This window comes from Microvirga pakistanensis, assembly GCF_004458765.1.
GTDB lineage: Bacteria > Pseudomonadota > Alphaproteobacteria > Rhizobiales > Beijerinckiaceae > Microvirga > Microvirga pakistanensis.
In genome coordinates this window covers 115,343-170,947 of sequence record NZ_SPJX01000029.1, presented here as the reverse complement: position 1 = coordinate 170,947, position 55,605 = coordinate 115,343, and the positions used below count along the sequence as shown (strand labels likewise).

The following is a 55,605-nucleotide window of genomic DNA, read 5'->3' as shown; positions in this document are numbered from 1 at the left end:
CCGGCATGTCCGAGTTGCTGCGCCGGACCTTGGGCGAGATGGTCGTGCTGGAGACGGTTCTGGCCGGTGGTCTCTGGCGGACCCAGGCCGACCCAAACCAGTTGGAGAACGCCATCGTCAACCTGGCGGTGAACGCCCGCGACGCCATGCCGGGCGGCGGGAAACTCACGATTGAGACGGCCAATGCCCGTTTGGATGAGGCCTATGTGGAAGTCATAGCCGAACCGGTGCCGCCCGGACAGTATGTGCTCGTGGCGGTTTCCGACACCGGAACGGGCATGGACAAGGCGACCATGGAGAAGGTGTTCGAGCCGTTCTTCACTACCAAGGAAGCTGGCAAGGGAACCGGGCTGGGCCTGAGCATGGTGTACGGCTTCGTTCGTCAGTCCAATGGCCACATCCGGATCTACAGTGAGCTCGGCGAAGGCACGACGATCAAGATCTACCTGCCGCGCCTGATCGGATCGGACGAGGAGACTGCCGAACTACCTGCCAACAAACCGGCGATGGTGAGGGGTTCAGGCGAGACCATTCTGGTGGTCGAAGACGAGCCGGCATTACGAGCCTACGCCGTCGAGGCGCTCCGTGACCTTGGATACCGGGTTCTTCAGGCCGCCGATGGACGAGAGGCCCTGTCGGTCGCGGAGCGGCATCCAGAGATCGAGCTGCTGTTCACTGATGTTGTTCTGACCGGAGGAATGAACGGGCGCGCACTCGCCGACCAGATTACCAGGCACAGGCCCGGCCTTCCGGTGCTGTACACGACCGGCTACACGGCCAATGCCATCGTCCACAATGGCCGCTTGGATCCTGGGATGCACCTGATCAGCAAGCCCTTCACCTATGCCGAACTCGCCTCCAAGATCAGGCGCATGCTCGACGGAAACTAATCCGGAGCGCCAGCGGAAGAGGGCACAGCGGCCCAAGGTACCCGTTCGGCTGCCCTGCACCGGCAGCTCGACGAACCTTATCGCCAATGGGCTTCGGAATAGACTGACCCTTAACGTTCGATCATCTCGCGAATACGGATTGCGAGCGCTTCCACGGCAAAAGGTTTGGTGATCATCTCCATCCCCCGTTCAAGGAAGCCGCTCGCCACGGCCGCGTTCTCCGCATAACCTGTGATGAACAGCACCCTTAGGTCGGGGCGATGCTCGCGGGCCTGATCCGCAAGCTGACGTCCATTCATCCCCGGCAGACCGACGTCCGTGACAAGAAGATCAATCCGTCGCGAGGATTGCAGCAGCTTGAGGCCAGAAGGACCATCAACCGCCTCCAAGGCCCGGTATCCAAGATCCCTGAGAACATCGACGATGAGGTCGCGCACCACCGGCTCGTCCTCGACCACGAGCACCGTCTCACCCGCCTCCGACCGCGGCGCATCCGCCAGCCCTACCATCTCCGCTTCCTCCTCCACCACCCCGTTGAAGCGCGGCAGGTAGATCTTGACCGTCGTGCCTTGTCCCACCTCGGAATAGATCCGGGCATGCCCCTCCGACTGCTGCGCGAAGCCATAGATCATCGACAGGCCAAGGCCGGTTCCCTGGCCAAGCGGCTTGGTAGTGAAGAACGGATCGAAGGCACGCTCGATTACATCGGGCGGCATGCCGGTGCCCGTGTCGGTGACTGCGACGCAAACATACTGGCCCGGGCGCACACCCGGGTGAAGCGCCGCGTAGGCGCGGTCGAGATGGGTGTTGCAGGTCTCGATGGTGAGCTTGCCGCCACCGGGCATGGCGTCGCGGGCGTTAATGGCCAAATTGAGGATGGCGCTCTCAAGCTGGTGCGGATCGCAGCGCGTCAGCCAGAGCCCGCCGGCCGTGACGAACTCCATCCGGATGGCCTCGCCGAGTGTGCGCCGGAGCAGGTCCTCCATTGAGACCACAAGCTTGTTCGTGTCCACCGTCTTGGGCGCCAGCGGCTGCCGGCGCGCGAAGGCAAGCAGGCGGTGTGTGAGGGCAGCGGCGCGCTGGGCCGAGCTCATGGCCGCCTTGGCATAGCGCTCCACCGCCTCGGTACGGCCCTGGGCAATGCGGGTCTGCATCAGGTCGAGCGAGCCGACAATGCCGGTGAGCAGGTTGTTGAAGTCGTGCGCGATGCCGCCCGTGAGCTGTCCGACAGCCTCCATCTTCTGCGCCTGCCGCAGCGCCTCCTCGGTCTGGCGCAGGGTCTCCGATTGCTGCTTCTCGGCCGTGACGTCGCGGCCATAGGCGTAGACGAGATCTCCCTCGGCCGAGGTGCGCCAGGAGATCCAACGCGGCGTGCCGTCTTTGTGCGTGTAGCGGTCCTCGAAGTTCGTCAGATCCCGGCCGGCAGCCGCGTCATTGAGCGCACCCTGACTGCGGGCGACATCCTCGGGCCAGATAAAGTCGAGGAACGAGCGCCCGACTACTTCTTCCGGCACGTGGCCTAGGATCTCGGTCCAGGCGGGGTTCACGGCCCGGAAGATCCCATCCGGGCCGACGACCACGAGCAGGTCGCGCGAGTTCCTCCAGACCCGATCGCGCTCAGCGGTGCGCTCGGCCACGCGTGCTTCCAGCGTGTGGGTGAGATCCCGCAGCGCCTCTTCGGCGCGTGTGCGCTCGGCGATCTCGTGCTGCGAGGCCCGGAACAGACGGGCATTGTCGATGGCAATCGCCGCCTGGCCCGCAATGCCGGTCAGCAGGGTCTCGTGCTCGTCCGTGAAGACGCCCGGCCTCTCGTGACCGAAGAAGAGGCCGCCCAGAACTTCTCCGGAGCGGGAGATGACCGGGACGGCGAGATAGCTGCGAACGGGGAGGTGACCCTTGGGCATGCCGTAATGAGGATCATTCTGGCCGTAGCGCGGATCCTTCAGAATGTCGTCCGACCGAATCACGCCGTCACCGGCGAAGGTCGGGTGGAACACGGCGGTGTTGCGGGGCATCGGAAACCGGGAGAAGGCCTCCCGCGCCACCCCTGAGAGGGAGTAGAGCATATAGCTCTCGCCCTGCTGGTTGACGACATTGTAGAAGAACGCGCCGAACTGTGCCCCTGTCAGGGCCACACCTGCGTCAGTGGCGGCTTGGACCAAGGTGTCGAGGTCGAGTTCCGAGGCAAGCTGCGAGCCGATGCGGTTCAGGATCTCCAGACGCTCCTTCTCCCGGGCGAGGGCCTGCTGGGCAATGTGTGTTTCCGTAACGTCATGGCCTTCACAGAAGATGCCGATGATGCCGGTCTCATCAATCACCGGCTCATAGATGAAGTCGAGAAAGAGCTCTTTCGCAGGTGCGCCGGGCGAGGCATGCAGGCGGGCAGGGATATGGCTGGCCACAAACCGCTGCCCGGTCTCGTAGACCTGGTCGAGCCACTCGAAGAAGCCTTGGTCCTCCAGCTCCGGGAACACGTCGCGGACGGTCCTGCCGACATAGCCACGGTCCCCGAACAGCCTGATGTACGCTTGGTTGACGAATTCAAACACGTGGTCGGGTCCGGTGAGGACGGTGATAAAGCCGGGCGCCTGCTCGAACAGGCGCTGCTGGCGCTCCTTCTCGGCCACCTGGCGACGCTCGGCCATGACTTGGGCCGTAGTCTCGATACAGGGACAGAGGATGCCGGCCACTGCACCGGTTTCGTCGCGAATGGGGGTATAGGAGAAAGCGAAGTGGGTTTCCTCGCGAAAACCATTCCGCATCATGAACAGGGTGATATCGTCCATGTGGACCGGCTCGCCGGCATAGGCCTGCTCGACGATGGGGATGAGGTCGTCGCGGATCTCGTCCCAGACCTCCAGGAAGGGCTGGCCCAGCGCGGCTGGGTGTTTCTGAGCCAGGATCTCGGAATAGGCGTCATTGTAGAGCAGGATGCGCTCGGGCCCCCAGGCGATGAACATCGGCTGGGAGGAGCCGAGCATGACGCTGACCAGCGTCTTGAGCACCTGTGACCAGGCATGCGGCGGGCCAAGCGGGGTTGCCGACCAGTCGTGGGCGCGGATCAATGCTCCCAAGCGCCCGCCGCCGGAGAGAAAGTCCAAAGGTGCGGCGGTCTGGTCAGGCCTGCCGTGCATTACGCGATGTTCCTTCTGACAGGGTCCTCACCCCGAGAGGCGCTGATGCTCAGAGTCTCCACGTGTTATGTCCCGCAGTTATCAAGCAAGTGGACGCCCCTTGGTGTTGGTGGCAGAGCGACCGGGTACCTAGAACAGGGCTGGGCTGGAGCAACCCCACTCCCTTTGGCGCACGCTCTGCACAGCCCTCTCAGGTATACTCGCGTGATGCAAAGGGCCGGATGGTGCCTACAGAAGCCGTTCGGAGCCCATCACCAACGCTCAACCGCCTTCATTAGAACCTTTTGGAGCTGCGACTGCGGAAACGGCTTGGGGATCACCGGATAGGCGCGAAAGTCCTCCCGCACCCCTTCAGCTCCGTACCCCGTTGCAAATATAAATGGGATCTTCCGATCCCGGAGCCTCTCGGCCACAGGGAAGACCTTCTCGCCGGCGACGTTCACATCGAGCACAGCGGCGTCGATATCCGTCGCCTCGATCAACTTCAGGGCTTCCGAGACCCTGGCCGCACTGGCCACCACGTCGCAGCCCATGTCGGCGAGCATGTCCTCCACCAGCATGGCCACATGGCTTTCATCTTCCACCACGAGGAGGCGCAATCCATTCAGCTCGGACATCAAGGGCCTCAGAGCTGATGGAGTGGCAGCTCGAGGGTGCAACGCAGGCCCGCCGGATCGAAGTCGAGCTTGGCCATTCCTTGGAGGTCCTTGGTCATGCTGCGCTCGATCAGGCGGGTGCCAAAGCTGCGCTTGGCCAGCGGCCTGACAGCCGGGCCGCCGCTTTCGATCCAGTCGATCCGAAGGACTTCAGAAGCTCCAGATCCTGAAGCGCTCCACCGCACGGTGACGAGACCCTGCTGGGTCGAGAGGGCGCCGTACTTGGCGGCGTTGGTGGTGAGCTCGTGCAGGACGAGGCTGAGGGCGAGGCCGACCCGCGGCTCCAGCGTAAGATCCGTGCCCTCCAGCCGAACACGCGTGGCGGAGCCATTGTCGTAGGGCTCCAGCTCCTGACAAACGATGTCGCGTAGATCAACCCCCGTCCATGCCCGACGTGTCAGCAGCTCGTGCGCCTTGCTCAGGGACAGGAGGCGCGCCTCGAAGTTCTCGGAGAAGGTCTCGATGGCGGGTGAGGTTCGGATGGTCTGGGTCGCAATCGACTGCACAATGGCCAGCGTGTTCTTCACCCGGTGGTTCAGCTCGTCGATCAGAACCCTCTGATGTTCCTCCGCCTGCTTACGCTCCGTGATGTCCACCAGCATGTTGATCGCGCCGATGATCTTGCCTGAGGCATCCCGCAGCGGTGTCGGGAAGGGAATGAATGGAACGCGGGTGCCGTCCGGGCGCTCCGCAATTGCTTCCTCACCGCGAATAGCCCGACCCTCCTTCAAGGCGACAGCCATAGGGCATTCAGCATGCGGCAGGGGGGTTCCGTCCGGCGTGAAGAGGCGCCAGGTCACGCACCACTCATCACTGCCGAGGATGGGCCTCCTCCCGGAGAACTCGACGGCGGCCTGGTTGTAGTAGGTGATGCGGCCCACGGCATCGGTGGTGTAGATCGCGGCCGGCAGCGCCTCCAGGAGTTCACGAACGTGACGCTCGCTCTCGCGCAGCCGCTCCTCGGCCTGGAGCCGCTCCGTGACGTCCTGAACGACCCGCACGCCGTAGCGGAACTGCCCCAGTTGGTCGAGCACGGACGAGCTGAGAACATTCACGAAGACGGTGCCGCCGTCCTTGCGCAGGAAGCGCTTCTGCACCGAGTAATGGGTGATCTCGCCCCGTACCTGGCGCGCGTACTGCTCGCCATCGTCGTCCCTATCCTCAGGGTGGGTCAGCTCGAGGAAGGATCGCCCGAGAAGCTCCTCGGGAGTGTAGCCGATGATGGCCGAGAGAGCCGCGTTGACACGAACGAAGCGTCCGGCTGCGTCCATCTCTGCGATGCCGATGGGCGCTTTCTCATAGGTTACGGCCAGCCGCTGCTGGCTCTCCCGCAGGGCTTCGTCGGCGCGACATTGGTCGGAGACATCGACCGTGAAGCAACGGGTGTTGTAGAATTCACCATTGCGGAAGTGCGCATTGGACGTAATCAGAACATGCCGGATCGAGCCATCCTTGGCCTTCAGGCGCGCCGGATAGCGGTCCAGCGTCTCGCCCCGGGAGAGGCGCTGGAGGATGTCCCGGATCACGTGGGCATCGGCGTGGAAGGCGGCGATGGGCTGGCCGATGTACTCGTCCGCCGTATAGCCGAGGAGGGCAAGTTCAGCCCGGTTGGCCCGCAGGATGGTGCCATCCGCAGCCACCAGATGGAGGCCCACAGCGCCGTTCTCGAAGAAATCCTCAAGATCCTGGCGGCTTTGGCGCAGTTCGAGTTCCAGAGCTTTGCGGCCGGAGATGTCCTGGAAGCAGTTGATCGCACCAAGAACACGGCCTTGTTCGTCCAATAGCGGCTCGATCTGCACCAGCACGGTACGGTGGCTTCCATCCGGCCGTTCGATCAGAACCTCGAGCCCATGGGCAGGCTCTCCGGTGCGCAGGACCTGCGCCATCGGGGTATCGGCGTGCGCAAGCGGGCGTCCGTCGAGGTGGTAGAGCCGAAACGAGCCGCAGTACCGTTCATCTCTCTCGCCCAAGCGGGGCGTGCGCCCCCACAGCTCGGCGGCCCTGTTATTGTAGCGCAGGACGGCCCCGTCCGCGGCACACACATACAGGGCCGTAGGCATGGCATCCAGGATGGCCTGGCTGACGGTGGCGAGCTCGTGAAAGCTGGACCGGAGCAAGGGACTGCTGGAGGGAAGAGCGGCAACCGTCATCGGAATTCATCTTCCTCTGCGCCAAGCACCTCTCGCGCTGGCAAACCGGGTGATTACTCCGGCACACCGGCAGAAATACCGGCTTGCCCACGATAATAGGCCGTTGAAACGATCGTTCTTAGGCCAGTGGCGAACGCCTGTAGATAGAGAGGTCTCTGCCGATTTGGAGGCCCCGTCAAGATTATTGTCCGTGGGAGAAATGCCTGGAGTCGGCACTTCTCGGACAAAATGGCGAAGTCTGCTTCAAGCGCTCAAGAGCCGGAGCTCGCAAAATCGGCGGAATGTGCAAGGTTGACCCCGCCTAGACCCCAAGCGCGGAGGCATGAATGAGCAAAGTTCAGTCGCGGACCTGTTCAGGCTTCCTCATTGAGACTCGCACAGCTCCCTAGTGAGGAGTGGATTAAAGGCAGAGCCTTTTTGGACGGTTATACAAAATCCATATGCAAGATCTCTTTCTGCTGCCACGAGCAGCGATGTTAAAAAACACTGATTTAGCTTTAATAATTTCTAAGTATTCATACGAATTGAGCTGCATAGAATAAAATAAGATGCTGGCGCGCTCGGTCACCAAACCATCTTGGGGTGTGTTTCTCTTAATTGCCAAGAAGGCGGCGGACGAGGCAGCAGCGGCCGGTGGAGCGGACGCCAAGATGCGCCGCGCTCAAGTCGTGGACGAGATGACCAAGAACTTTGAACGCAACGTGTCGTCGCTGACACAGGGTCTGTCGTCGGCGGCGATTGAGATGGATGCCGCTGCCCAATCGATGGCCCAGGTTGCCGACCGGACCAACAACCAGACTTCCGAGGTGAAGGAGCTGGCCACCAAGACTGCCAAAGCAACCGAGGAGATCTCGGCCCAGATCGGCTCGGTGCAGCAGGAGACCCAGCAGACGGCGTCGGCCATTCAGGAGATTGCGCGTACGATCACTGAGATGTCGCAGATCTCGACCTCAATCGCAGCCGCCATGGAAGAGCAGGGTGCGGCTACGGCGGAAATTGCCCGCAACGTCCAGGAAGCGGCCCGCAGCACCGAGCACGTCACGGGCAATATCGCTGATGTGCGTCAGGGAGCAGGCAAGACGGGAGCTGCGGCGCCTCAGGTGCTGGGCGCTGCACAGGAGCTGGCGCGCCATTCCAATGATCTCGGCCACGAAATCCAAACCTTCCTCCAGGACGTCAAAGGGGTATCTTCAGAAGCTGACCCATTTTGGAGCTTGGGCGCGGACGTCACGTCGGCCGGAACGGCCCTCTCATGGCAGCGTTGCCCCTGAAAGGAGCGCGCCATGCCGACAAGATTGCCTAACGAGACACCGGCTCGGAAGCCTGGATCCATGGAAATCGACCCGTCAGGCGAGGGTGTCGCTATCGAGGAGACGCGGCGCCTGATCGCCTCCAGCAAAGTCGAGGGCACGCCCGTGTTCAACCGGGCAGGCGAGCAGCTCGGGGCCGTTTACAATTTCATGGTCGACAAGATCTCAGGCCAGGTCGCCTATGTGGTCATGAGCTTTGGGGGCTTTCTGGGCATCGGCGAGAGCTATCATCCGCTTCCGTGGCGGGCACTGACCTACGACACTGGGCTCGGCGGCTATGTTGTGGACATCGATAAGGATCGGCTCGCGGATGCTCCCCGCTATGGTGCCGACGAAGATCCGTTCAGGGATGATGAGTATGGCGCCCGGGTGGATGCCTACTACAGGATCGCGCCCACATCCTGAGGGCCCTGGCGCTCGCGGTCGTGGCATCCTGGGGTCGATCCGGGGCCCTTCCATTTGTGCCATCGACGGAAGCCGGCAGGCTTACGGCGGGAAGCTTCGGCTTCCTGGTGCGCTGAGCCCGCATGAGTATTCTGCAACTGAACATCGCTAAGGATGACCGCGCCGCTTGGCCGACAAGTCGACCGCGTCGATCGGCAACCTGAACCCGAAGGCGGTCTCGGGGTTGGTCGCACGCGCGAGCCAGAAAGCACTGATGGCAGCCCTGCGACTGGCGATGAGATCTTGGCCATAAACCTCTTTGGCGCAGCGAATTCCTGCACAAGGCGGCGGCTGCCGGATTGTTCGCTGTGGGTGGTCCATTCGGTCTGGCCACGCTTTCGGTCGAACTGCCGCTCTCGAACGTGTTAGCTTAAGACTGGTCGCACGAAATGTTTGGGTAACGCGCTTCATCATATGCAGGAGGCCGCCGTGTCCGAGGATCATCTCTTTGCCGCCGGACGTGACCGGCTCCGACAATGGCAATGAGCTCGCAGGTGTTGGTGCCGATCTCCGGGAGCATGCTTTCCGAAGTCCTGGCCTGGATCGAGCCCGCTGTTGCCGCCTACGGTGCTCCTGCGCTTTTCCTGATAATCTATTTCGAGTCCTTTGGCCTGCCGCTCCCTGGTGAAAGCGCCCTCCTGGCGGGGGCATTTCTGGCAGCCCGCGGGGACCTCGCTGTGGTCGATGTCTTCCTAGCAGCTTGGCTCGGCGGTGTCCTTGGCGACAGTACCGGATACCTGATCGGCCGCTTCGGTGGACGCCCGCTTCTGCAACGGTTCGGAGCTTTTGTAAGGTTGACACCGGAGCGTCTCTCTCATTTGGAAACGATTGCCCGCAAAAGGGGCTTCATCATGGTCTTGACCGCACGGTTCGTCGTGGTGCTGCGACAGCTCAATGGCCTCACGGCCGGATCGGTTGGGATGCCATGGCCGCAGTTTGTCGTCGCCAACACGTTAGGCGCGGCCCTGTGGGCCGGGTTCTGGACCTTGGGACCCTACTTCTTCACCGATCTGTTCGGCCATTCTCCCCTAATGCCTCGGCCTTGAATGTTGAGCCATCTTTCCGCACCATGCTCTAGGCCGAGGGCCTCACGCATGCATAGGGGCAAGGCAATGGCAGGAGACGCGGAAATCGGCGGACGGCATGGGCGCTTCTGGAGGGTGGCTCCTTGGGCGATCGCAAGCCTTATCTTGCTTCTGCCCCTGGTTGCGATGCAGGTCACCGACGAAGTGGACTGGGATAGGGCCGACTTCGCCGTCCTCGCCGTCATGCTGCTTGGCGCTTGCGGCGCCTACGAGCTGGCAGCAAGGATGACAGGGAATGTCGCCTACCGGGCCGCCGTCGGCGTTGCGGTCGTGACGGCCCTCATCCTTGTCTGGGTAACCCTTGCCGTCGGCATCATCGGGTCCGAGGATGATTCAGCCAACCTGATGTACGGCGGAGTGCTCGCCATCGGGATTCTGGGCGCCGTTATCGCGCGCTTCCAACCCGAGGGTATGGCGTGCGCGTTGGCCGCGACAGCGCTCGCTCAGGCCTTGGTCGGTGTGGTTGCCCTGAGTACTGGATTGGGCTCAACCGCGGCAAACGGGCCAGGGGCTTTCCTGGTTCTGACCGGATTCTTCGCCGTGCTGTGGCTCCTATCAGCCTGGCTGTTTCGCAAGGCGGCGCGGGAGCAAACTTTGGCTTGTGCGGCGCCATAGGTTCCACCCGCAACATCCTCTTGGGTATCTCGGCTATCATCATGGGAGCAGGGGAGGGCAGGCCCCGGGTGACGAGCAGAGCGTATCACGGCCACGCTTAAACGACTCCTAGGTGAGCTTCTGCCGCGAAGCTCATAGGTTGTTTTCAGGAGGGGCAGTCATCGATAGGGATAGCACCGGCTTCGGTCGAGGGAGAGCCCAAAGTGCTCTCCGAGCTTGCGAATGGCTTCCCCGTGGTCCGGGTAGGGATCCCTGTTCTCAGGTCCGACAACGATGATCTTGAAGGATGGGTCGTTGCGTCCGCGCGGCGGAAGCATGGCTGTTGCAAGCCCATTGCCCTCCGCATCGCGCAAGGTCAGAAACACCGGCATGGATCGCTGCACGTGAGCCGCAAGACCAATGTTCTGCTCAATGAAGCGGCTGGCGGTCGAGCGGTACGTCGCGGCTGCCGCCTCCCAGGCTTAGCGAAAATGCTTCTCGACGGCGTGGCCCATGATCTGCGATTCGCGGGTGGCTTCCCCCTCGGTCTCGATCCGGAACCAGCTTGTTTGCCCAGGGGCGTCGCAGACGAATTGCATGCCGTATCAACGCGGAAGTCTACCAACTGGTTGAGGTCCCGACCCGTGCCTGGCAGCGGGAACTCGCCTCGGGGCACCATCCCCACTTTCTATCAGCTGGCCTTGCCTCGATGGTCGTATCTCAGAAGCCGTCCTGTCAGCTTCCTGCCTTCGCCGATCAAGCGCTTGGCCTTCTCGCGCAGCTTGTTCTTCCTGGCGCTGCTGCGGTGCTTCTCGCTTCCTTTGCCCATCATTTGTCTCCCGGGATCTCCCCAGCATTAAAACGACCCCTGTCAGGAGCGGTTCCGATTTCGATACCCGAGCAAACGTCGCCCTCTTGTACTGAGCTGAACGGGATAGAATGTCTGCAGCCCATGGAAAAGCACTGCCAGATTAACTGGATGGTGATCGGATTGGATACCCAACTAGCACAGCAACTTGGCCGGCTGCTGGAGGAAGTGCAGCGCCGGCTCAAGAAGGGCAGGAACAAACGGCCGGAGCTGGAGGCGGCAGCCTGACAGGCCAGCCTGTCACTCAGACGTCTCGCTCCGGCCCCAGCAAGGCAGGGAAGATCCGCACCTCTGCTGCAGGAGGGACAGCGCAAGGCCATCCAGGCTGCTGTTCGGGCCGGTGTGGCACCCGCCCAAGGTGGCGAGGCATCTCGGTCAATCGCCGGCTGCCGTGCGCAAGATTTGTGAAGAGCCTGTGTAGTCCCACTCACCGGCCATCGTCGGTCAAAGATTGCGGACAGGTTCCAGGCAGGCCCGAGTAACCCGAATGAACATGGCGGGGCCGGAGCTTCTCGCCGTCCCGGACTTGCGCAAGGCCGCGGTTCGGTCGACCATCAATCCATGAAGCTGCCCTCGATCTTGCTGGCCGCGGGCCTGTCCCTGACGGCCTCTCCCGCCGATGCCTCTCCCATACTGCTTGTGGATGCATCCTCGGGCGACATTCTCGCTGCCCAGGAGGCCGTCCGCTCCTGGCATCCCGCTTCGCTCACCAAGCTGATGACGGCACATCTCGCCCTCATGGCGGTTCGATCAGGCAAGCTGACCCTGAACAGCTCCATCGTCCTGAGTGCGCGGGCCTCGGCCCAGGCGCCCTCAAAGCTAGGAGTTCCACCGGGCACGTCTCTCCGCCTTGAGGATGCTCTCCGCATTATGATGGTCAAGAGCGCCAACGACGTGGCGGTGGCGATTGCGGAAGCGCTCGGCGGCAGCGAGGCGGTCTTCGTCGCAGCGATGAATTCGGAGGCCAACCGCCTGGGCATGAGCGGCACGCGCTTCGTCAACGCCAGCGGCCTGCATGATGACCGCCAAGTGACCAATGCGCGGGACATGGCCGTGCTCATGCTCGCGGTCCTGAGCTATCATGCGGGCGACACCGACCTCTTCAGGACGCCGGCTGTCTCGGTCAACGGCCGGACGCTCAAGAATACCAACACGCTGGTGGAGGACTATGCCGGCGTCGAAGCGACGAAGACCGGCTATGTCTGCGCCTCCGGATTCAACGTGGTCGTCTCGGCGGTCCGCGGGGGCAGGCGCATTGTCGGGGTCGTGCTCGGTGCTCCCAGCGCAGCAACACGGGCCCGGATTACGAAGGAACTCCTCGATGTCGGCCTTGCCGGAGCAGCAAGCTCCGTCGGCCGTCTCGGCATGATGAAAGCGAACGCCCCTGCACCGGGCACCGATCTGCGTCGCCTCAAATGCGGCCGACAGGGGCCTGCAGTCGCTGGAGCCGTCCCCGCCGGTGGTGACGGAAAGGCGACAGCGATCACGCAGCCTCAACGGCAATCTCGGAGGGAAAGGAGGATCGATTGACTCAACATCTCAGCTGTTGGGCCGACCCGACCTCCGGGCGCCACTGGCGGTTAAGTAGCCGGCAGTGATGACGGCAACCAGCAAGCCGAGACTGTCGAGCGGAAGCGCGAACTCGCCCCGGATGGACGGCCACGACACGCCGAGCAATCCATCCGGCAGGCCGAGGCTGATGAAGGCGGCGAAAGCAAGTGCGGCCACGAAGGTGCGTTGCGACATGGTTGACGTCCTCAGAGATTCCGTGTGGCGCGGGAGTAGCTCAGTATGTGCGGATCATGCGTGCGGGGTGGCCCGCGGCGAGCACGTCCGGTGATGGATCCTTCGCGACCACGCTGCTGGCGCCAACCACGGTGTTCTCGCCAATGATCACGCCCGGGCAGATGATCGATCCGCCCCCGATCCAAGCGCCGTTCGCAATGCGAACCGGAAGAGCGTACTCAGCCCCTGATTGATGTGTTGCCGCGTCGAGGGGATGGGTTGCCGTGTAGATATGGGCCCCGGGCGCGGTCTGGTCCTCCTGGCCAATGGTATTGCAATCGAGAAGCACGCAGTCGTAGTTCACGAAGGTGTGCGCTCCGATAGAGATGTTGTAGCCATAGTCGCAGCGAAGCGTGGGCCTCAGAACCGCACCTTCTCCGAAGGAGCCAAGCAGTTGCTTGAGCAACTCACGGCGCTCAGCTTCCTTAGTTGCCTGTGTGGCGTTGAACCGGGCCAGGAGATCGTGCGCTCTCAGGTGGTCCGACGCCAGTTCGGAGTTGTTCGCCATATGCAACTCCCCTGCAAGCACTCTTTCCTTTTGGCTGCGTTCCATTCGCCTGTCCTGGGAGTTGTTGTGTGGCCCTCAGTGTTGCTGGCGCCGCTCAATTTCCGACAAACTTTGACAGCATGGACGCAACATGTACAGATGTACACATCCTCAGGTTGGTCCAGGTCCTTGAGTTTTGGGCAGCCGTCGCGGAGCGCGTCGACGTCGATCCGAACCCTGGACCTCTCCTAGGTTGTCCTGGCGCTCCTTGCCGTTCACTCTCATCAACGGCGTTCCAGCAAAGGCACCCCAGAGAATTCCAGGGAGAACCGACCGCGTCCGATTCTCCTGAGCTGAAGGGGCGATGCCTTGTCTTCTAACCGGCGCCGCAGAAGCAAAAGACGCGTCTCAAGGTTGTCCTTGATGTCGGGAAGCCGTAGGTCCTTTGAGAGCCGGATCTCGCGATTGGTGAAGGACGTGCGCCCTTCCCGACGATACAGTTCAAGCATATGGAGCAGGAGGCGGCCCGCGACCCCTTTGATCATGTACTCGCCGTCAATAAAGACACTGTCATCGAACGTATGGTGCACGACCTTGAACATCTTGTCGGACGACGTCCGAAGCAGGGGAGGCTTGTCAATGTCTTGCGGCTCCCGCGAGAGCATCTCCGAAAGGGCAAGTGCGGTTGCGATGTGGCGCGCAATGATCGTGAGGGCGGCCTCGTCGCGGGAACTGAACGCCAGGCGCGCACGGCTCTCTACAGCAAGTATCCCCTGGAGGCCGCCGGCTGCGACCATCGGCACCGCAATCTGACTGAGCGTGTCCAAGCGCCCTGGCAGGGCCACAGCCTTGGTGCGGTTCTCATCCTGAGAGGAGGCTTCGACGGCTGCACTGTAGCGGCGAACTCGGCTCATGTCGCTCACCTTCACGATGCGTCGGTCGAGTGCTGCCGCCCCGATGATGCCCTCGCCAAAGGGTACCTCCGACCCGATGCCGGAGCGGGCATAGCCGCGACTTCCCACTGTGGTGAGCACGCGGCTCGTGTGGTCGCCCAGCAGGATGAAGGCGCTCTCGTATCCGAGCCTATCGCACAGACCATCGAGGGCGGCATCGACGATTGCTTCCATCTCCCTCAAGTCCGCGATCGCCGTGGCAAGGGCGGCACACAGTGAGAGCCATGTTTCGTCTGGCACTGGCTCGATAGGAGCCTGCACGGGGGACGGACAGAGTTCAATCCGGCTGACCCGAAAGATATCGACCCCGCGAAGCCGCATAATGCCAGCCATTCCAACCTGCGCGCTAGACGCGTTAAGTTGGGTGGCAACAGTATCGAAGAGGGGGCCATGGTCCACCGTCTCAACGAAACTGGCCTCAAGGCGGACCTGCGCCCCACGAAGTCCATCGACAATGAGGATTGTCGCCTGCGGATTGTCACAAAGATTGCGGGAGGTCTGCGTGAAGAACTGGTTCGACAATCCGACATGGTCGTCGTCGATCATCACGACATGCGAGAGATAGGAGATGTTTGGAGTCCCATCCGCTGCCGCCGTTGCGATGATCGATGGGACCACGCCCTCGAAACAGGTGGCGAGATCACGGAGCCGCAAAGCCATGATCTACTCCCAAAACGGTTCCAGCCCTTTGACCAGGCGTCTTGATCGAGACAGTCTCTACTGACAGTTGAGCCACGACAGCCTCTCGGTTCGTCAGCCACACGGCGGACATTGCAGGCAGCACGCCCTGTTCGTGCAGTGCCGCGGTTACGGCAGCAATGTACGCCTGCGACAGGTCCATGTCGGATGCTGTTGCCATTCTGATACGGGCCCGTCCCTTGACTTGGTAGCAGGCGTAGTCGGAAGGACGGACAAACGTGATAGCGGCCTGACCGTTGACAAGAAGGTTGTCGACCGTTCGACGCCATTGCCAGGCGGAGATGATCACCTCCACGCTCGCCGTATCGGGCACCACGCGCGAGCCCACGCAGCGACCGATCTCTGGCTTGTTCCGATCGTCTCGGGTGCCGATGATGATCATAACCGGGCTTGTGATGAACCCGGCGAGTTCCGGATTGAGCAGCACGACGGCTCCTCATAGTGGAGCAGCATTCACGCTTTCCGATTAGCAAAGTTTTAGGAGGACGAAAAGCGCACTTAGGAACAATTTAGGAAGCCGTTCCGACTGTGCCGATCTACAAGGCCGGCCATACGTGTAGCCCGCGTGGGCTGCATCCTTCCTGCTTCGCATCGGAGATCGACAATGGCTTTCGACCTGAGAGTTTACTTTGAGCGTATCAGCCTTGGTGGCTGTGACCTTGACCTCAAAGACCTTGAAAACTTGCAGCGTGCGCAGATGTCCTCGATCCCCTTTGAGGATGTCGAGCCCTTCCTCGGTCGGGTACCAGACCTGTCTGATGAGGTCGTCTGGACCAAGCTCGTGCTCCAGAGAAGGGGCGGCTACTGCTTCGAGCTCAACCATCTGCTGGGCCAGGCCCTCACCCGAATCGGGTTCAAGGCGCGTCCCATCCTCGCCCGCGTGCGTATGGGAGCCGCCGAGGGTGGGATCAGGGCGCACCTGGCCTGGGTCGTGTCGTTGGATGGCCATGATTGGCTTGTGGATGCCGGGTTCGGAGGACCGGGCCCGTTCGGGCTGTTGGCATTGTCTGATGCGAACCCGCAGATCCTGCCGAACGGGACCTTCCGGTTTCGGCAGGACGAGGCAACTCGCGAGACCGTGCTCGAACGCCAGGAACCTTCCGGGTGGTTCCCGCTCTTCGGCTTTGACGAAACCCCCTTCACGCCGGCTGATATTGAGGGCGCGAACTTCCTTTGTGCTCGGTCTCCGGTACAGCCTTTCAGTGCGAACCTCATGATGAGCATGCATCATCCAAACGGGTACATCTCGGTCATGAACCGGAACGTCAAGATGGCGAGCCGTGCTGAGACTCGGACGTGGGTCATCGACGCACTGTCGGATCTGCAAAATGTCGTCTGTGAGCTGCTTCGGCTGGAGTATGATCACGTAATCCTTGAGAAGGTTTGGGCGCGACTTGCATCTGACAACGTTAAAGCAGCCGCCTGAGTGTCTACTAATCGAGACCGCTTCGGACCTGGGTTAGTGCGGTAAGGGTTTCTCTGACAGAGGGACCCTTACTTCGCTCGCACGTTCGGACGGCTATCTCCTCAATCGCAATCCGACTGGGCTCGCGTAGGCATTCGACGAGATGATCGGCAAATGCCCTGACCCGGGGCGTGATGTCCTTGCGCGTCGGAAACGAAACCGACATCTGAACCGGCGCCCGAATGCTCTCTGTCAGCACCTGAGCCAGCCTCCCGTTCCGCAAGTCGGCCTCGCACACGACGCGTGGCAGAAGGCCAATGCCTGCCCCCCTTAGGACTAGATCACGGATCATCTGGTAATCGTTGGTTCCGACCGAGGGCAGGGGCAGTCGCTCTCCGCCAAAGACGATGCGGGCCAGGAACTCGCAAACCGCAGGCGGCGGCCCGACGAACGGGTGAAGCTCGCCCAGGCTGGTCGGCACTTCGTTTGCCTCAAGCCATGCGACACTGACAAACAGCCCGTACTCGAATGCTGCAACCCGTCGGCTGATCATGTCCTGCGGGTTGTCGAGACCCACGCGGATCGCCACGTCGACGTCGTTCGCCACAAGGTCAAGGACTGCATTGGTCATGACGATGTCCACGAACACTCTTGGATGATCCCGCCGAAATGCGGTGACTGCCTGCGCCAGGGGAGCTGTCGGGAAGTCGGCCGGCGCGGTGAGCCGGACGGTGCCGGTCAGTTCCTGACGCGAGACCTCAAACTCCTGAGCGACGGACCGTAACGTGCTCAGCGCGCCCTGCGCCTTCTCGAACAAGCGGCGCCCGTCGTCTGTCAGGACGACAGTCCGGGTCGAACGCTTGAACAATCTCACCCCGAGAGTGTCCTCGAGGGAGCGGACGCGCAGGCTCACGGTCGAGCGCGGCATCCCGAGCCGACGGGCGGCGGCGGAGAAGCCGTTCGCGGTGACCACCTCCACGAAGGTTGTAAGAGCGTTCAGGTCCATCATTGTCCATCCTGATGGACACAGTGGCTAGCATCTGCCAGCTATTCTGTCGACCGGAGTTGCCCCTATCCTCCAGCATTAGTGAGCGACAGGAGCAGCAAGCCATGAGCGCCTTCTACATCTTCGACAATCGGGAGATCCGGGATCCCGCAGCCCTGGAGGCCTACAAGGCGGCCGTGGCGCCGATCACAGGAGCGTATGGCGGGCGCTATCGTGCCCTCGGCGGGGACATCGACCGCACGGAAGGCGAGTGGTCGCCGAACTACCTCGTAATCATCGAATTCCCGACGCTTGAGAAGGCCAAGGCCTGGTATGCGTCACCCGAGTACGCGCCCCTGAAGGCGCTTCGGCTTAAGGCTGTGCGATGCGACGCGGTTCTCGTAGCCGGCTTAGACAGCCAGCCGACCTGAGTCCCGCTTACCACCTCATCCAGCCTTCTCCGCTGCAACGTTCACTATCCACATGACGCCAGCACTCCTCCTGTCCATGGCAGCCTTCTCGCTGGCTGCCTCCATCTCGCCTGGACCCGTCAACGTGGTCGCCCTCTCGGCCGGCATTCGCTACAGCTTTCGCCCGACCATCGGCTATGTCACGGGCGCAACCGTTGGCTTTACCCTTCTGCTGGTGCTGATCGGCTTCGGACTGAACGAGATTGTCACCCGCGTGCCGCAACTGCTCGCCATCGTGCGGTGGGCGGGTGTTCTGTTCCTTGTCTACATGGCGGTCGGATTGGCGTGCGACGATGGCACCCTATCCACGCGGGACATGAAGGGGGCGCCGACGGCCATGGAAGGAGCCCTGCTGCAATGGCTCAACCCCAAGGCATGGCTGGCCTCGATTGCTGGGATGGGAGCCTATGCGGCGGATGGCAACTGGCGACACATCCTTGTATTCGCGACGATCTACTTCCTGAACTGCTACGTCTCCATCGGCTTTTGGGCTTTCGCGGGAGCTGTCCTGCACGGATCGATCGACAGCCCGACGAGCCTCCGTCTGCTCAACCGCATCCTATCGGCTCTCTTGGCTGCCAGTGCCTTGTACCTCGGCCTGAACGCGGCGGTGAAGGGCGGCTCTCTTATAAATCGGAGGCATCCCCGTGCGAGTGTTGGCGGCCCTGCTCAAGCACCTCAAGCGCGCCTGGCTCATGTGGCTCGCGGAAGAGAGTGGATCATGGCGAGCGGAGTTGGAGAGAGATCCGCTGTCCCATCCATCTTTGAGACATATGAGCCCTGAACAGCTTGCCGATCTGCCGTTCGAGCGGCAGGCCGTTCAGAGAAGCCGGCCACATGACGGTGTGGGTCGAAGCCGATACTCAACTCAGTCGTTGAATCAGAGCGAAGGCAGCATTACGCTGTTGCTATCCTGGCCCCTTACCCGGAGACGAGGATGACTAAGGCTTCCTTCAGATGCGGAACGGTTCAGTTTCATCACAAGGCCGACGACAAGAGCTACAACATGTTGGTGGTGGAGCGCTTCTCCGGCGAGGCGGCGGATCAGGGCGTCAAGATTCTCGCCTTTCCGGAAATGTGCCTCACCGGGTACTGGCACGTGCGCAATCTCGGACGCCAACGGCTGGAGGAGCTTGCCGAACCCGTGCCGTCGGGTCCGTCGACCCAGGCCGTTCTCAAGCTCGCGGCGCAATTCGACATGGCCATCGGCGTCGGCCTGATCGAACGCGCCGACGACGGGCGCCTGTTCAACACCTATGTGGTGTGCCTGCCCGACGGACAGGTTCACCGCCACCGCAAGCTCCATGCCTTCGAGAGCGACCACATCGCCAGCGGCGACAGCTATACGGTCTTCGACACGCCATGGGGCGTGAAGGTTGGCGTCCTCATCTGCTGGGACAACAATCTCGTGGAGAATGCCCGCGCCACGGCGCTGCTCGGCGCCGACATCGTCATGGCGCCGCACCAAACCGGCGGCTGCCACTCGCGCAGCCCCCAGGCCATGGGCCTGATCGATCCGGCCCTCTGGGACAACCGGCACACCGATCCCGATGCCATCGAGGCGGAGTTCCGCGGTCCCAAGGGCCGCGAATGGCTGCTGCGCTGGCTGCCGGCCCGTGCCCACGACAACGGGTATTTCCTGCTGTTCGCCAACGGGGTCGGCGAGGACGACGGTGAGGTGCGCACCGGCAACGCCATGATCATCGACTGCTACGGCCGCATCATCGCCGAGACTTGGAAAGCCCGGGACGCTCTGGTGGCAGCCGACCTCGACCTCAGCCTCCTGCCGCTTGCCACCGGCCGGCGCTGGATCCGCGGTCGCCGGCCGGAGCTTTACGGCCTTCTCACGCAGCCGCAGGGCCATGAGCTCGCGCCCCGGCAGGCCCGGTTCTCGGAGGCGCCGGTTGGCATGAATCTGGATCGGTCCTGAGATGCCGATTGTTAGTGTTTCGGCAGCTTGTCGCCCTGAGAGGAGTGCCTCGTGTCCGAAGCGGAGAGGATTGTTGGACTCCATCGGCGGCATGCCGAGGCCTGGGCACGTGACCGAGGCGATCGGTTGATCGAAAAATCCTGGCTCGAGCGGTTTTTCAAACTCCTCCCGCCCGATGCCTCCATACTCGACATCGGGTGTGGTTCAGGAAAGTCGATCGCGAAGTACTTCATTGACCGGGTTTGCAGGGCCACGGGGATCGACTCCTCTCTGGAAATGATCGCGATGTGCGGGAATGCCTTTCCTGAGTCCGAATGGCATATCGGGTTCATGCGAACCCTCGCGCTACCTCGCACCTTCGATGGGATCCTGGCCCGGGACAGTTCCTTCCATCTCACATATGACGATCAGAGACGCATGTTTCCCGTCTTCCGGCGGCATGCCGCCCCGCACGCCGCCTTGATGTTTTCGAGCGGACCGCGGCATGGTGAGGCCATCGGGTCTAATGGGGTGAGCCGCTTTATCACGCCAGCCTGGATACTTCCGAGTACCGCCACCTACCAGTCGCGAACGGCTTCAACGCGGTTGCCCATCTGGCCAAGGATCGGAATTGCGGCGGTCACACCGTCTGGCTCGCCCAGCTACGGGACGACCACTTCGGACGGGAAGCAAGGCCGCCTGCCAGAAAGACCTAATCTGTGAATCCGGAATGTCTCGCCATGGCACGTTCCGGACGAGGGGCGAATTTCACTGCCTGACCCAGAACGGACATTTGCCTCTGACGGTGGCTTGAGAAAAGCGAGGTGGGTTGTCACCAGCGAGCCACACTCCCGCACAATCCACACTTATGGACCTAAGTTGAACCGCCTGGGCTCTCCGATCGCAGAACCATAACACTTTGATCACACTGTCCACTCGTACAAAGCGTCCGGCTCCTTCTCCTCGTTTCCTGCGCCATCGGTCGTCTCTATCAAACGGAACCCATGTCTCTCATAAAAGCTGATCGCAGGGGTGTTTCGTTGGAAGACCCACAATCGCAAGGGTGAGTGAGCCTCCATGGCCTTTCTCAACAGCATGGATCCAACACCCTTCCCTTGAACTTCCGGGCCGACATAGAGATGGCTCACCCAGCCCTCGCGGAAGCCGCAGTAGCCCTTGATTGAGCCTTCTGCATAGACCCACACCTGGTGCTCAGGGAAGAAGCGGTTGGTGAAGTACCAGAGATCTTCTTCTGGTGTGTGCAGATCAGGCAGAAAGGGAAGACAAGTCCGTACGACGTAGCGGTGGAGCCGCGCCACATCACCAGCTTCATCGAACGAGGCCTTCCTGAAGGTCTGCAGCAAGAATGGTGAGTTCGTATCCTGGTCCATATCGGCATCCTGCATCGCAGCTATCCAGCCCTTACATCAAGGGTATTAACCTCGAAGGCTTCTGTCGTCTGCTCCCCCAGCAGAAAGCCTTTTGCCAGGATCTGTCACACGGTGTTCTTGTACGTGCGCGACTGATCCAGCGCATCGACATCACTCATGCTGTGCCAGAGGGTTATGACAATGCAACTGTCACCGCTGCGTTCCATGATCACACCGGCATAGCCCTGCTGCTGGCAGAACATGGGGAGTGAAACTGTTCGGGCGAAATATTCGTACTCGGCAGCGCGTTGCGAATCGACAGCAGTACGCCAGATCCGTGCGATCATGTGGTAGAGCCTGAAGGTCAGTGAGATACACGTTCTCAATCAGAGTGAGCTTCTATCAGACATTGTGATAAGGTCACCGGTGCGGCTTTGCCACTGTAGTCAACAGAATTGTTAGAGTGACATCCTTGGCACCAGCGCATCTCTGGTAACAGCAGGAATGGCGGCCTCGTCGCCAAACAGCCGCCAGACAGCAACACCCGGTTGAACCAGGCTCATGAAGTGCATCATCCTCACCGACATCAATGGCTTGCCGACCAAGGAGACCTGCTTTCTTTCCGGCTCGGATAGGCTTCTCTCGATCGAAAGAGTGGGCTTGGCTGAGCTTCTCGGCATTTCCCGCCAGGGCGAGGATCTTCATCGCGCTCTCATCGAAGGCGGCTTCGATGTGGCTGCCGCAAAAGCGTTTGACCTCTTCAAGGAAGCGGATATCGGTCTGGGCTACAGCTCCGGCGGAGCTGTCCTCTGGAAAAGCGTTCTGTGCGGTCTTCAGTTGCAGCGCCTCGTTTGCATCTCCTCGACACGCTTGAGAGATGAGGATCCGAGCAGGATGTCCATTCCAACCCTTACAGTTTTCGGCGGCCGGGATGCCGCTCGTCTCCCTGCTTCGTGGGGCACAGGCGGCAACCTTCACGTGCTGCATCTCCCGCAGGCCGAGCATGCGTTCTACGGCTCCATGGAGGCGGACTGGCGGAAGTGCCGCGAAACCGTTCTGGGCTTTTTACAACTCAACGGCATCGAGGCCTGAATGGGGTTGCCAGTGGAACCTCGGCTTAATCCCCTATGGACTTGCACCTATGGAGCGCACGGGATGCTGACGATTCGTCCATTACGCCCCTACGAGACGGAAACTATGTTCAACATCTGGCGTACCGCTGTGCAGGCGACCCATAACTTCCTGAGCGAGTCTGATTTTGAGTTCTTTTCCAACATGGTTCGTAACGACTACCTGCCCCATTGCCGGTTCTGGGTCGTCGTTGATGCCTCAGACGCGCCTGTTGCCTTCATGGGCATGACAGGGTCGATGATCGATGCCCTCTTCGTCGCCCCTGATCAACACGGCAGGGGAATTGGACGTCTGCTCGTTGAGCACGCCCGTGGCCTGGAGGATGGCTTGGCCGTTGACGTCAACGAGCAGAACGAAGGAGCGCGCGTCTTTTACCGGAGGATGGGGTTCAAAGAAGTCGGCCGCTCTGAATTGGACGGCACAGGTCGCTCTTACCCGCTGATCCACATGAAGATGGTGGCTTGAGACTCCGCTGCTTCCAAATCGAGCAAGTGGCCTGCCCCAACCGCGACGATCCAGGCCCGAACCGCTTTGGCCACGAACTCGCTGCCGTTGTCGGAACGAACATGGCCCGAAACACCGCGCAGGATAAACAGGTCCGAGAGTACGTCGATCACGTCAACGGCCTTGAGCGTCCGGCCCTGCGCCGTCAGCACGTCCATCTGCCGCAGCTTCACGACAATCTCTTCAGCCGTATGCCTCTTCTTGCCCATCTTCAGTCCTCCTTCGGCTCAAAAGCCATACTTCAGGGAGGATCACTTTTCAGGAGGCAGACCAGCACGATGGTTCTCGTCGGAGTGCGTGACCTCGATCTCGTCGCGACGGACGGTGTCCCGCACGGTCTCAATCCTTTGAGTACGCTCCCGGCGCACGACGACCTCTTCCCGCACCTTCGCGCTCTTGCCCACCGCGGGCCTCTCGGACGTCTCGACCATCTCGATCGTGAGCTCGGTCAGGATCTCCCCGGTCACGGCATCGGTGACTGGCTTGCGCCGTTCCACGATGACCCTCTCATTGTGAAGCGACACCTGCTGCTGAACCGGAGTCTCCCCGACAACGCGGCGCACGGTGGTTGTCCCGCTGGTCACGGTGTGCTTGCCCACGACCAAGGTCTCTTCGGCGAGCGGATTTCGGGACTGACTGAATGTCGGAGAGCGGTGGCGCAGATACTAGGAAGACAATCTCGCAACAGCGAAGGGATTTGCTGCGTCGCAACATGGCAACGGCCCTGAACCTGACCGGTGCCCTGCTTCCCGGCAGTTTCGGGCGTTGACCCGCTGGACGGCGTCGCCATTCGAGTTCGGCGATCTCTATGCCACCAGAACTGGATTGCGCAGCATATCAGCTTTCAGACGTGATACTGCCTAACAGTTCCAGAGGCAGCCTTCCGGGAAATCGATCCAAAACTAGGAGAGTCCGGTACTGGCACGAGGAAGACGAAAACTGAACTTCCGGAGCCATAGGGTAAGCTGACTCTTATAACGCCAAGCCCAACGGCTCAGTTTGACCCTGAGCCGCCTTTCAGGCATCCAGCTCATTGCGCGAGTATTCCTCAAGCCGCTACGATGGGTCCAAGAGTGTTCCAATTAGAGCAACGCAGCCATCCCGAAACGACACTAGCGCCCTCTGCGCGGCTTCTGAATCATTGACTCTGTCGATTACAGGGGATGCCCATGAAATCAGATGAAATCGCCGAGACAATCTCATGGCGGCATCATTTGCATCGTAACCCGGAGCTCGCCTTCGAGGAGCATGAGACTTCCTCTTTCATTGCCCGTATGCTCGACTCGTTTGGCTTGAAGGTCTCCACAGGACTCGCGGGCACTGGTGTGGTTGGGACGCTGTCGAGGGGCACTTCCGGCCGTTCCATTGGGATCAGGGCCGATATGGACGCCCTGCCCATCGAGGAACTCGGCCAGGCCCCGTACAAGTCGCTCAGGCCGGGCAAGATGCATGCCTGCGGCCATGACGGCCATGTTGCCATGCTGCTCGCCGCGGCCCGGGCCTGCGCCCAGTCCGGGCGGTTCGATGGCACCGTCCATTTCATTTTCCAACCGGCCGAGGAGAATGAAGGCGGCGCGCGGCGCATGGTGGAGGACGGGCTGTTTACGGAGTTTCCCTGCGATGCCGTCTACGCGCTCCACAATTGGCCCGGGATTCCGGTGGGGTCATGCGTCGCCCGAGACGGCGCAATGATGGCGGCCTTCGGCACGTTCGAGATCGTGATCGACGGAGTCGGATCGCACGGGGCCATGCCGCATGAGGGCGCCGACCCAATCATGGCGGCCTGCACCCTGGGAACCTCCCTGCAAACGATCGTCAGCCGGAACGTGTCGCCCCTGGAGCCTGCTGTTGTTTCGATTACGCAGATTCACGCGGGCGAAGCCTGGAACGTCATTCCGCCCAGTTGTGTCATCCGCGGCACGACACGATGGTTCGATAACGCCGTCGGCGACCTCATCGAGAGCCGCCTGGCCGACCTCACCAACTCGGTCGTGAGCGGCTTCGGATGCAAGGCCACGGTCAGATACGAGCGGCGCTATCCTCCGACCATCAACGATGCCGCCGAGGCGGCATTTATACGCTCCGTGGTCGGTGCCCAGACAAAGATCAGGGTCGAAACCGTCTCGCCGAGTATGGCCGCCGAAGATTTCGCCTTCATGATGGAGGCTCGGCCGGGATGCTACCTGTGGCTTGGAAGCGGCCGTGACGGAGCGAACCCTGGCCTCCATTCCCCCTACTTCGACTTCAATGACGAGGTCATCCCCCACGGCGTGGACCTTTGGCGCAGGGTGGTCGAGACGAGGCTCTCCTGAAGCAATGAAACGAATTGACAGCATAGCTTCGAAATAGGGGCTTGCCGAAAACGTGCGCCAATGCTGACTGTGCGTCATGTCCTTGGATGCGTTAGACACCCGCGCGCTTCGCCATTTCCTGGCCGTGGTCCGGACCGGCTCGATCAGGGCCGCCGCAGACCATATCAGCATTGCGCCCTCGGCGGTGAGCCGCCAGATCGCCGATATCGAGCACCGCCTCGGCCTGCCCATCTTCGAGCGGACGGCCAGGGGCGTCGTCCTCACCGAGGCGGGTGAACTCCTGGCGGAGCATGCCAAACGCATGGTCGAGGATGAGGAACTCCTGCGGGAGCAACTCGGTCGTCTGAAGGGCGTCAGGCAGGGGCTTGTCAGGATTAGCTGCGGAGACGGGTTCGCCGCGGACATGATCGCGAACGGGCTCAGGACCTTTGCCCAGATCTATCCGGATATCCGGTTCACGATCCACCTTGCCGGAACCGCAGGCGTGCTTGCTGCTGTCTCAGATGGCGATGCCGACGTGGGCCTCGTCTATAATCCCGTCATCGACACCAGCATCCGGTCGATCGCCATCGCGAGGCAGCCTCTTGCGGTCATAACCCCACCGGACCACCCGCTCCTAACGCTGCCGAGCATTAGCTTGGCTGAGAGCCTCGCGTACCCCTGTGCATTGCTCATTCCGGGCCACGGTGTCCGTCAGCTCGTCGGGCGCGTGGCGGCCGATTGCGGGCTTGCCTTGTCACCTGCGCTGGAGACCCCCTCGATCGACGTTCTCCGCCAGTTTGTCCGCGCCGGGCTCGGGATCACGTATCTCCCCCCGTTCGCGGTTGATGCGGAGTTGGCCCGCGGCGAGGTCGGCGTCGTCAGGCTTACGGATCCGCTGCTGGTAGAGGCAAGCGCCCACATCATCGTGCGGGCGCGGCGGCGCCTCCCAGTCTCAGTTGAGCAACTGGTCGGTCACATCGCACGCGAAATGGTCGCATTCCAGGTGAAGCATCCTTACTGATTTGGCGTGTTGCTGCCCCGGCAACACCTTGTTCTTTCCTTTCGTCTTGCTGGCAGGAACTCCGTCCCTGACTGTTGACCGAGCATCGGATCGCCCGGAGGCGGTCTGGAGGAAGGAGCAGCGAATGAGCGAACAGGATCGTGAAACCGTCGGGGTTATCGGCCTTGGAAGCATGGGCCTGGGGATGGCGCAGACGCTCGTCGGCAAGGGTTTCCGGACCCTGGGCTACGACGTTTCGGATGCCCGTTGCGATGCCGCCGCCGCGGCGGGGGTCGAGCGCGCCCGGACAGCCGAGGATGTCTTCGCCGACGCGAGCTTCGTCGTGTTCTCGCTTCCTTCCGCGCGTGAGGTGGAAGCAGTCGTGAAAGCTCCGGGGGGCCTGCTCGAACGCAAGGGTGCCAAGCGGGTCATCATCATCGATACGTCAACCTCGGAGCCGGATGTCAGCCGGACCCTTGCTGCGGAGCTGGCTACCGCCGGGCACGGCTTCATCGACGCACCCGTCAGCGGAGGCCCCCTGGGGGCCAGCTCGGGCAATCTCACGATGATGATCGGCGGCAGCGAGGAGGACGTAGCTCTGGCTCGCCCTGTCATCGAGGCGATGGCCTCCAAGATCCTGCATGTCGGCCCGACCGGGGCCGGAAATGTCGCGAAGCTTGTCAACAACATGCTCGTGGCGGCTCACATGCTGACCACCAGTGAGGGACTGCGGCTTGCGGCTGCTGCGGGCGTGGATCCCGACTCGGCCCTGCGGGTCGTGAACGCCGCCACCGGGCGATCGGCGCTCAGCGAGATTCACTTCCCGAAATGGATCATGTCGGAGCGTTTCGACAGCGGGTTCTCGATGGGGCTGATGCGCAAGGACGTGCGGCTCGCCCGGGAGCTGGCGGAGCGGGTCGGGGTCGATCTCCCAATTGCCCAGGCCGTTTCACGGCAATGGGGATCGGAAAGCGAGCACTTGGCCGATACCGACGACTTCACGCGCATGGGCGCCGTTTCGCCCGCTCCCGTCTCCTCCAGCAAGAAGGTTGCCTGACATGAACATGCCCCTTGTTAGTGTTGACAGCAGCGCACGCGTTCTCGAACTCCTCCAGGATCTCCTGCCGTCGAAGGAGATCGGAAGCCTTGTCGCCGGTCAGATCCTTCCCGGAAATGGAGAGGCAGTCGAGCTGGTCGACCCTGCAACCGGCAAGGTCTTCCTGACCTATGCCGATGCCGGATCGGCCGTGGTCGATGCGGCGATGGAGGCTGCCAGGGAGGCACAGGGCCGCTGGATGGCGCTGACCGCATCGGCCCGTGGTCGGGTGATCTGGGAGATCGGCAGGCTCTTGCGCGAGAATGCACCGGCCATAGCCGAACTGGAAAGCCGGACCGCAGGCCAGCCGATCCGCGACACGCGCGGCCTGATCGGCAAGGTTGCCGAGATGTTCGAGTACTATGCCGGATGGTCCGACAAGATGTACGGTGACGTCATCCCCGTACCGACTACCCATCTCAACTATACTCGCCACGAGCCCTACGGCGTCGTGGTGCAGATCACCCCTTGGAATGCGCCTTTGTTCACGGCGGGCTGGCAGATCGCTCCGGCCATCTGCGCTGGCAATGCCGTTGTGCTCAAGCCTTCTGAACTGACCCCGCTGACATCCCTCGTCCTTGGGGCCCTCTGCGAGCGTGCCGGAGCTCCGAAAGGCCTCGTGAACGTCATTGCGGGCGTTGGCCACACGTCCGGCCAGTATGCGGTCGCACATCCGAAGACCGCCTTAGTGGTGTTCGTCGGCTCGGCAGCGGCCGGTTCCGCCATCGCCGCAACAGCGGCCCGCAATGCAGTGCCCTGCATCCTGGAACTTGGCGGCAAGTCGGCCAACATTGTCTTTGCCGATGGCGACCTTGACCGAGCTGTCGTCGGCGCCCAATCGGCCATCTTCGCGTCCGCGGGGCAGAGCTGCGTGGCCGGATCACGCCTGCTCGTCCAGCGCGCCGTGCATGCCGAGTTCGTTGAGAAGCTCGCGAAGGCCTCCGAGAGGATTCCCGTCGGGGCCCCGCTCGACGACCAGACCCAGATCGGCCCGATCAACAACGAGCGGCAGTGGAAGAAGATCGACGAGATGGTCCGGCAGGGCATATCGGACGGCGCCCGGCTGGCGACGGGGGGGCGCAAGCCTGCACATCTCGAGGCAACGGGCGGATTCTACTATTCCCCGACTATCCTGGACCGTGTTGCCCCGACGATGGAAATCGCCCGAGAAGAGGTCTTCGGACCTGTTCTGGCGGTAACGCCGTTCGATGATGAGGCCGAGGCGATTTCCATTGCTAATGGCACTCCGTACGGTCTCGCGGGAGCTGTCTGGACCGAGAACGTCGGGCGTGCACATCGCGTGGCGGCCAACGTCCGCGCCGGGACCTTCTGGATCAACGGGTACAAGACCATCAGTGTGATGTCTCCCTTTGGTGGCTTTGGCCGCAGCGGCTATGGCCGTTCCAGTGGCAGGGAGGCTCTCATGGCCTATACGCAGACGAAGAGCGTGTGGGTGGAAACCGCCGAGGATCCGGCAATCACGTTCGGCTATCACCCCGTCGATTGAGCCCCGACAATCCGGCGGATGGGACTCAGGTCGACCTGAGTCCCATCCGCCATCGCAAAGGGCTTCACCTTGCGAGTTCGCGTCCCGATTGGAGGCGCATCGCGGCAATCCTTACAGCCTGGGTTGCCGCTCGATGAGAGGGCATCTGGCACGTCGCACCTTACGGCGTTGCCCAATCGGCAACACCTCGTTACGAATAAGTGATCTATTCGCCTGTTATGCCGACTTCATACTTCGTAGCCGCCTCATAAGGGAGGCAGAGACGAAAAGCGGTCCAGCCGCATGTGCTCGAGGGAACTAGAAATATGGCACAGACAACATTGGAGAGATACGGAGGGGTCGGGCTACACCTCTTCGTTTTGGGAATCGTGGTGGTAGCCGAGTCCATAGGGTTGATCCGGATTCCCATCGGCATCGCTGCCGTGATCCTTTTGCCGATCCTTTATGCCTTCGCGATGGGGATCATTCTGAACCCGAATATCATGAAAGGCACTCGGCGCGTCCTGTCCGGCAACGCCACAAAGGTCGCCGGCACCATGATCGCCATCTCTATCATGCCGTTCATCGCAAAATTTGGGACGACGGTCGGACCGCAGATTCAAAAGGTGATCGAGACCGGACCGGCCCTGGTGCTCCAGGAGATCGGCAACCTGGGCACCATCCTCGTTGCCTTTCCAGTGGCCGTCTTCCTGCTCAAGATGGGACGTGAGGCGATTGGGGCCACCTATTCCATCGACCGTGAACCGAACCTGGCCTTGATTGCGGACAAGTATGGGCTCAACAGTCCCGAGGGCGCCGGGGCGATGGGTGTCTACGCGACCGGAACGATCATCGGCACCTTCGTGTTCGCGATCATGCCGCCCCTGATTCACGGTCTCGGAATCTTTGACGTCAGGGCACTCGCAATGTCGTGCGGAGTGGGGTCCGGCAGCATGCTGGCAGCCTGCACGGGCGCACTCGTGTCGGCGGCGCCCACGGACAAGGATATGATCCTGGCCCTGGCGGCGGCGAGCAATATCCTTACCTATGCGACCGGCCTCTATGCCGGTGTGTTCGTCGCACTGCCGCTGACCGAATGGCTGTACCGGATCAGTCGCGGTGAACAGACGTCGAGCATTTCCCGGGAGGCGCAGTCATGACGATTGAAACCATCAAGAACACCGCTGTATCGGCGGATATCCTGAACGTGGAAGATGAACGTCGAATCGATTTGGCGCATCACGCGTTGCTCCTGCTGGTCGCCTGCGTACTCGGACTGATCAGCAACTGGGTCGCAACCAAGGTCGACCCGATGACCGCACTGCCCGGGATGGCCTTTCTATATGCGATCTCGATCGTGGGGCTTCTCCTGGCAAAGTTCGTGCCCTTCTATCTTCCTAGCGTTGCGTGGATCTCGCTTGTCGCGATCCTGGTAACGATTCCCGGTGTGCCGGGCTCAGCCTTGATCGTTGAGCAGGTTGGAAAACTGAACTTCCTGGCTCTGGCAACGCCGGCGCTTGCATACGGTGGCCTGGCGCTGACGCAGAACGAGTTCCAGATTGCCCGCACCTCAGGCTGGAAGATCGTCATTGTTGCGATCTGCGTCATGTTCGGAACCTACATGGGCTCAGTCGTGGTCGCAGATGTGACCCTCAAGCTTTTCGAATGAGAAGCGAACGGGCACCTGCTGGCGGGCAAGTGTCTCAGGCAGTATTCTCTCCACTCTGGGCTGCTGACCAAGGCAGCCCATTTTTCTTCGAGAGGGAACTACGCGGTGAGTCAACAGGGTTCAAGTCGGGCCCGCATCTGCATGCCTGCCCACCGCTTCCAGCAGTTGTGCTGCTCCATGCGGGTAGGTTAACCCGATAACATGGCTTTGCGCGACTTCTTCTTGATGCTCCTTGTCTGCCTGCTGTGGGCAGCACACACCGTGGTGAGCAAGATCGTGGTGACGGGCATGGAGATCCCGCCTCTGTTCTATGCCGCTGTTCGTTATGGGATTGTCGCAGTCTTGGCCCTGCCGTGGCTTCTGCCTGTCCCACGGCCCACCTGGCGTATTCTTCTTGTCGGTTTTCTGATGGGCGGCGGCGGCTTTGCCCTGTTCTTCCTCGGCATCAAGACAGCCAGCCCGTCGAGCGCTGCGGTCGTGACGCAGCTTGGGCTTCCGATCACAACCCTCCTGTCCGTCGCCATGCTCGGCGAGAGGATCTACTGGAAGCGAGGGCTTGGAATAGGGCTGACGTTCGTGGGCGGTGTGCTCGTGATGTGGAATCCCAGCAGCGGGCTCCCAATCTCGGGCGGGTTGGTTCTTATCCTGGGGGCAGCAGCCGCGGGATCGCTGGCGGCCGTGATGATGAAGCAGATGGAGGGTGTCCAGCCGCTGCGGTTCCAGGCCTGGGTCGGGCTCGCATCCGTGGCGCCGTTGGCCATCCTGACAGCGGGCCTCGAGACTGATCAGATCCCTCGGGCAATGGCAGGGGGCTGGGCTTTCCTGGCGGCTCTGCTGTTTTCGGCGCTGATCGTATCCCTGATAGCCCACACCATCTACTATGATTTGATCGGAAAGTACCCGGCCAACCTGATTGCGCCTCTGACGATCATGAATCCGCTTATAACCGTGGTTCTGGGAATCCTTGTGACGGGGGACCAGTTCGACCTGCGAATGGCCCTCGGCACCGGGATCGCTCTCTGCGGCGTTCTGATTATCACCGTGAGGCGCAACCATGTCATGCCGCTGGCGGCGCTCGTCTGGGATCGCCTTAGGTAAGTGGTCGAAGCATTGCTGCCTCTCCATCAATCATCCCGGGTGCGGGATTCTGTTCTGCGATTGCTTCTGCATCTGTGTGACCATCATCGAGAATGTCCGGTGCTGGCACGCCTGAGACCTAAGCTCGAAGGCAGCAATCCTCACCGAACCGCGCATTCCGAACATGCGGGAAATCTCGCTTCCGACCTACAACAGACGTTACCAATAGCTGTGGCTCAGCGGAGGTGCGTTCAGTCGATCGGAAACCTCTCGAATGCGTGCGGTACGCAGCGGGAACTTGCCACGCACGCGTAGCGTCTCGAAGGGACCGAGCCGTATCAGGCCGTATCGACGGCAAGTGGCGTAGAACATGGCAGGTTGCTCCAGGTCTTGAAGGAGCAGAGATCGCCCGGACCAACTCGATATCGGCAACGATCCCGTGCTTCGCACAGAAGTCCGGCAGACGGGATGCCACCTGTACTACTCGAGTCGCCAGCACCCTCGGCGGCTTTCACCGTGCGGGTCGATGCGCTCCACCATCGCGGTGGTGTCCCTGATACGCCACCCTTGCCTTGCTCCTGCAAGCCTGATCAGCGCCCGCGTAGGACAACCTTGCCCTTGCGACCGGGTTCGTTACTGGCGCTCACGGCCTCGGCGATTCGATCGAGCGGAAGGGTGGCGTCGATCGGGAGCGTGAGCTTGCCATCGGCGGCGTCGGCAATGACTTCCTCGAGTAGGCCGCCGATCACGTCGGGCGCGAGGCCTGGCTTGGCACCCCAGAAGCCTCGAATGGTGATCTGTTGGAAGATTGCAACAGACGGCTCTATGCGGATCGGCTGGCCGCTCAGGGCACCGAAGATGACGATCTCGCCGCCGTCGGCCACCAGACGCGCAAGTTGCGCGGGGCCGTCCCCACCCACGGAGTCCAGGCCGGCGCGGATCGTTCCATCGCCGACAAGATCGCGGGCGCGCGCTTCCCAGCCGGGCTGCTCGGTCGACACGACGTTTGTGATGCCGGCGGCGGCAAGTTCGGCGACTGCCGCGTCACGCCGAACAAGGCTGAGCACGTTGACGCCCTTTTCCGCCCCGAAGCGCGAAAGAAGGCGTCCGACGGCGCCAGAGGCACCGTTCTGCACGAGCCAGTCGCCGCGCTGAAGGCCAAGGTCGGCGAGCACCATCTTGGCGCTGAGGGGCATGGCAATGAGCTGACAAGCGGTCTCATCGTCAATGCCATCGGACACGGGGCGTGCGTGCCTCGCATCGACCAGGTAATAGTCGGCCCAGGTCTGCTGGCCACCGCCGATCACGCGCTGCCCGACTTGGAGGTTCTCGACCCCGGCGCCGAGTTCCTCCACCACGCCGAGCGCCTCCGTACCACCGATCGCCGGCAGCGGCGGTTTGATGCCATACGTGCCAGCTATGGTCATCAGGTCATGATTGTGGATGGGAGACAGGATCATCCGGACCAGCGCCTGCCCCGGCCCGGGAGCCGGCCGCTCACGCTCGGCAAGGGTCAGCACCTCAGCCGGATCGCCGAACCGTTCGAATACAATGCTGTGCATGAGCAATCCCTTCTTCTGAAGAAGTTCTTCAATTAGGTTGGGTGGTCCTGAGAGCAAGATTTAGCACGCGCCGGTGGTCGGATTTATCCCAAAAGCGCAGATCCACTTTAGGGTCCGATGCTGTAGCGTCGATCTCCTCCTCGTGGCCGAAGCCGAAAGGGCGCTAACGTCGCGTTGCGCGCAGGTAATCCACGAGAACCCGTAACTTGAGCGGCAAGTTGCGGCGGGTCGGATAGTAGAGGTAGAAGCCAGGCAAGGGCAGGCAGAACTCTTCGAGGAGGGGCACAAGTTCAGCTCGAGCAATATAGGGGCGGAAGATTTCCTCCATCCCAAAGGTCAGACCTGCTCCCGCGCAAGCCAATTGGATTCATCGCCCTCATGTCGGCGCACGCCGGACAGAGCGTCTGCAAGACCTCGTCAGCCGTATCGAGGCATCCGGCGGAGGCGCCCGGGCCCACCGGCTTGACGTGACCTTACGAGACGACTTCGCCAGGGTGGTGTCTGCCACGCTCGAGGAGTTCGGTCGTATCGATGTGATCGTCAACAATGTAGGCATCATGCCGCTCTCCCGTCTCAACGCTCTCAAAGTGAGCGAGTGGGACCAGATGGTGGACGTGAACATCAAGGGTGTTCTGAACGGCATTGCGGCTGTGCTGCCTGTCATGGAGGCTCGAGGCTCTGATCACATCATCAATATCGCGTCCATCGGTGCACATCGCGTGTCGCCGACGGCGGCAGTCTACTGCACGACCAAATACGCAGTCTGGGCGATTTCGGACGGCCTCCGGCAGGAGACGGGTCGGTTGCGGGTCACGGTGATCTCGCCTGGCGTGGTCACGAACGAGTTCGACGTGACGATCTAGGACGAGAGCGCTCGAGAGACCACGTGCGAGTACCGCAGGACTGCGATCGATCCGGACTCCATCGGACCAGCGATCCGCTATGCGATCGCGCGGCCACCGGAGGTGGACGTAAGTGAGGTCATCGTTCGTCCGACTGCGAGTTCTCATTGAAGAATGGAGCGTACGATGCCAAGGAGAACTCTCCCGCTCGTCTTTGCTGCCGCAATGGTCAGCGCACCATGGGCGCTCGGCCAGCCTGCGAGCACCAATCAAACCTTCGTCAAGGGACCAACAGAGATGGCAGGTCACCCTTATATCGGTATGTGGGTCACAAAGGACGGCCACATCCGCCAGGAGCTTCTCCCGAATGGCCGTTACGACGAAGCGCGGGGCACCCGCAGGAGCGCCTATCGGGGGCGCTACGAGATCCGCGGCACCAAAATCGACTACTGGGACGATACGGGAGTTCACGGCCGACGGTGAGTTCATCGACGACGTGCTCCACCACGGCGGAATGCTGTTCTACAGAGAAGGGCAGGCAGAACGACGTCCATGATCCTCAAGACGATCCCAGTCGAGGTCCTGTGCTCCTCGACGGGGAGCTAGTGTCCGTTCACGGCACGAGGCAGACGAAAGCCGAACGTCCGTAGTCATAGGATAAGCTGACCTTCGTAAGGCCACGCTCAACGGCTCAGGTTGACCTAGAGCAGACGCTCGACGCGCGGTCTTACTACGGGTTGTCGGCACGCCAAGCCTCCATATGAAAGTGAAACAGGCGGGCGGCTGTCGCGCGAGGCAGGCGGACAGCTTCAATACGGACGAGCCCGGCATACAGGACCGATCCGAGAGAAGGCCCCACTATGTAGATCCATGGCTCCAGGGGCACATGGGCTACAAGTGCCGGCCCAAACGAGCGCGCCGGGTTTGCGCTCGCACCTGAGATCGAAGCTTCCAGCCATACCAGGAGCGACATGATGGCGGGCAACACGAGTGGGGTGAACCGCCGAGTGCGCAGGTGAGCCGCCGTGGTAAGGATTGCGAGGATGAGCAGGAACGTCACTCCGGCCTCGCCCAAAATGGCGAACCAGACCGGGACGTCCGGGCCCGGCTGCGTTGCCCCAAACGCAACGCTTCGTCCCATATGGCCCCAAGCCAAAAGTGGCACGGCTCCGACTACGCTGCCTGCGAACTGCGCCAGGATATAAAGAGCCGCGTCGCGCCACGCCAACTTGCCCTCCAGCCAAAACGCGAGCGTGACCGCGGGGTTGATGTGTGCACCGCTGATCCGGCCAATCGGAGACACCGCAATCAGGGCGCCAACTGACCCAAACAATCCTCCCGTCAGAAACAGGCGCAGTCCTTCGGCCGGGATCAGCTTCGATCCGGGACTACCCTGCCCGAACATCAGGATCACCACTGACACCCCAAGGAAAACCAGAAGCGCTGTGCCGATGAACTCGGCCACATACAGAGCCGGATGCAACCGAGACGGCGGAAAGGGATCGCCATGAAGAGGCCGGTCCCGGGCTGGCGGCGCGGGCACAGGTTCAGCCCGCATGATCGGGCATCGTCTGCGATGCCATAGCCCCGCGGCGCAAGTCCTGGGCCGCTTCCTGCTGGGACATGGCATGCGCACCGCCGAACTGACTCGGCTGAATGATCGGGAGTGTGAGACACACGCTCTGCGTCGGCAAAACCCTGCGCCATCTTTGGATCAATTGCTGATAGGCCCGACCGACGGGTCGGATATTCCGATCAAGATCATAGAGGCCGAGGGGATTGACCCGGCCGTTGTCTTCACGCAGCGCCGTATCCCAGTCGACCTGGTCCGTCAGAGAATACCACGTGAACCCGACGATCGGGACGCCGCTGTTGCGGACTCGCATGACATTGGCCCACTCCTTCCGCAGCCAGTTTGCCGCCTCGTCACTGTTAGCGCCCTGTGCCAGGTTCGTCTCAGTGTGCATGACCGGGAGACGATAGCGGTCGTAGTATTGCCGGGTGATCTCGGCGTATCCGAAGATTTCTCCTGCCGCCCAGGTTCGTCCATCGGGCGCGACCCGATGCTCGTTCGTGATGTAGTAGTCGTTCCCCATGATGCAGTGCTGGCGCAGATGATGGGTCAGGAAGAACTGGTACTCATCGCGCGTCATGCCGTTGTCCAGGAGGAACTGGTACATCTCGGAGTCGACGCGGCGGCCATAGTTGAGGTCGAGAGAGAGGAACCGGCGCGCGTTCAGCGTCTCGGCGTTCCCGATCGCATCGGGCTCGTCGGCATGGAAGTATTCGGACGACTCGCTCTGGATGAAGATCGCATCGGGACGGATCTCTAGGATTGCCGCCATGGCCAAAACATTCGCCTTCACGATGTGCTTGAGCGCCGTCACGAAAGCCGCGTCGTTGGCAAGCTGTTCATTCCACCACCCATACGCCGCTGAGAAAGTCGCACAGATGAACATCTCGTTCACGGGTGTATAGAGCTGCACCCACGGAAACCGCTGGGCGAAGGCACGGGCATATTCGGCGAACAGAGCCGGAAAATCGGGGTTCTGGAAATTGCCGATCCAGTCAGGCACCCCGAAATGGCAGAGATCGACGATGGGAACGACGTCGAGGCTCTTGAGCACGCCGAATGCCTCGTCCGGAAAGCTCCAGTCATACGAGCCGTGGCCGAGCCACGCGCGGTGGATCGCCGGCCCGTAACGCAGGTAGCGGATGTCGAGTTCCTGAAGGAGTTCGAAATCATTTCGCCAATGCGCGTAGTGACCGCACTTTTCCATCTCGTCGACCCGGACGCTGCCGCTCTTGATCGTCGGATAGCTGTTCTCGATGCCGGTCGCGAACATGAACCAGGGTGCTGCCATTGCGGGCCTCCAACTAGGACTCACCAAGCCTCTGGAGCAAAGCGGCCGGGCGCATACGCCCGGCCGGCGCGGAATTTTGGCCTTTTACGAATCATATGTTGATTAGACGCTGCCGCAAAGGCACGCCGCAGCAATGGGCCGCCTCGAATGGCGTACTCCCATCCGTCATGCTGGACCACCGGGCGGGCCGAGCCAGGCGGCCCCTGGTCACAGGCGGGCCGTCCCGCTCCCGGTGCGGCCGCACCGCTGGGTGACGAAGCCCCGGACCGCCGTCGCGACCTCTTGCGCGGCCTCGAACGGAAGGAGGTGCCCGGCTCCTGCAATCTCGAGGCGGGCGGCGTCGGCCAGGCAGGGCATGACCTCGGCGGCGATCACCTGGGGCTGAATGACTGGGTCGTCACTCCCCCCCAGCACCAGAGCCGGACAGGCGACGAGCCCGGCCTGTGCCGTGATGTCTTCGCGGCTGCCCTGTGCGAGCCACCAGTGCCAGGCCTCGGGCGAGGTTAGAAGATTGTCCTCGATGCAGACCGCAGCGTCGTCCGCCCGGATGGGGCGCCGTGTGATCGTGCGGAGGGTTTGCTCCGCCGAGGCGCGATCACCATGCGTCGCGAGCAGGCGGCTTCGTTCTCGCTCGTCCATTGGTTCGGGCGAGGGAGGCGAGGGGGCCACGAGAACCAGTCCAACCAAGCCCGGAGGGTTCGCGGCCGCGCAGGCGAGCGCTAGCTTGCCTCCCATCGAATGGCCCACGAGAACGTAGTTGTCGAGGCGATGACCGGAGATGCGCATCGCGACCGCCTGGGCCACCATGTGCACGCTGTACGCAAGCAGCGGCGCCGAATGGCCGAAGCCGGGGAGGTCAATGCTCAGGCACCGACCGCTGCTCGATAGATCTCTGGCGACATGGGCCCAGGACCGCAAGGAGCCGCCGAAATAGTGAAGGAACACGAGAGCAGGAGACCCGCCGCCTTGATCTTCCTCATGCAGGGTTGGTCCGTTCATTTCTCTCACCGTCGGCCGCGCGAGCCGTCGTGCGCCCCTATCGCTCCGGTGGGTTGACGGAAGCGGTGCAGGCCCCGGGGATTCTGAAACATCTGCGGTATGCCGCCAAGACAAATTTCGTGAAGGGCGCCCGGCTTCGGCCAGATCCGAGCCGGGCCGAACTAGGGATCTCGCCTATAGGCGCTCCAGCGCTGATGATTCCGTTGTGTTATAAGAGCAGGAGCCACACCCGCCGGCTGAGGATACTGCTATGATGGCCCCATGTCGTAGCGATGCCACGGGGCTCCCGCGCCGGAGGGATCCTACGTTCGCTCCTGATTGCCGGGGTGCTTGCCGGCGCCGACGGGCTATCGGCCGCGAAGGCTGCGGAACCGTCCGAGTCCGGACCGGCCCTCGAGGCGCGGATTGAGGCCGGCGACAGTGCGGGTGGAGGGTTGACGCTGGCTTTGATCGGTCAGCTTCAAGCGGCTGGGAAGGAACTTCCCGCCTGGACGGAGTACATGGTGACGGTGTTGATCGATGGAACAGCCATCGCCGTGAGTGGGCCATTCCTCACCTTGGGCGAAGCAGTCAATCAGGCCAACCAGCAAGCCAGGCATTATGCGCTCGACCCGGTCTACTTCAGAAGAGAGCAAGCCTGAGAGGTTGAGGGGAGGGGCTCCGTGCCCTCCAACCAAGCATGGGTTGCGGCCTCGCGGGCAGTCTTCTCGTCCTCAAAGCCACGCCCAGTGGGCTGCTCAAAGCCGCAGACGTGACACTGAACCGCGGCGGCGAAGCCACCATCACTCATGGCGAAACTCAAAACGGATGCTGCATCGCAGGAGCACTGCGGACAGAACCTCTGGCCCATGCGGCTCTTCCTTTCCCTAGCGATTGCGGCTGGTTGACGTGAGACTAACGCATACAGAGCCGCTTTCGAGCCCGGACAGCCGCGACAAATTTGTGCAGTGCAACCGCCGTATTCCGGAAACCTGTCCTGTGGACATAGACGCAAAGCAGGTGCCGGATTGAGGGAATACCTAAAGTTGGGGCTTGAACTCGCCGCCGCCACCATCCAGATACCATCCATGCAGATGGCTAACGGATGATAAGGATGGCGAACAACGTGCATGAACTTCGGCCCAAGGCCGGAGACAGCGAGAAGATCACGATCAACCTGGGCTATGTCGACCTCGGCCATATCGATCTCCTCGTCGAGGAGGGTTTCTACTCCAACCGAAGCGACTTCATCCGCACAGCCATTCGAAACCAGCTCGATCGGCACACCGATGCCGTCAGGAAGTCGGTCGAGCGACACCAGCTCGACCTGGGCCTGCGCCACTACAGCCGCCAGGACCTGGAAGCCGTGCAAGCGGCCGGCGAAGTGCTGCACATCCAGGTTCTTGGCCTCGCCAGTATCGCTGGTGATGTCACGCCCGAGCTGGCCCGGCAGACAATCGCCTCTCTTCATGTTCTTGGCGCCTTGCACGCCAGCCCGGCCGTGAAAGAGGCGATCAAGGACCGCATGCGCTGACCATCCGATAGCCCCTGCCGCAGCATCGAACCTGCCCAACCCTTCCTACGAGGAAGGGATCGGCCTCGCCTTGTCCAACAACAGGATCAAAACCATGAACGCACAACCGAACATCGACATGCTCGAGGCAACCCGCCTCACCCGCGAAGGCCGGCTCGCAGAAGCCATGGCTCTCCTCCAGGGAGGGCTTGTCCAGGGAGGACTTGCGGGTGCTCATCCAGCAACGACCTCAAGCGGCGTTGGCGGAGATGGAAGCAAACGCCCAGCAGGGCATTTTTCTCGCATCATCGATATGGTGCCGCCATCCGCCGGGGGAGGGGCCTGGACCCCACTGAAATTCGACCTCCCACACGGTGCTCCTCACCGTCTTGGTGGTCTGGCCGGAGCGTCGGGCCAGCGCCAGATGCCGGAGGTGCTGCGTGGCCTCCTCGACCGCATGGGCCAGCCCGGTTCCGGCCTTGGCCTCGATGGGCTCGTTGGACCTATTCCAACCCGTGCACCGGCCCCGCTGCCGGAGGGGGCCCGTTTCGAGGAGCGGACCTTTGCCAACGAGGCGGGAAGCCGCGCCTACAAGCTCTACATCCCCAGCGGCTACACGGGTCAGCCTGTGCCGCTCGTGGTGCTGCTGCACGGCTGCACCCAATCGCCCGACGACTTTGCCGCTGGAACTCAGATGAACGAGCTGGCCGAGGAGCAGACGTTTCTGGTGGCTTACCCGGCGCAGGCCCAGTCCGCCAATGTTTCCAAGTGTTGGAACTGGTTCAACGCGGGCGACCAGCAGCGGGATCGCGGCGAGCCGTCCCTGATCGCCGGCATCACCCGTCAGATCATGCGTGACTTCTCGGTCGAGACCGGACGCGTCTATGTGGCTGGGCTCTCCGCCGGCGGGGCGGCAGCGGCGATCATGGGCTCAACCTATCCAGACCTCTATGCGGCGGTCGGCGTCCACTCCGGCCTGGCGTGCGGGGCTGCGCGTGACATGCCGTCGGCGTTTGCTGCCATGCGGCAGGGCGGGGCGCCTCAGAACAGTGGAGCCAAGCAGCCAGTGCCGACAATCGTATTCCACGGTGATCGCGACACGACCGTGAACCCTGTCAATGGCGATCAGGTCATTGCTCAGTCGAAGGCGGGCTCGGATCTGCAATCAACCGTCAGCCAAGGTCAGGCTCCGGGCGGGATCAGCTATACTCGAACGGTCGCGTGCGATGACAGCGGCCATCCGATGCTCGAGCATTGGGTTCTGCACGGGGCAGGGCATGCCTGGTCCGGCGGCAGTCCGGCTGGCTCGTACACTGAGCCTAAAGGTCCCGATGCCAGCCGCGAGATGATGCGCTTCTTTCTTGAGCACCCGAAGCCGAGAGCCACGCCCCCAATGTAGGCACAAAGAGCCCGCCAGATCTTGGTGAGGACTGGCGGGCTCTGATTGCATATGTCGTGCTTCCTATCACTCAAGCTCGGCCTTAGTCGGAAAGGCCCGATTGAAGGCCTGCGGGAGTGAGGCCAATCGCGGTCTCTGCTGGGCGAACGCCGCACCACGACGCTGCGAACAAAGCGATCGCCTTCGTCACACGCCGTAAGGAAGGAAGAGATACACGCTCGTCGATGGCATGGATGTTCTCCGCAACGGGCCCGTAGACCAGAGAGGGAATTTTCCCGTGGACGGAATAGACAGCGGCATCGAGATAGCAGGCCATGACATAGGACTGTAAGGGCGAGGCATCGGGCGCATTAGCATCTGCGTGAGCCTCAGTCAGGACAGCCTCAGCATCCGAGCCCGGGGCAAGGGTGTAGCCCGCATGCACGACACCAACCCACTCCACAATCGGGGGTGGGCAGCGCTTTAGCATGGGATCGTTAGCTGCCGCAGTAGCGACAAATGCTTCGAATTCCTTCACACGCTCATGCGGGTCATCGCCGGGATAAAAGCCGATGCGTCCCTCGAACCGGCAGGACGAAGGAACCGATGCGATCCACTCGCCGCCATTGATTGTTCCAATCGTCAGGGCTGCGGGGTTGTCCACGTTGTCGAAGAACGGCTTCGTCGCCCGTTCCTCATTCCAGCGGGTCTCGAGCTGACGCAAAAGCTCGATGAGCCGCATGGCTGCATCAAGCGCGCTCACGCCCCCACTGACCTCGCGCGGGTGGGCAGGAGTGCCGTCGATCGAAACTTCGAATTTGATCACGCCGGAATTGGCGCGGACGAGCTTTTCGTCGGTTGGCTCCGGGATCAGCACCGCGTCGGCACCTTTGCCGCTGGCCAACGCCATCGCGGCTCCATTCCCGGTAATCTCCTCCTCCACGACCGAATGGATCTGGACGGGAGCGGTCAGTTCGAGCCCTGCGGCATTGATCGCATCAAGCGCGAAGATCACCGCGGACAATCCCGCCTTCATGTCTCCGGCGCCGCGGCCATAGAGCCACTCGCCGTCTTGCGTCGGCTCGAAGGGAGGATATCGCCAACGCTTCGGATCGCCCGTGGGCACGATATCGACATGAGCGTTCAGGATGAGGGATCGGCCATGCGTGGTCGGGGGTTCGCGGATTCCGATCACGTTCCAGAAATTCTCATAGCTGACCGTTGCCGGGGAAAAAGCCGGATGCTTTCCGATGAGTGACGGATCGAGCAGTTGGCGACCGACGTCATATCCCCGTTCCAGAAGCGCCGCTTCGACGAGTGCCTGGACCTCCGCTTCCTGTCCCCGCAGCGAGACGCAGCGGACCAGGTCCGAGAGAAATTTGACCTGCGCGTCGAAGGCCCTGTCAACGGCGGCAAGAATGCGCTCACGGTCGGCTACTGAAAGGGAGCTTGCCGGTGAAGAATCATCGGTTGGGACTGTTGTGCTCAATGCGAGATCCTATCGAACGAAAACTCGAGCTGAAAGAACTGCGGCATCCAGTGACGCCATCGCATGGCGGCGTCAATTGTCCTATCGTTCCCGCAAGCGGAACCGGCTTTTCGCTCGATCTGCTCGGAAAGAAAGCATCCGGCCCGACACATCGTTCCAGGGCCGGGCGATTTTCCGATGGCTCAGAGAGTGGCAGTCACGGCTTCCACTGCGTCCTTGGTGGCGGACACGATCGTATCGGCTTCGTCCCGCGTCAGGCAGAGCGGCGGAGCAAAGCCGAGGATGTCGCCCTGCGGCATGGCGCGACCGATGACGCCCCGCTCAAGCAGGGCTGCCGTGATACGCGGGCCAACCTTCTCGGAGGCATCGAAGAACACACGGTCGTCGCGGTCGCGCACGAACTCGATGGCGGCCATCAAGCCTTCGCCGCGCACCTCGCCGACGAAGCGGTTGGCGAGGACGGAGTCTTTCAACGCCTTGATGAAATAAGCGCCGACCTCGCGGGCATTGTTGACGATATCAAGTTCGTCGACGACTTCGAGATTGGCCACGCCGGCTGCGGCGCAGAGCGGATGAGACGAGTAGGTCCAGCCGTGGCCGATAGCGCCGTAGGTGTCGGATCCCTGCTCCAGCACGCGCCAGACCTTCTCGGACACGATCACCCCGGAGAGCGGCGCGTAAGCTGAGGTCAGGCCTTTGGCAATGGTGATGAGGTCCGGCTTAATTCCGTAGTGATCGGAGCCAAACATGGTGCCGAGGCGTCCGAAGCCGGTAATAACCTCGTCCGCGATGAGCAGGATGTCATACTTTTCAAGAACGGCCTGGATCTTCTCCCAGTAGCCCTTCGGTGGGGGCACGATGCCGCCTGTGCCGAGCACCGGCTCGCCGATGAAGGCCGCGATCGTTTCCGGGCCCTCGGCCTGGATCATCTCCTCGAGCTTGTCGGCGCAGAATTGCGAGAACTGCTCCTCGCTCATGGCGCGGTCAGGGCGGCGGAAGTAGTAGGGGGCTTCCGTGTGCAGTATCGGCGCGCGCGGCAGGTCAAACAGATTGTGGAAGGCGGCCAGGCCCGTCAGGCTGCCGCTCATCAGACCGGAGCCGTGGTAGCCGCGCCAGCGCGAGATGATCTTCTTCTTCTCTGGCCGTCCCAGCACATTGTTCATGTACCAGACGAGCTTGATATTTGTCTCGTTGGCGTCCGAGCCGGAGAGGCCGAAGAACACGCGGCTCATGCCTTTCGGCGCGCGGTCGATGATCATCTTCGCCAGACGGATTGACGGTTCGGAGCCGTGGCCGACATAAGCATGGTAATAGGGTAGGGCGGCGGCCTGTGCAGCGATGGCGTCCGTAATCTTGGTGCGGCCGTAGCCGACATTCACGCAATAGAGGCCCGCAAAGGCATCGAGACTGCGCTTTCCGTGACGGTCAACGATGTAGACGCCCTCGCCGCCAGTAATGATGCGGTTGGGCGTTTCTCCGCGCGCATGCTGGGCCATGTGGGTGGAGGGATGAAAGAAGTGATCCCGGTCCCAGGCGTCGAGTTGGTTATCGAGGTTGTTCGCTTCGTTCAGCATGTCTGGCTCCGGATCATTGTACGTCGATGCAAAGGTATTTCAGGTCGGTGAAGGCTTCGAGGCCGTGGCGCGATCCCTCGCGACCGAGGCCCGACTGTTTTATGCCGCCGAACGGAATCGGAGCGCCGGTGATCTTCACACGGTTGATCGCCACCATTCCGTACTCGAGGGCCCGGCAGAGCCGCAGGGCGCGCGCGCCGTTTTCGGTGGCCACATAAGCAACAAGGCCATACTCTATCGCGTTCGCCCGCGCCACCACCTCATCCTCGGTGTCGAACGGCGTCACGGCGGCGATCGGCGCGAAGGTCTCCTCGCGCATGATGAGCGCGTCATCCGGCACGTCCGCCAGCAGGGTCGGCGTCACGAAGTGCGGTCCCGGAGCATCATCGTCCGCCGTGAGGCGGCGGGCGCCATGGGCGAGGGCGTCTGCCACCTGCGCCTGTGCCTTGGTTACGGCGTTGGCATGCATGAGCGGGCCGATCTCCGCGTCGACCTCCAGGCCTGGTCCAACCTTCAGCCCAGCGATGCGCCGGCCGAAGGCTTCGCAGAACGCCTGGTAGATCCCGCGCTGGACATAGATGCGGTTGGCGGCAAGGCAGTCCTGCCCGGATGTTGCGAACTTCGCCGCCATGGCGATCGCGACCGCCTTATCGAGACTGACATCGTCGAACACGATTAGCGGGGCGTGGCCGCCCAGCTCCATCACGAGGCGCTTCATGGTGGACGCGCAGCGTGCCGCAATCTTTCGCCCGATCTCCGTCGAGCCCGTGAAGCTGACGACACGCACGCGCTCGTCATCGCAGAAGCGGTTGGCGATGGGTTCGGCATCGCCCGTCACGATGTTGAAGACGCCGCGCGGCAAGCCCGCCCGTTCGGCGAGCTCCGCCAGCGCGAGCGCGGAGAGAGGCGTGTAGGAGGAGGGGTGGGCCACCACCGTGCAGCCTGCGGCGAGCGCGGCCGCCGCCTTGCGGGTCAGCATGGCCGACGGGAAGTTCCACGGCGTGAGCAGCGCCGCCACGCCGAGGGCCTCGCGGCGCACCAGCATCTCGGCGCCAGGCAGGTGACTCGTGACGCTCTCCACGTTCAGGCGCTTGGCCTCTTCGGCATACCATTCCACGAACGAGGCGGCATAGGCGATTTCGCCCCTCGATTCAGCAAGAGGCTTTCCCTGTTCGAGGGTCATGATCAGGGCGAGATCATCGAGGGCCTCCAGAATGAGCGCATGCCAGGCACGCAGGCGTGCGGCCCGCTCCTGCGGCAGCAGGGCCTTCCATGTGGGGAACGCACGGGCGGCGGCATCGACGGCCTGTCGCGCCTCATCCGAGCCGAGGCGCGACACGCGGGCGACGTTCAGGCCCGTCGCCGGATCGTTGACCTCGAAGCGGGTATCGCCCGAAGCCGCCACCCAGCGCCCGTCGATATAGGCCATTTCACGGAGCAGGCTGGGATCCCGAAGGCGGCTCAGCGCCGGGTGGATATCCCTGTTGACAGGTATGGGAGCGGTGGTCTCTGTCATTGCGTTCATGCGTCGTCCTCCTCGGAAGATGATCGAGGGAAGGCTACCGCCTCCGAGGCCGAGACAATGTCGGTTCTTCGAGGGACGGGCAGAGAATGTCTCGGTTTTTACTGGGCGCAGCGGAGACTTTCTCGCATTTGCTCCTGCTCGCCCAGAATGGAGCTCAGAAATTCCCGAGTCCGGGGCTGCTGCGGGTTACTGAAGAAGCGCTCCGGTTCGTCCTGCTCGACGATGCGGCCCCTGTCGAAGAAGCAGACCCGGTCCGATACCTCCCGGGCAAAGCGCATCTCGTGCGTGACGAGTAGCATCGTCAGGTCGTGCTCGTGCGCGAGATCGCGAATGACGCCAAGAACCTCGCCGACGAGTTGCGGGTCGAGCGCGGAGGTCGGTTCGTCGAACAGGAGCACGCGCGGACGCATGGCGAGCGCGCGGGCGATCGCCACGCGCTGCTGCTGGCCGCCGGAGAGCTGGCTCGGGAAGTGATCCTTCTTGTCGGAGAGCCCAACCATGCGCAGAAGTTCAGTGGCGCGGCTTTCCGCCTCCCCCCGATTCATCTTTAGGACAGCGACTGGAGCCTCAACCACATTGCGCAGTACGGTCATGTGCGGGAACAGATTGAAGCTCTGAAACACCATGCCAACATTGCTGCGGATCTTGTGAAGGTGCGTTTCACTCGCCTTGAAAGGACCGCGGCCACCGGGCTCGTGGTAGCTTATCCCGTCGATCTCCAGGAGACCCTCCTGGAAAGGCTCCAGCGTCATCAAGATGCGCAGGACGGTGGACTTCCCGGATCCCGACGGGCCGATCAGGGTCACCTTCTCGCCGCGCCGGACCTCGAAGTTGAAATTGTCGAGCACGGTGAGCGCACCGAAGCGCTTCGTGACGTTCTCAAAGCGGATAATCGGGTTCATCGCAGCGGAATCCCACTTTTGGGCAGGGCCCTCTCGATCGCGTAGATGAGGGCCGAGCAGATGAGAGTCATCGGAAGGAAGATCAGGCCGACCATTGAAAGCGGCACGAGATACTCGAAGGTCCGCTCGCCGATCATGTTGGCGAGACCCAGCATGTCGAGCACCGTCACGACGGAGAGAACCGGCGTCTCCTTCAGCATCGACACGAGATAGTTCCCGAGCGCCGGCACGATGCGCGGGATCATCTGCGGCACGACGATGTCGCGGTAGGTCTGGAGGCGCGTCATGTTGAGCGCCGTCGCGGCCTCCCACTGGCCGCGCGGCACCGCCTCGATGCCGCCGCGATAGACCTCGGACGTATAGGCGGAGTATTGCAGCCCAAGCGCCAGCGCTCCGGTCATGAAGGCCGGCAGCACGATCCCGAAATCGGGCAGGACGTAATAGAGGAAGAAGAGCTGCACCAGGAGCGGCGTGTCGCGCACGAACTCGGTGAAGCCCGCCACCGTCCAGGAGACGACCTTGAACCGGCTGCGGCGCAGGAGCGCCAGCACCAGGCCGAGAACGAGGGCGATCGCATAGCCGACCGCCGCCGCCTGGAGGGTCACCAAGAGGCCGATGCCGAGGATCGGCAGAATGGAGATCGCGAAGGTCAGCGGCGTCGTGGTGTCCCAGGCGTAACCGTACATCATGAATGGGCGCTCCGGGGAAAAGCGGGTCCGCGTCTCAGCTTCATCTCGATGAAGCGCACGATCAGCATGATGCACAGCGCGATGATGAAGTAGCCGAGCAGCGTCAGGGTGTAGACCGTGGCGCTGTCCAGCGTGATGTTGCGCATCGACTGCGCCTGGAAGGTCAGGTCGGCGATGGAGATCAGCGAGACCAGGGCCGTGTCCTTGAGGTTCTGGATGGCGAGGTTGCCGAAGGCCGGCATCATCTCGATGACGGCCTGGGGCATCGAAATATGCCAGAGCGTGTAGCTCTTGCTGAAATTGAGCGCCCGCGCCGCCTCGAGCTGGGTGTGGGGCACCGCGAGCAGCGCTCCGCGCACCACCTCGGCGCCGAACGCGCCGGTGAGAAGCGACAGCGTCATAATGCCCGTGGTGATCGGATCGAACGAGATCCCGATCAGGGGCAGCGCGTAGTAGAACCAGAACAGCTGGACGAGAAGCGGCGTGCCGCGAAACAGCACGATATAGACGAAGGCGATGCCCGACAGGATCGGGTTGCTCGAAGTGCGTGCAATGCCGGCGGCGAATGCCAGGATCGCCCCGATGGCGATCGAGGACAGCGAGATCATCACCGTCACCTGCGCGCCCTTCAGCAGGGGGGGCAGATATTGCATCCAAGTCATCGTCGGAACTCCTGACGGGCGTTCATCCGGCCGGGGCGGGCGTGCCCCGGCCGGATGGTTCGAGCGATGCGCGGATTACTTTCCGGCGCAGAGATCGGCCACGTTCTTGGCGGCCGCCGCCTTGATGCTCTCGGGGCTCAGGCCGTAGGACGTGAGGATCTTCTGGTACTCCTCGGTCTGGCGAAACGCGACGAGCTCCTTATTGAAGGCGTCGCGGAGTTCCTTGTCCTCGGGGCGGAAGGCGAAGCCACCGTAATTGCGCACCGGCTTGCCTTCGACCACCGGGTCCGTGAACGGACGCACCTGCTCGAGGTTCTGGCTGCCTTCGGCGAGCTTTGACACGGTGAGCTCCGTCGCCGCATAGGCGTCCACGCGGGATTGCACGGTCGCGGGCGCGTCGGCATTGGCCTGGATGATGACGATCTGGCTGTCCTTCACGCCGACGGCGCGCAGGAAGTCGATGTTGTTGGCACCGGAGACGACCGCCACCTTGAGGGACGGATCCTTGGCGATGTCGGCATAGGTCGTCAGCTTCTTCGGATTGCCCTTCTTCACCAGAAGGCCTTCGCCGTAGCTGGAGTTCGGCTCCGTGAAGGTCACCTGCTTGCAGCGCTCGGCCGAGATGTTCTGCTCGGCGGCCGCGAAGGCAAAGCGGCGGGCCTTCAGGCCGGGAATGAGGGTGCCGAACGGCGTCACCGTCCAGTTCACCTCGTTGACGCCCATGCGCTTGAGCACCGCGATCGCCACGTCGGGGCCGATGCCCGCAGCGGTGCCGTCCTCCTTCATGTAGCCGTAGGGCACCTCGTTGGCCGTGGCGCCCTGGATGTAGCCGGCGCTCTTCACCTCTTCAAGGGTGAGCGCCTGCGCGCTCCCGAGCCCGGCCGCGAGAGCGAGAGCGGCGACGCCGTAACGGATCATGGTCTTCATCAGGTCTTCTCCTCTGGTGTTGTAAGAACCGCGTGCCGGTTAACCCGGCTTGCAGCGTTGTCGCTGGCGGCGTCTGATTCAGTTCTCTGATTCAGTTTTCTCCTCCACAGTTGCGACCACCGCGAGGCAGTCGCCTGTCTTGATGAGCCCGGGGAAATGCCGGGCTGCGAGAACGCCGTCGAGGGCCGCCCGATATTCGGCGGGCGCCTGTCCGGTTCGTCCGACAGGATGAATGCGGGCAATCACGTCGCCCACGTGCACCACGTCGCCGAGATCGACGCAGGACTCGACGAGGCCGTCATCCTCCGCGAAGCGGAAGCAATCGCTGGAGGGCATGTCGAGCCAGCGCGTCGGGCTGGTTTCCGGCACGCCTGCGACGATGCCCGCGTGCTTGAGCACGTTCATGACGCCGCGCTTGGCGATGCCGACCGTCCTGGCGGAGGACGTGCCACCGCCTGACAGTTCCGTGGTCACGAACACCTTGCCCATCGCTTCAGCTGCCGTGTCGTACATGCCGACGGCGTCGATCTCGATCATCCGCATCGAATAGGGTGCCGAAAAAGCCGCGACGGCATCGAAGCAGCGTTTTTCCTGCTCTTTGTCGGGCAGCTCATGTGCTGCCGCATAGGGCAGGAAGTCGAGGGTGCGTCCGCCCGAGTGGAAGTCGAGCACAATGTCCGCGAGCGGCAGCAGCGTGCGTTGGAAGTAATCGGCGATCTTCTCCGTCACCGTGCCGTCCGGACGTCCGGGGAAGCTTCGATTGAGGTTTCCGCGATCGATGGGCGATGTTCGGGTGCCCGCACGAAAGGCCGGGTAGTTCATGGCCGGCACGATGATGACGCGTCCTTGCACTGCATCCGCCCGGAGCCTGCGGGCAAGGTCGAAGAGAGCCACGGGACCTTCGTATTCGTCGCCGTGATTACCGCCGGTGAGAAGCGCGGTCGGTCCGTCGCCGCGCTTGACAACGGTGATCGGGATCATCACTGAGCCCCAAGCCGAGTCGTCGCGGCTGTAGGGCAGGCGCAGGAAGCCGTGCTGCACCCCATCCGCATCGAAATCGATGCTGGCGCTGATTGGGGAGGGGCGCTGAAGAGGCGTCATGACGTTCATGGCTTCACGAAGAGCTGGCGCGGCACGTTCGAGAGGCACTCGACTCCCGTCTCGGTGATGAGGATGCTCTCGGTGATCTCCAGGCCCATGTTCTCGAGCCACAGCCCCGTCATGAAGTGGAACGTCATGCCGGGCTTGAGCTCGGTTCGGTCGCCGGGGCGCAGGCTCATCGTGCGCTCGCCCCAGTCCGGCGGATAGCTCAGGCCGATGGGATAGCCGGTGCGGTTGTCCTTCACGATGCCGTATCGCTTGAGAACGGCAAAGAACGCGTTGGCGATGTCCTCGCAGACATTGCCGGGCCTGGCCGCCGCGAGACCTTCCTCCATGCCCTCCAGCACGGCCTTCTCGGCATCGAGAAACGCCTGCGTGGGCTTGCCCAGGAAGACGGTGCGCGAGAGCGGGCAGTGATAGCGCTTGTAGCAGCCCGCGATCTCGAAGAATGTGCCCTCGCCGCTGCGCATAGGCCTGTCGTCCCAGGTGAGATGGGGCGCGGACGCCTCTTCGCCCGAAGGCAGGAGCGGCACGATGGCCGCGTAGTCGCCGCCGTAGCCATCGACGCCGCGAAGGCCCGCATCGTAGATCTCGGCCACGAGGTCGTTCTTGCGCATGCCGGGCTCGACCGTCTCGACGATGCGCCGGTGCATGGCCTCGACGATGCGGCCCGCCACTTTCATGTATTCGATTTCCGTCGGGCTCTTGACGGCGCGCTGCCAGTTCACGAGCGACAGTGCATCCTTGAACGTGGCATTCGGCAGGTGCCTGACCAGCGACAGGTAGGCGGCGGCGGAGAAATAGTAGTTGTCCATCTCGACCGCGATGACGCCCTTGCCCCAGCCGCGCTCCTCGATGATGCCCGACAGAAAGTCCATCGGGTGGCGTTCCTTCGACTGAACGTAGTGATCCGGGTAGCCGATGATGTTGTCGTGGGCGAGATAGGCGGTGCGCTTCGCGCCGTTGGCATCCTGCCCGCGGCCGAACCAGATCGGCTCGCCCTCCGGCGGCACCAGGACGCATTGATGCACGTAGAACGACCAGCCGTCGTAGCCTGTCAGCCAATGCATGTTGGACGGATCGGTGACGATCAGGAGGTCGATCCCGCCTTTCTCCATCCCCCTGCGGGTTTTGGCGAGGCGCTCGGCATATTCTGCTCGGCTGAAATTGAGAGTGGGCGCGCTCACGAATAGCCTCCAGTTGCTTCTTTTGTATTGATGGATCTGCCCGCTCCGGCGTCGCGCGCGCGTGCATGGGCGAGGGTGGCGATGGCAGTATCCTGCACGCCGGTTCCGGTGAGGTCGCACAGAGTGATGGCGTCCGAGGTTTCCCGTCCGGGAACTTGCCGGGCGATGACCTGCCCCAGTTCCGGGAACGATCGATCTGCCGCGATCAATCCTGTCCGGATCGCGTGATGCAATTCGCCGAGGCGGCGCGTCTGAGCCACGCTGTCGGCAATGTAGGAGACACGCGTCAGGATCGTAGGATCGATCTCGTTCTTGTGCTCGGAATCCGAGCCCATGGCGGTGATGTGCTGACCGGGCTGCAGCCATTCCGCCTTCAGAAGCGGCTGCTCGGCGGGAGTCGTCGTGACGATGATGTCGGCACCGTCGCAGGCGGCTTGCGGACTTCGCACAGCGTCGACCGTGATTTCGAGCTCTGCTGCGAGGTCCTGCGCCGCCGCCTCGGCCCTGGCGAGATCCCGCGCCCAGATCCGGGCATGCGTGATCGGACGCACAAGCGTGAGAGCCTTGAGCTGAAGGCGGGCTTGAGTGCCTGCGCCGAAGATGGCGGCGCTCTGCGCATCGGCACGTGACAGGTGCTTCGCGGCAAGCGCACCGGCGGCAGCGGTGCGAACATCGGTGAGATAGCCGTTATCCAGCAGCAGAGCCTCGACGAGACCGGTCTTTGTGCTGAACAGGATCATCAGGCCGTTGAGGCTTGGCAGTCCAAGTTTCGGATTGTCGAAGAAGCCTGGGCTCACCTTGATGGCGAAACCGTCGAGGCCCGGGACGTAGGCAGTCTTCACGTCAACTTCGCCGCGATGCTCGACAATGTCGAGTCGGAGGATCGGCGGCATCACAACCGGCTTGGTGGCCAGGGCAGCGAAGGCATCCTCCACGCAGGCCACAACGCCTGCATCGAGTTGCACAACGTGGCGGAGATCGGGTTCGGTGAGAACGAGCATCTGAGTCATCGGTCTCGCTCTCCCGCGTTGCTGCCGGTGGTTACAATCTGCTGGTGGAGTATCTCGTCGATGTTGCGGCCCGAGACGATTACGACGGTCGGTCCTCGGACATCGACCTTCTTAGCCAGGAGCGCTGCGATACCAACCGCGCCGGCTCCCTCTACCGTTTCGCCTTCCGCCGCAAAGGCATGACGGATGCCTTCGGCAATCTCGTCCTCCGACAGCAGTACGACGTCGTCGAGGAGATCGCGGCACAGGGCGAAAGTGTAGCGGTTCTCCAGCCCGATACCGCCACCCAGGGAGTCGGCCAGGGTTTCCAGTTCCTCGACCGGGACGGGCTTTCCGGCGCGCAGACTCGCATACATAGCCGCGCCGCGCTCCATCGAGATTCCGATTACCCGCGCCTGCGGAAGCCGTCCTTTGATGGCCGAGGCAACGCCCGCGGCCAGTCCTCCGCCTGAGAGCGGAACGAGCACGAGTTCGGTATCGGGACGGTCATCCGCGATCTCGAGGCCTATCGTTCCTTGCCCCGCAATGACGTCGGCATGATCGAAAGGCGGAATGGCGGTCAGACCTTCCTCACGTACCAGACGTTCGACCTCCTCCTGCGCATCGTCCTGGGAGCGTCCGACAATGCGGACCTCAGCTGCGAGAGCCCGTACCGCTTCGACCTTGTTGGTAGGGACGAGAGCGGACATGCAAACAACCGCTGGCACGCCTTCGGCCTTCGCCGCATGTGCGACCGCACGACCGTGATTGCCCGTCGAGGCAGTGACGAGGCCGCGCTGCCGTGCTTCGGTGTTCAAGGAAAGGACAGCATTCGTGGCGCCACGCAGCTTGAAGCTGCCGGTCAGCTGATGGCTTTCGAGCTTGAGATAAACCGGAGCGCCGCAATGTGAGGAGAGTCCTGAGGACAAGGTGAGGGGCGTGCGCCGAACCCGATCGACGATGCGCTCCTGGGCTCTCATGATACCGTCGAGCCCGACCGCGCTCATCGGAGGGAGCCTGCGATGACGGAAACGGTCGGGGTCCAACAAACAACACCGGTGCTGCCGCACCGGGGTGTGGACTGAACTGCTTCGACGATACGGCTTCGTGCGGGCTTCAAGGGCATTCACCACTTTTGAGCAGGACAAAGGGATGGTGTGATGCACCCTATTTCATGTCAATAATTATATTGTTATGAAACAATCATGGTCACGTTAATTGAAACATCCTTTCGGAGAAGTCTCTGTCTAAGCGATAGAGCTGGTATCGAAGACAGGAGGCAGCTGGTCGAAAGTTTCCGCGATTGTCCGAAGAGTGCGGCTCAGGGTCGTATGGGACAAGCGTCCGCCGATGCAAATCCGGATGCCGCCCGTACTGTCCGGGCCCGCCATGAAGGGATCAGATGGGGTGACGGCGATATTTTTCTGGGCCAGCATCCGCACGAGTCCCTCTTCGGTCCATCGGGGCGGCACCTTCAGCCAAGCGCAAAGAGACAAGGGATGCGTATGGGCGATGTGCAGCCCGAGGATATCCTCCACAACGGCCTGACGTGCGCGAACCTCCCGGCGTTGCAAGGCAATCAGGTCTAGGGCCGTGCCGTCTTCGATCCAGAGGGTTGCGATCTCGGCAGGCAGGTTCGTGGCGCTCCAACTCGTCACGCGCATGATGCTCGCGACCCGGATCGAGTATTGCGGCGGAACCACGAGATATCCGACCCGCAATCCCGTCAGAACAGATTTGGTGAAGCTGGTGACGAAGAAGCCAAGCTCCGGGAGCAAGTCGGTAAACGATGGAAGTGGGGTTTCCAGGAGCGGCTTATAGACTTCATCTTCCACGACATAGATGCCGTAACGGCGCGCAATTCCCGCGATCGCCTGCCGTCGCTCGGCTCCCATCACATGGCTAGTCGGATTGCCCAGAGACGGGATGAGCACCAGGGCGCTCACTCCGCCGGCTGCGCAGGCCTCCTCGAAGGCCTCTACGAGAATGCCCTCATGGTCGGTTGGGAGACCGCGCAGGGTGAAGCCCAGAACGTTGGCGAGACCGATGATGCCATGGTCCGTCAGATTTTCGGTGAGAACGGTGTCGCCGGGCTGGACGATGGCGGCGACCGCCAGGAAGAGGCCGTGGGCGGCGCCGTTCGTGATCAGGATGCGGTCCTTCGCGGCGTCGACGCCGAGACCCTTCAACCAGACCTGTGCCGCAGCCCGATGGCGGTCCAGGCCCGCAATGGGCCGGCAGGGGCGCATGAAGGCGCTGTTGTCGCTCTGGGCGAGGCTCCGCATGACGGCGCGGGATGCGTTCTCATGCGATTCGGTGTAGATCGCCCGAATGATAGAGAGATCAACCGTCTCGCCAGGGTCCTGATCGAGCATAAACCGCTCTGCCTTCTCCGTAACCCGGCTGCGGACGAAAGTACCCCGGCCGACCTCGCCCCGCAGATAGCCACGCCGTTCGGCTTCCTTATAGCTGAGGCTCACGGTCTGGACGGACACCCCGAGCTGCCGGGCAAGATCCCGGTGCGTCGGCATCCGCGCATGCGCCGGCAAGATATCCGCATCGATGTCTGCGATGATCCGCTCCGTCAAGAGCTTATGCTTCGTGATCCCCTTCCGCTTAGTAAGCATGGGCCGCCAGTCTGCAATCCCCCGTTCTTCAGGTCGAACAAAGGCGTCTTGGTCATCGGAGGGGCGAGGCAGCTCTCGCATGGGATTGTCTCGTGTGATTGTAATGGATAATGCCTTACATTGTACTGGAGCTTCGAGATAGCCATGAAACTCGACAAAATCGACTTGAAGATCCTTGCTGCCCTTCAGAGAGACGGCCGAATGACCAAAATTCGGCTTGCTGAGGCCGTGAATCTGTCCCCCACAGCATGCTGGGAGCGCCTAAGCCGCCTTGAGAAGAGCGGAGTGATCACGGGCTATACAGCGCGCATCAATACGGACAGGTTGGCCCGCAGAACCGCTGTTCTCGTAGAAATCAGGTTGAAGAGCCATCAGCAGTCTGACTTCGACCGCTTTGAGGAGGCAATCCTCAAGGAACCTGCGATCGTTTCCTGCGACGCCACCGGCGGCGGTGTAGACTATATTCTCAAGATCATATCCGAGGATATAGATGCCTATCAACGGTTGATCGACAAGCTACTGCGGCTTGACCTTGGGATCGAACGTTATTTCACATACGTCATAACGAAGAACGTGAAGACCTCCGACCTGCTCCCGAGCATTGTCATCGAAGGCGCGGTCTGAAGGGGTGCCTTGCCACCCGGATTTCCCACCTCTTTCGGATGGGCGTGTTGGAGGCTGGCGCGCTGCGGGTGAACGGATATGGTCTCATCGGCTCCGTACCGTCGCGGTAGCTGTGAGAGAACTTGTCTCATGTGATTTCCGGAGCACCAGAACAAGCGGGTGCCGATTATCAACAATCCCGAAGCGACTGCTTCTGGCACATCCCGGTCCTAGTTTGAATGTCTGCTCATGAGGTGAACAGCGGATGTTCGCGCAGGGCAGGGGATTGGCGGAGAATGACCCAGAGCAGACCATCTCGACCAACAGAGTCTGCTGCATCGGCAAGTGCTGCCGAACTATCCCCTTGAGCGCTACAGCCGACAGCCTACTCCCAGGCGCTGATTAAGGTCGGGATCGGCCAGACCATGCCGGACGATCAGACATCCGCCGCGAACGGGGAAGAGGTCGAAATTGGTCGATGTCGCATCGCAGGTGCGGCGACTTTCTTCAAGCCGTGCGTACGTTGCCATGTCATGGGTCAGAGTCTCAGGCGTAGGAGTCCGTAATCCAGGCGTAAAGTCGAGGTTGTTTACCACGTCCCTGGAGTAACGCTCCGCCTTCGTCGGTGATCTCTCGTCATCTGGCACCAGTGTTCCATTCCAGTGTGCCTCCGAGATCAGCACCAGCCCACCGGCTGTCAGGTGCCCGCCTTCCACTGTGCGAGGTCGGTTATAGAGCGCCG

The 55,605-nt window shown here is 62.1% G+C and carries 54 protein-coding genes and 5 pseudogenes (2 of these 59 only partly in view); 27 read left to right on the top strand and 32 right to left on the bottom strand.

What is annotated here, in order from left to right; all coding sequences use genetic code 11:
• Window positions 1-890, top strand: partial view of an ATP-binding protein gene (locus E4K09_RS02415; RefSeq protein ID WP_134494880.1) — the 3' portion only. 775 nt of this gene lie to the left of the window's left edge; the window shows 890 of its 1,665 coding nt (coding positions 776-1,665); its start codon lies beyond the left edge, outside the window; it ends in the stop codon at window positions 888-890.
• Between the two features lie 110 nt (window positions 891-1,000).
• Here E4K09_RS02415 and E4K09_RS02410 read toward each other — a convergent pair whose 3' ends face one another.
• The 3 genes from E4K09_RS02410 to E4K09_RS02400 form a co-directional block, all read right to left on the bottom strand.
• Window positions 1,001-4,024, bottom strand: a complete 3,024-nt coding sequence (locus E4K09_RS02410; RefSeq protein WP_134494878.1) for a PAS domain-containing protein — start codon at window positions 4,022-4,024, stop codon at window positions 1,001-1,003.
• Window positions 4,025-4,275: 251 nt separating this feature from the next.
• Window positions 4,276-4,641 carry a response regulator gene (locus E4K09_RS02405; protein WP_134494876.1) on the bottom strand — a complete coding sequence of 122 codons (366 nt, stop codon included), beginning with the start codon at window positions 4,639-4,641 and terminating at the stop codon, window positions 4,276-4,278.
• Window positions 4,642-4,649: 8 nt separating this feature from the next.
• The gene (locus tag E4K09_RS02400) at window positions 4,650-6,830 is read right to left on the bottom strand and encodes a PAS domain-containing sensor histidine kinase (RefSeq protein ID WP_134494874.1); all 2,181 of its coding nucleotides are present in this window, start codon (window positions 6,828-6,830) and stop codon (window positions 4,650-4,652) included.
• A 608-nt stretch (window positions 6,831-7,438) separates the two neighbouring features.
• Here E4K09_RS02400 and E4K09_RS02395 point away from each other — a divergent pair.
• The 4 genes and pseudogenes from E4K09_RS02395 to E4K09_RS02380 all read left to right on the top strand — a co-directional run.
• Window positions 7,439-8,017 (top strand): annotated as a pseudogene (locus E4K09_RS02395) (methyl-accepting chemotaxis protein); the annotation flags it as partial.
• Window positions 8,018-8,113: 96 nt separating this feature from the next.
• Window positions 8,114-8,545, top strand: coding sequence for a PRC-barrel domain-containing protein (locus E4K09_RS02390; protein WP_134494872.1), 432 nt, complete (start codon window positions 8,114-8,116; stop codon window positions 8,543-8,545).
• Window positions 8,546-9,117: 572 nt separating this feature from the next.
• Window positions 9,118-9,630, top strand: coding sequence for a DedA family protein (locus E4K09_RS02385; RefSeq protein ID WP_134494954.1), 513 nt, complete (start codon window positions 9,118-9,120; stop codon window positions 9,628-9,630).
• Window positions 9,631-9,696: 66 nt separating this feature from the next.
• Window positions 9,697-10,284: a hypothetical protein gene (locus tag E4K09_RS02380; RefSeq protein ID WP_425293803.1), complete on the top strand. Its 588-nt coding sequence runs from the start codon at window positions 9,697-9,699 to the stop codon at window positions 10,282-10,284.
• A 158-nt stretch (window positions 10,285-10,442) separates the two neighbouring features.
• Here the strand turns inward: E4K09_RS02380 and E4K09_RS29985 are convergent, their stop codons facing one another.
• Together E4K09_RS29985 and E4K09_RS28685 are read right to left on the bottom strand one after the other, a co-directional pair.
• Entirely contained in the window at window positions 10,443-10,655 is a 213-nt protein-coding gene (locus E4K09_RS29985; RefSeq protein WP_244610325.1) for a hypothetical protein, read from the bottom strand.
• Between the two features lie 299 nt (window positions 10,656-10,954).
• Entirely contained in the window at window positions 10,955-11,092 is a 138-nt protein-coding gene (locus E4K09_RS28685) for a hypothetical protein (RefSeq protein ID WP_166802115.1), read from the bottom strand.
• Window positions 11,093-11,215: 123 nt separating this feature from the next.
• Here E4K09_RS28685 and E4K09_RS28680 point away from each other — a divergent pair, with 123 nt between their 5' ends.
• Together E4K09_RS28680 and E4K09_RS02370 are read left to right on the top strand one after the other, a co-directional pair.
• On the top strand, window positions 11,216-11,359 hold the full coding sequence (locus E4K09_RS28680) for a hypothetical protein (protein ID WP_166802114.1): 144 nt from the start codon (window positions 11,216-11,218) through the stop codon (window positions 11,357-11,359).
• Between the two features lie 333 nt (window positions 11,360-11,692).
• Window positions 11,693-12,661 (top strand): D-alanyl-D-alanine carboxypeptidase family protein, encoded by a 969-nt coding sequence (locus tag E4K09_RS02370; RefSeq protein WP_134494870.1) that lies wholly within the window; start codon window positions 11,693-11,695, stop codon window positions 12,659-12,661.
• A 9-nt stretch (window positions 12,662-12,670) separates the two neighbouring features.
• On the opposite strand, the gene E4K09_RS02365 is transcribed toward E4K09_RS02370, so the two are convergent.
• From E4K09_RS02365 to E4K09_RS02350, 4 genes are all read right to left on the bottom strand, one after another.
• Window positions 12,671-12,877 (bottom strand): hypothetical protein, encoded by a 207-nt coding sequence (locus tag E4K09_RS02365; RefSeq protein WP_193557229.1) that lies wholly within the window; start codon window positions 12,875-12,877, stop codon window positions 12,671-12,673.
• A gap of 40 nt (window positions 12,878-12,917) precedes the next feature.
• Entirely contained in the window at window positions 12,918-13,469 is a 552-nt protein-coding gene (locus E4K09_RS02360; RefSeq protein WP_134494868.1) for a sugar O-acetyltransferase, read from the bottom strand.
• Between the two features lie 218 nt (window positions 13,470-13,687).
• Window positions 13,688-15,016 (bottom strand): GAF domain-containing protein, encoded by a 1,329-nt coding sequence (locus E4K09_RS02355; RefSeq protein ID WP_134494866.1) that lies wholly within the window; start codon window positions 15,014-15,016, stop codon window positions 13,688-13,690.
• Complete coding sequence (locus tag E4K09_RS02350) at window positions 14,997-15,482, bottom strand: pyridoxamine 5'-phosphate oxidase family protein (RefSeq protein ID WP_134494864.1); 486 nt, start codon at window positions 15,480-15,482, stop codon at window positions 14,997-14,999. The genes E4K09_RS02355 and E4K09_RS02350 overlap by 20 nt, the downstream gene beginning before the upstream one ends.
• 177 nt (window positions 15,483-15,659) lie before the next feature.
• Between E4K09_RS02350 and E4K09_RS02345 the strand changes: the two genes are divergently transcribed.
• On the top strand, window positions 15,660-16,481 hold the full coding sequence (locus tag E4K09_RS02345; RefSeq protein WP_134494862.1) for an arylamine N-acetyltransferase family protein: 822 nt from the start codon (window positions 15,660-15,662) through the stop codon (window positions 16,479-16,481).
• 7 nt (window positions 16,482-16,488) lie between these two features.
• Here the strand turns inward: E4K09_RS02345 and E4K09_RS02340 are convergent, their stop codons facing one another.
• Window positions 16,489-17,469, bottom strand: a complete 981-nt coding sequence (locus E4K09_RS02340; protein ID WP_134494860.1) for a LysR family transcriptional regulator — start codon at window positions 17,467-17,469, stop codon at window positions 16,489-16,491.
• A 101-nt stretch (window positions 17,470-17,570) separates the two neighbouring features.
• Between E4K09_RS02340 and E4K09_RS02335 the strand changes: the two genes are divergently transcribed.
• The 4 genes from E4K09_RS02335 to E4K09_RS02315 all read left to right on the top strand — a co-directional run bounded on the left by E4K09_RS02335 (window position 17,571) and on the right by E4K09_RS02315 (window position 20,547).
• Window positions 17,571-17,876, top strand: coding sequence for a DUF1330 domain-containing protein (locus tag E4K09_RS02335; protein ID WP_134494858.1), 306 nt, complete (start codon window positions 17,571-17,573; stop codon window positions 17,874-17,876).
• Window positions 17,877-17,928: 52 nt separating this feature from the next.
• A complete protein-coding gene (locus E4K09_RS02330) occupies window positions 17,929-18,699 on the top strand; it encodes a LysE family translocator (protein ID WP_134494856.1) in 771 nt (256 codons plus the stop codon).
• 153 nt (window positions 18,700-18,852) lie between these two features.
• The gene (locus E4K09_RS02320) at window positions 18,853-19,845 is read left to right on the top strand and encodes a nitrilase family protein (RefSeq protein WP_134494853.1); all 993 of its coding nucleotides are present in this window, start codon (window positions 18,853-18,855) and stop codon (window positions 19,843-19,845) included.
• Window positions 19,846-19,896: 51 nt separating this feature from the next.
• Window positions 19,897-20,547: a class I SAM-dependent methyltransferase gene (locus E4K09_RS02315; RefSeq protein WP_342211327.1), complete on the top strand. Its 651-nt coding sequence runs from the start codon at window positions 19,897-19,899 to the stop codon at window positions 20,545-20,547.
• Window positions 20,548-20,747: 200 nt separating this feature from the next.
• Here the strand turns inward: E4K09_RS02315 and E4K09_RS02310 are convergent, their stop codons facing one another.
• The gene (locus E4K09_RS02310) at window positions 20,748-21,230 is read right to left on the bottom strand and encodes a GNAT family N-acetyltransferase (RefSeq protein WP_244610323.1); all 483 of its coding nucleotides are present in this window, start codon (window positions 21,228-21,230) and stop codon (window positions 20,748-20,750) included.
• Window positions 21,231-21,319: 89 nt separating this feature from the next.
• Complete coding sequence (locus tag E4K09_RS02305; RefSeq protein ID WP_134494851.1) at window positions 21,320-21,541, bottom strand: hypothetical protein; 222 nt, start codon at window positions 21,539-21,541, stop codon at window positions 21,320-21,322.
• 214 nt (window positions 21,542-21,755) lie between these two features.
• On the opposite strand from E4K09_RS02305, the gene E4K09_RS02300 reads away from it, so the two are divergent.
• Together E4K09_RS02300 and E4K09_RS02295 are read left to right on the top strand one after the other, a co-directional pair.
• Window positions 21,756-22,286 (top strand): alpha/beta hydrolase, encoded by a 531-nt coding sequence (locus E4K09_RS02300; RefSeq protein ID WP_134494849.1) that lies wholly within the window; start codon window positions 21,756-21,758, stop codon window positions 22,284-22,286.
• A 63-nt stretch (window positions 22,287-22,349) separates the two neighbouring features.
• Window positions 22,350-22,790, top strand: a complete 441-nt coding sequence (locus E4K09_RS02295) for an acetyltransferase (protein WP_134494847.1) — start codon at window positions 22,350-22,352, stop codon at window positions 22,788-22,790.
• A gap of 32 nt (window positions 22,791-22,822) precedes the next feature.
• On the opposite strand, the pseudogene E4K09_RS02290 reads toward E4K09_RS02295, so the two are convergent.
• Window positions 22,823-22,963: pseudogene (locus E4K09_RS02290) on the bottom strand (IS3 family transposase); the annotation flags it as partial.
• A gap of 117 nt (window positions 22,964-23,080) precedes the next feature.
• Complete coding sequence (locus E4K09_RS02285; protein WP_134494845.1) at window positions 23,081-23,491, bottom strand: DUF2382 domain-containing protein; 411 nt, start codon at window positions 23,489-23,491, stop codon at window positions 23,081-23,083.
• A gap of 501 nt (window positions 23,492-23,992) precedes the next feature.
• Between E4K09_RS02285 and E4K09_RS02280 the strand changes: the two genes are divergently transcribed.
• The 7 genes from E4K09_RS02280 (at window position 23,993) to E4K09_RS02250 (ending at window position 31,472) form a co-directional block, all read left to right on the top strand.
• Window positions 23,993-25,141, top strand: coding sequence for a M20 aminoacylase family protein (locus E4K09_RS02280; protein ID WP_134494843.1), 1,149 nt, complete (start codon window positions 23,993-23,995; stop codon window positions 25,139-25,141).
• Between the two features lie 76 nt (window positions 25,142-25,217).
• Window positions 25,218-26,144 carry a LysR family transcriptional regulator gene (locus E4K09_RS02275; protein ID WP_244610322.1) on the top strand — a complete coding sequence of 309 codons (927 nt, stop codon included), beginning with the start codon at window positions 25,218-25,220 and terminating at the stop codon, window positions 26,142-26,144.
• Between the two features lie 124 nt (window positions 26,145-26,268).
• Complete coding sequence (locus tag E4K09_RS02270) at window positions 26,269-27,180, top strand: NAD(P)-dependent oxidoreductase (protein WP_134494841.1); 912 nt, start codon at window positions 26,269-26,271, stop codon at window positions 27,178-27,180.
• Between the two features lie 7 nt (window positions 27,181-27,187).
• Window positions 27,188-28,726, top strand: a complete 1,539-nt coding sequence (locus tag E4K09_RS02265; RefSeq protein ID WP_134494946.1) for an aldehyde dehydrogenase family protein — start codon at window positions 27,188-27,190, stop codon at window positions 28,724-28,726.
• A 305-nt stretch (window positions 28,727-29,031) separates the two neighbouring features.
• On the top strand, window positions 29,032-29,865 hold the full coding sequence (locus E4K09_RS02260) for a DUF3100 domain-containing protein (protein ID WP_134494839.1): 834 nt from the start codon (window positions 29,032-29,034) through the stop codon (window positions 29,863-29,865).
• Window positions 29,862-30,374 carry a hypothetical protein gene (locus E4K09_RS02255; protein ID WP_134494837.1) on the top strand — a complete coding sequence of 171 codons (513 nt, stop codon included), beginning with the start codon at window positions 29,862-29,864 and terminating at the stop codon, window positions 30,372-30,374. The genes E4K09_RS02260 and E4K09_RS02255 overlap by 4 nt, the downstream gene beginning before the upstream one ends.
• 201 nt (window positions 30,375-30,575) lie before the next feature.
• On the top strand, window positions 30,576-31,472 hold the full coding sequence (locus E4K09_RS02250) for a DMT family transporter (protein ID WP_134494835.1): 897 nt from the start codon (window positions 30,576-30,578) through the stop codon (window positions 31,470-31,472).
• A gap of 569 nt (window positions 31,473-32,041) precedes the next feature.
• Here E4K09_RS02250 and E4K09_RS02245 read toward each other — a convergent pair.
• Complete coding sequence (locus E4K09_RS02245) at window positions 32,042-33,013, bottom strand: zinc-binding dehydrogenase (RefSeq protein ID WP_134494944.1); 972 nt, start codon at window positions 33,011-33,013, stop codon at window positions 32,042-32,044.
• Between the two features lie 163 nt (window positions 33,014-33,176).
• Window positions 33,177-33,380 (bottom strand): annotated as a pseudogene (locus tag E4K09_RS02240) (LysR substrate-binding domain-containing protein); the annotation flags it as partial.
• 13 nt (window positions 33,381-33,393) lie between these two features.
• Here E4K09_RS02240 and E4K09_RS02235 point away from each other — a divergent pair.
• Window positions 33,394-34,026, top strand: a pseudogene (locus E4K09_RS02235) (SDR family oxidoreductase); the annotation flags it as partial.
• Window positions 34,027-34,041: 15 nt separating this feature from the next.
• Window positions 34,042-34,411, top strand: a pseudogene (locus E4K09_RS02230) (Atu4866 domain-containing protein).
• 174 nt (window positions 34,412-34,585) lie between these two features.
• Here the strand turns inward: E4K09_RS02230 and E4K09_RS02225 are convergent.
• The 3 genes from E4K09_RS02225 to E4K09_RS02215 all read right to left on the bottom strand — a co-directional run bounded on the left by E4K09_RS02225 (window position 34,586) and on the right by E4K09_RS02215 (window position 37,718).
• Window positions 34,586-35,320: an MIP/aquaporin family protein gene (locus tag E4K09_RS02225; RefSeq protein WP_166802112.1), complete on the bottom strand. Its 735-nt coding sequence runs from the start codon at window positions 35,318-35,320 to the stop codon at window positions 34,586-34,588.
• Between the two features lie 82 nt (window positions 35,321-35,402).
• Window positions 35,403-36,719 (bottom strand): family 1 glycosylhydrolase, encoded by a 1,317-nt coding sequence (locus E4K09_RS02220; RefSeq protein ID WP_134494831.1) that lies wholly within the window; start codon window positions 36,717-36,719, stop codon window positions 35,403-35,405.
• 207 nt (window positions 36,720-36,926) lie between these two features.
• Window positions 36,927-37,718: an alpha/beta fold hydrolase gene (locus tag E4K09_RS02215; protein ID WP_134494829.1), complete on the bottom strand. Its 792-nt coding sequence runs from the start codon at window positions 37,716-37,718 to the stop codon at window positions 36,927-36,929.
• Window positions 37,719-38,044: 326 nt separating this feature from the next.
• On the opposite strand from E4K09_RS02215, the gene E4K09_RS02210 reads away from it, so the two are divergent.
• The 3 genes from E4K09_RS02210 (at window position 38,045) to E4K09_RS02200 (ending at window position 40,609) form a co-directional block, all read left to right on the top strand.
• A complete protein-coding gene (locus E4K09_RS02210; RefSeq protein ID WP_134494827.1) occupies window positions 38,045-38,359 on the top strand; it encodes a hypothetical protein in 315 nt (104 codons plus the stop codon).
• A 452-nt stretch (window positions 38,360-38,811) separates the two neighbouring features.
• The gene (locus E4K09_RS02205; RefSeq protein WP_134494825.1) at window positions 38,812-39,231 is read left to right on the top strand and encodes a CopG family transcriptional regulator; all 420 of its coding nucleotides are present in this window, start codon (window positions 38,812-38,814) and stop codon (window positions 39,229-39,231) included.
• Between the two features lie 94 nt (window positions 39,232-39,325).
• Window positions 39,326-40,609, top strand: a complete 1,284-nt coding sequence (locus tag E4K09_RS02200; RefSeq protein WP_134494823.1) for an extracellular catalytic domain type 1 short-chain-length polyhydroxyalkanoate depolymerase — start codon at window positions 39,326-39,328, stop codon at window positions 40,607-40,609.
• An 82-nt stretch (window positions 40,610-40,691) separates the two neighbouring features.
• Here E4K09_RS02200 and E4K09_RS02195 read toward each other — a convergent pair whose 3' ends face one another.
• The 12 genes from E4K09_RS02195 to ehuR all read right to left on the bottom strand — a co-directional run bounded on the left by E4K09_RS02195 (window position 40,692) and on the right by ehuR (window position 54,260).
• On the bottom strand, window positions 40,692-42,077 hold the full coding sequence (locus tag E4K09_RS02195) for an ArgE/DapE family deacylase (protein WP_134494821.1): 1,386 nt from the start codon (window positions 42,075-42,077) through the stop codon (window positions 40,692-40,694).
• Window positions 42,078-42,259: 182 nt separating this feature from the next.
• Window positions 42,260-43,651: an aspartate aminotransferase family protein gene (locus E4K09_RS02190; RefSeq protein WP_134494819.1), complete on the bottom strand. Its 1,392-nt coding sequence runs from the start codon at window positions 43,649-43,651 to the stop codon at window positions 42,260-42,262.
• Window positions 43,652-43,664: 13 nt separating this feature from the next.
• A complete protein-coding gene (locus E4K09_RS02185; protein ID WP_166802111.1) occupies window positions 43,665-45,176 on the bottom strand; it encodes an NAD-dependent succinate-semialdehyde dehydrogenase in 1,512 nt (503 codons plus the stop codon).
• A 98-nt stretch (window positions 45,177-45,274) separates the two neighbouring features.
• On the bottom strand, window positions 45,275-46,078 hold the full coding sequence (gene ehuA, locus E4K09_RS02180; RefSeq protein ID WP_134494817.1) for an ectoine/hydroxyectoine ABC transporter ATP-binding protein EhuA: 804 nt from the start codon (window positions 46,076-46,078) through the stop codon (window positions 45,275-45,277).
• Complete coding sequence (gene ehuD, locus E4K09_RS02175) at window positions 46,075-46,767, bottom strand: ectoine/hydroxyectoine ABC transporter permease subunit EhuD (RefSeq protein ID WP_134494815.1); 693 nt, start codon at window positions 46,765-46,767, stop codon at window positions 46,075-46,077. Before ehuD ends, ehuA begins: the two co-directional genes overlap by 4 nt.
• Complete coding sequence (gene ehuC / locus E4K09_RS02170) at window positions 46,764-47,429, bottom strand: ectoine/hydroxyectoine ABC transporter permease subunit EhuC (protein WP_134494813.1); 666 nt, start codon at window positions 47,427-47,429, stop codon at window positions 46,764-46,766. The genes ehuD and ehuC overlap by 4 nt, the downstream gene beginning before the upstream one ends.
• 75 nt (window positions 47,430-47,504) lie before the next feature.
• Window positions 47,505-48,356, bottom strand: a complete 852-nt coding sequence (gene ehuB, locus E4K09_RS02165) for an ectoine/hydroxyectoine ABC transporter substrate-binding protein EhuB (protein WP_134494811.1) — start codon at window positions 48,354-48,356, stop codon at window positions 47,505-47,507.
• A gap of 78 nt (window positions 48,357-48,434) precedes the next feature.
• Window positions 48,435-49,457, bottom strand: a complete 1,023-nt coding sequence (gene doeB, locus E4K09_RS02160) for a N(2)-acetyl-L-2,4-diaminobutanoate deacetylase DoeB (protein WP_134494809.1) — start codon at window positions 49,455-49,457, stop codon at window positions 48,435-48,437.
• A 5-nt stretch (window positions 49,458-49,462) separates the two neighbouring features.
• Complete coding sequence (gene doeA / locus E4K09_RS02155) at window positions 49,463-50,644, bottom strand: ectoine hydrolase DoeA (protein ID WP_134494807.1); 1,182 nt, start codon at window positions 50,642-50,644, stop codon at window positions 49,463-49,465.
• Window positions 50,641-51,654, bottom strand: a complete 1,014-nt coding sequence (gene eutC, locus E4K09_RS02150; RefSeq protein WP_134494805.1) for an ectoine utilization protein EutC — start codon at window positions 51,652-51,654, stop codon at window positions 50,641-50,643. The genes doeA and eutC overlap by 4 nt, the downstream gene beginning before the upstream one ends.
• Window positions 51,651-52,640 carry a hydroxyectoine utilization dehydratase EutB gene (eutB, locus tag E4K09_RS02145; RefSeq protein WP_134494803.1) on the bottom strand — a complete coding sequence of 330 codons (990 nt, stop codon included), beginning with the start codon at window positions 52,638-52,640 and terminating at the stop codon, window positions 51,651-51,653. Before eutB ends, eutC begins: the two co-directional genes overlap by 4 nt.
• Before the next feature lie 240 nt (window positions 52,641-52,880).
• The gene (gene ehuR, locus E4K09_RS02140; RefSeq protein WP_134494801.1) at window positions 52,881-54,260 is read right to left on the bottom strand and encodes a MocR-like ectoine utilization transcription factor EhuR; all 1,380 of its coding nucleotides are present in this window, start codon (window positions 54,258-54,260) and stop codon (window positions 52,881-52,883) included.
• A gap of 144 nt (window positions 54,261-54,404) precedes the next feature.
• On the opposite strand from ehuR, the gene E4K09_RS02135 reads away from it, so the two are divergent.
• Window positions 54,405-54,884 (top strand): Lrp/AsnC family transcriptional regulator, encoded by a 480-nt coding sequence (locus E4K09_RS02135; RefSeq protein ID WP_134494799.1) that lies wholly within the window; start codon window positions 54,405-54,407, stop codon window positions 54,882-54,884.
• Window positions 54,885-55,234: 350 nt separating this feature from the next.
• Here the strand turns inward: E4K09_RS02135 and E4K09_RS02130 are convergent, their stop codons facing one another.
• Window positions 55,235-55,605: the 3' portion of an alpha/beta hydrolase family protein gene (locus E4K09_RS02130; protein ID WP_134494797.1), read on the bottom strand. Its footprint extends 7 nt past the window's final position; only the last 371 of its 378 coding nucleotides appear in the window; its start codon lies off the right edge, out of view; the stop codon is at window positions 55,235-55,237.

Bases quoted from the DNA above. Each gene is read 5' to 3' on its own strand.
- E4K09_RS02355 (WP_134494866.1), bottom strand. From the start codon at position 15,016: ATGGCTTTGCGGCTCCGTGATCTCGCCACCTGTTTCGAGGGCGTGGTC.
- E4K09_RS02340 (WP_134494860.1), bottom strand. From the start codon at position 17,469: ATGATGGACCTGAACGCTCTTACAACCTTCGTGGAGGTGGTCACCGCG.
- ehuA (WP_134494817.1), bottom strand. From the start codon at position 46,078: ATGAACCCGATTATCCGCTTTGAGAACGTCACGAAGCGCTTCGGTGCG.
- E4K09_RS02185 (WP_166802111.1), bottom strand. From the start codon at position 45,176: ATGAACGCAATGACAGAGACCACCGCTCCCATACCTGTCAACAGGGAT.
- E4K09_RS02265 (WP_134494946.1), top strand. From the start codon at position 27,188: ATGCCCCTTGTTAGTGTTGACAGCAGCGCACGCGTTCTCGAACTCCTC.
- ehuD (WP_134494815.1), bottom strand. From the start codon at position 46,767: ATGATGTACGGTTACGCCTGGGACACCACGACGCCGCTGACCTTCGCG.
- E4K09_RS02255 (WP_134494837.1), top strand. From the start codon at position 29,862: ATGACGATTGAAACCATCAAGAACACCGCTGTATCGGCGGATATCCTG.
- E4K09_RS02250 (WP_134494835.1), top strand. From the start codon at position 30,576: ATGGCTTTGCGCGACTTCTTCTTGATGCTCCTTGTCTGCCTGCTGTGG.
- E4K09_RS02135 (WP_134494799.1), top strand. From the start codon at position 54,405: ATGAAACTCGACAAAATCGACTTGAAGATCCTTGCTGCCCTTCAGAGA.
- E4K09_RS02335 (WP_134494858.1), top strand. From the start codon at position 17,571: ATGAGCGCCTTCTACATCTTCGACAATCGGGAGATCCGGGATCCCGCA.
- ehuR (WP_134494801.1), bottom strand. From the start codon at position 54,260: ATGCTTACTAAGCGGAAGGGGATCACGAAGCATAAGCTCTTGACGGAG.
- E4K09_RS02400 (WP_134494874.1), bottom strand. From the start codon at position 6,830: ATGACGGTTGCCGCTCTTCCCTCCAGCAGTCCCTTGCTCCGGTCCAGC.
- E4K09_RS28680 (WP_166802114.1), top strand. From the start codon at position 11,216: ATGGAAAAGCACTGCCAGATTAACTGGATGGTGATCGGATTGGATACC.
- E4K09_RS02205 (WP_134494825.1), top strand. From the start codon at position 38,812: ATGGCGAACAACGTGCATGAACTTCGGCCCAAGGCCGGAGACAGCGAG.
- E4K09_RS02200 (WP_134494823.1), top strand. From the start codon at position 39,326: ATGAACGCACAACCGAACATCGACATGCTCGAGGCAACCCGCCTCACC.
- E4K09_RS02380 (WP_425293803.1), top strand. From the start codon at position 9,697: ATGGCAGGAGACGCGGAAATCGGCGGACGGCATGGGCGCTTCTGGAGG.
- eutB (WP_134494803.1), bottom strand. From the start codon at position 52,640: ATGAGCGCGGTCGGGCTCGACGGTATCATGAGAGCCCAGGAGCGCATC.
- E4K09_RS02245 (WP_134494944.1), bottom strand. From the start codon at position 33,013: ATGCACAGCATTGTATTCGAACGGTTCGGCGATCCGGCTGAGGTGCTG.
- E4K09_RS02345 (WP_134494862.1), top strand. From the start codon at position 15,660: ATGGCTTTCGACCTGAGAGTTTACTTTGAGCGTATCAGCCTTGGTGGC.
- E4K09_RS02370 (WP_134494870.1), top strand. From the start codon at position 11,693: ATGAAGCTGCCCTCGATCTTGCTGGCCGCGGGCCTGTCCCTGACGGCC.
- E4K09_RS02270 (WP_134494841.1), top strand. From the start codon at position 26,269: ATGAGCGAACAGGATCGTGAAACCGTCGGGGTTATCGGCCTTGGAAGC.
- E4K09_RS02410 (WP_134494878.1), bottom strand. From the start codon at position 4,024: ATGCACGGCAGGCCTGACCAGACCGCCGCACCTTTGGACTTTCTCTCC.
- E4K09_RS02275 (WP_244610322.1), top strand. From the start codon at position 25,218: ATGTCCTTGGATGCGTTAGACACCCGCGCGCTTCGCCATTTCCTGGCC.
- E4K09_RS02320 (WP_134494853.1), top strand. From the start codon at position 18,853: ATGACTAAGGCTTCCTTCAGATGCGGAACGGTTCAGTTTCATCACAAG.
- E4K09_RS02360 (WP_134494868.1), bottom strand. From the start codon at position 13,469: ATGGAACGCAGCCAAAAGGAAAGAGTGCTTGCAGGGGAGTTGCATATG.
- doeB (WP_134494809.1), bottom strand. From the start codon at position 49,457: ATGACGCCTCTTCAGCGCCCCTCCCCAATCAGCGCCAGCATCGATTTC.
- E4K09_RS02215 (WP_134494829.1), bottom strand. From the start codon at position 37,718: ATGAACGGACCAACCCTGCATGAGGAAGATCAAGGCGGCGGGTCTCCT.
- ehuC (WP_134494813.1), bottom strand. From the start codon at position 47,429: ATGACTTGGATGCAATATCTGCCCCCCCTGCTGAAGGGCGCGCAGGTG.
- E4K09_RS02390 (WP_134494872.1), top strand. From the start codon at position 8,114: ATGCCGACAAGATTGCCTAACGAGACACCGGCTCGGAAGCCTGGATCC.
- E4K09_RS28685 (WP_166802115.1), bottom strand. From the start codon at position 11,092: ATGGGCAAAGGAAGCGAGAAGCACCGCAGCAGCGCCAGGAAGAACAAG.
- ehuB (WP_134494811.1), bottom strand. From the start codon at position 48,356: ATGAAGACCATGATCCGTTACGGCGTCGCCGCTCTCGCTCTCGCGGCC.
- E4K09_RS02190 (WP_134494819.1), bottom strand. From the start codon at position 43,651: ATGCTGAACGAAGCGAACAACCTCGATAACCAACTCGACGCCTGGGAC.
- E4K09_RS02330 (WP_134494856.1), top strand. From the start codon at position 17,929: ATGACGCCAGCACTCCTCCTGTCCATGGCAGCCTTCTCGCTGGCTGCC.
- E4K09_RS02300 (WP_134494849.1), top strand. From the start codon at position 21,756: ATGAAGTGCATCATCCTCACCGACATCAATGGCTTGCCGACCAAGGAG.
- E4K09_RS02220 (WP_134494831.1), bottom strand. From the start codon at position 36,719: ATGGCAGCACCCTGGTTCATGTTCGCGACCGGCATCGAGAACAGCTAT.
- E4K09_RS02310 (WP_244610323.1), bottom strand. From the start codon at position 21,230: ATGCAGGATGCCGATATGGACCAGGATACGAACTCACCATTCTTGCTG.
- E4K09_RS02280 (WP_134494843.1), top strand. From the start codon at position 23,993: ATGCCCATGAAATCAGATGAAATCGCCGAGACAATCTCATGGCGGCAT.
- E4K09_RS02260 (WP_134494839.1), top strand. From the start codon at position 29,032: ATGGCACAGACAACATTGGAGAGATACGGAGGGGTCGGGCTACACCTC.
- E4K09_RS29985 (WP_244610325.1), bottom strand. From the start codon at position 10,655: ATGCCGGTGTTTCTGACCTTGCGCGATGCGGAGGGCAATGGGCTTGCA.
- E4K09_RS02405 (WP_134494876.1), bottom strand. From the start codon at position 4,641: ATGTCCGAGCTGAATGGATTGCGCCTCCTCGTGGTGGAAGATGAAAGC.
- E4K09_RS02305 (WP_134494851.1), bottom strand. From the start codon at position 21,541: ATGATCGCACGGATCTGGCGTACTGCTGTCGATTCGCAACGCGCTGCC.
- eutC (WP_134494805.1), bottom strand. From the start codon at position 51,654: ATGACTCAGATGCTCGTTCTCACCGAACCCGATCTCCGCCACGTTGTG.
- E4K09_RS02365 (WP_193557229.1), bottom strand. From the start codon at position 12,877: ATGTCGCAACGCACCTTCGTGGCCGCACTTGCTTTCGCCGCCTTCATC.
- E4K09_RS02295 (WP_134494847.1), top strand. From the start codon at position 22,350: ATGCTGACGATTCGTCCATTACGCCCCTACGAGACGGAAACTATGTTC.